Below are 44,314 nucleotides of genomic sequence, written 5' to 3' on the forward strand. Positions count from 1 at the left end.
AAGCTCATCCAGAGCAAGAGCGGTTTTCACTTTGTCGACCAAGGGCAGGTGGCAGCCATCACCGGCCAGCTTGAGTATCAGCAGGGCAGGATGAACCCGGCCTCCCTTGTGCGGCTTGGCCGTCAGACCGGCGCCGGCTACATGCTCTACGGGGATCTGGTGACAGAGGGGAGCCGTTATCGGTTGTCGATGACCCTGATGGAGCTGCGCAGCGGCGAGCTGATCTGGAGCGGTAGTCGCTCCGCCAGCCACTGAGCGGTCTGCGACCAATCAAAAAGAGGGTTGAGTGCCTGTGCGCTCAACCCTCTTCTCATTTCTGGCCCTATGCCTGATGGGGCTTGTCTCTAGCGGATTGCCGCTTCCAGCGCGGCTATCTCGCCGCCGCTGATAAGCGGCAGGTTGCGGCTGATCTGCTCCACCGGCCAGTCCCACCAGGCGATGGCGTTGAGACGGGCTATGGTGTCGTCGTCGAAGCGGTAGCGGATCACCTTGGCGGGATTGCCGCCGACCACGGCATAGGCGGGCACGTCTCCGGTGACCACGGAGCGGGCGGCGATGATGGCGCCGTTGCCGACTTTTACTCCCGGCATGATCAGGGCGTCATAGCCAATCCAGACATCGTTGCCGATGACGGTATCCCCCTTGTAGGGGAGGCTGCCCGGGGCGGGGGCGGCATGCTCCCAGCCGTTGCCGAAGATAAAGAAGGGGTAGGTGGAGAAGCCGGAGGTCTGGTGGTTGGCGCCGTTCATGATGAACTTCACCCCGCGGGCGATGGCGCAGAACTTGCCGATGATGAGCTTGTCGCCGATGAAGGGAAAGTGGTAGAGAACGTTGCGCTCGAAGCCCGCCGAATCCTCCGGGTCGTCGTAATAGGTGTAGTCACCCACCTCGATATTGGGCCCCTTGATGGTGTTCTTGATAAAACACACCTGGGGGAAGCCATTCATGGGGTGGGGATTGGCGGGGTCGGGTCCGTGCATCCGGGCTCCTAGGGTTGGCCGGGCTAGAGCGCCGGGAAGTAGCAGGCGCTCATGTCGATAGGGTGATCGGGGCAGCCTGGCAGATAGAATTGCCAGCCCGCATCGGAGAAGGCGCGCAGTTCAGTTTCGACAAACTTGATGGCGAGGCTCAGGGCCTGCAGGCTGTCGATGCCGTAGATAAAGGTTTTGTCGCTCAGCCCCGCCAGCTTCACCTTGCAGCGCCAGTCACCGCTGGCGGACTTGGGATCCGGCTCGGGGGCCTTGATGGCGATCTTGAGGGTGAGCTGTTCCCCTTCGGTACTGATAGCGTCGAAGCGGGCGGTAACGATGGCGTTTTTCATCTGGCGATTCCTTTTCCGTGGTACAGCCCCTGCGGTTGCGGGGGGGCTGGCGTTCCTGATGGCTGATGAGGTGAAAACTGGACTCGTGACGGCCAGCGTAAATGAACTTGTGAGTTGAAACAATGAGATATCATTGAGCGAGGGAGGGGCCATCCGCCACTGCGAACGGTCGCAAGTCAGAGCGGCGGTGGGCGCAGGCAATCCTTGCTGGCCGAGACGTCTGCATGCTGCTAGATGTAAAGGATTGTTGGCTATGACGGCAGATTTTTCTCCGTTGCCGATGAGGGCGAGTGAGTCCTTTTAAGGCAGAATATCTCCCCCCTGTTTGACCCTAACGTACAGGAGTCTCCGTGGCGCTTTCGGTAACCCAGCTTTATGAAGTGATGGCCCAATTGCCAGATCCCATCTTCATCCTCAGTGAAGATGGTTATTACGTGGAATATATCGGCGGCATGGAGCAGCAATCCTATCACGATGGCAATCCGCTGGCGGGCAAGCAACTGGCCGATGTGCTGCCACCCGAGATGGCCATGTGGGTCAAGGCACAGGTTGCCGAGTCACTGGCGAGCGGTCAGGTGCGGGTGGTGGAGTATGAGCTATCAGCAGCCGAGGTGGGGGGGATCAATGCCGCCGTCGGGCCGCAGGGGGTACAACGCTTCGAGGGCAAGATTGCCCCGCTGCCCTCCCTCTATGACGGCAAGCGGGCGGTGGCCTGGGTGACTCGCAATATTACCCGCCAGTACGAGTTGCAGCAGCGACTGCAGCGCCAGAGCGAGACCGATCAGCTGACCGGTCTCTACAACCGCCGCTTCTTCTTCGAGCACTGCCAGCCGCTGCGGACAGGGGAGGCGCCCTGTGGCCTTATCATGCTCGACATCGATCACTTCAAGCAGATCAACGATCACTACGGCCATCAGCAGGGAGATCGGGCCTTGCAGCGATTCAGTGGCTGCATCGATGCCCTGTTGCGTGCGGACGATCTCTTTGTGCGCAGCGGCGGCGAGGAGTTTCTTATCCTGTTGCCACGGATCGATGAGGCCGGTTTGCTGCAGATGGCGGAGCAGATCCGTGCTGCTGTCGAAGCATTGCCTGCCGATCCGGTCGCCATCACGGTCAGTCTGGGCACAACCCTGGTGCAGCCGGAGGAGGAGATCAATCAGGCGCTGGCCCGGGCCGACGAGTGGCTCTATCAGGCCAAGCGGGCAGGGCGCAACCGGGTGGCACACTGCCCGGCACGCTGAGCTGATTGGTCCTGTTATTGGCAGACATCACCTTTCCTTTTGCCATAAATAAATTGGCTGACATCACTGTCAATTAGTCGAAAAGTTGGCCGAATTATTTCACTGATATTCCACAGCTTAAGGTGTTAATATTATCGGCCTGATCGCTGGTCTTATTTGTGTTGTTGGGCAACAGCATGAGGTTTTATCGGTATGTTATCAAAAGGGTTTGGATCTGGTTCTGGATGACGAATGTGACACATTTCATTGTCTTTTGAAACAATCCGATTCAAACGGTCATGAATTATTAACCTTGACCAGGTTGGCGATTTCAACGATGGTAGCGTGGCAGCTCCGTTTACTTCCGGTGGCCCTGTTGGCCACTGGCGGCGTTGTTTTTTCATGTGCAGGGCGATCTGCCATGACATATCGCCAGCCTGTTATTCGGGCCAATAAAAATAATGATGACAGACTAATAAGGTATATATTGCAATGAGTGTTTCTATTGCTGAAAAGAGTCACCCTGTTTCAAAATTGAAATGGGAGAAAAGCGATTCGGTATGGACCATGGGCTTATATGCCACTGCTGTTGGTGCCGGTACGTTATTTCTCCCTATTACTGTTGGCAGTAATTCCCCGGTTATTTTGCTGTTTATATTATTGCTGGCTTTCCCGCTCTCTTATTATTCCCACCGGGCATTGAGCCGCTTTGTGCTCTCCAGCTCCCATAAGGAAGGGGATATCACCCATGTGGTGGAGGAGCACTTCGGTGCCAGGGCGGGCAAGCTGCTGATGCTGGTCTATCTGATGGCCTTCTACCCCATCATTCTGGTCTACAGCATCTCCATCACCAATGCGATCCAGAGCTTCGTGGTACATCAGCTGGGGGATGCCGAGCTTCCCCGCGGCTTGCTGGTGCTGGGGGTGATGCTGGGCCTGCATCTGGTGCTGCTGGCCGGCAAACAGATCGTGGTGTCGGCCATCAGCGTGCTGGCGCTGCCCATGGTCGCCTTTCTGATTGGCCTCTCGATCTATCTGCTGCCCCAGTGGAGCCTCTCCTATTTCACAGAGAGTCAGGCAGTGGAGTGGCGTGACCCGGCGTTCTGGAAATCCCTCTGGCTGATCGTGCCGGTGATGGTGTTCTCCTTCAGCCATGCGCCCATTATCTCCTCCTTCAGTGCGGCGCAGAAGAAGCGTTGTCAGGAGAGTGCCGACCTGCGTGCCAAGCGGATCATCAAATACAGCAGCATGCTGATTTGCGGCAGCGTGCTCTTCTTCGTGGTGAGCTGCGTGATGAGCCTGAGTCAGGCCGAGATGGCGCTGGCCCGCACCGACAATATCTCCGTGCTGTCGGCGCTGGCGAACAAGTTTTCCAATCCGCTGATCGCCTATGTGGGGCCGCTTATCGCCATTCTGGCCATGTCCAAATCCTTCCTCGGCACCTCCATGGGGGTTAGCGAGGGGACGGTGAGCATGGTGAGCGGTGCCTGTCAGGGGCTGGGGCTCTCTCTCAAGGAGTCGACCATCGCCCGGGTGTCGTCGGTGATCCTGTTTATGGTGACCGCCCTCATCACCTATCTGAACCCCAATGTGCTCGACATCATCGAGCGCGTCAGTGGCCCGCTGATCGCGGTGATCCTGTTTCTGCTGCCGGCCTGCTCCATCTATCGCTTGCCCGCACTCAAGCGTTATCGCGGGCCGAGTACCCTTTTTGTGTTGGTGATGGGGCTGCTTGCCATCTCGGCCCTTATCTACGATCTGCTTTGACCGGGCGGTATCCCGCACAAATCCAAAAGGGCGACCATCTAGTCGCCCTTTTTCTGTGCATCGGGGTTAGCCGAGCAGGCCGGTGGCGCTCTGGCCCGCCATCAGCAAGCCGATGGCCAGCACGCTGAACCAGACCAGGGTCGCACTTACCAGCAGATAGCCGCTGGCAACGAACAGACCGTCCCGCTGCAACATGCCGGTGCAGAGCAGCAGGATGGCCCAGGCGGGCATGGCATTGGTGAAGGGGATGGCGCCCAGGGGTAGCATCAGCAGCAGGGCGGCCAGCATGATCAGCAGACCGTTGCAGCGGTTGACCGTGCTGCTGCCGGTCAGCACCAGCAGGCGCGGGCGGATAACGCGATCGACACGGGCCAGCAGATCCGCACCCTTGTGCAGGGTCGGCTTGAGCTGGTCGGCGGCGAAGCGGCGTTCCATCAGGATGGCGGGCAGCCAGGGCACCCGGTTGAGGGTGATGCCGATGCCGATAAAGAGGATCAGCAGACCAAACGGGGTGCTGACCCCGGGAATGGAGACCGGCAGCAGGAAGGGGACGGTGAGCAGCACGCAAAACAGCAGCATGCCCTGTTCGCCCACCAGCGCGAGCATCTGGCGCAGGCTGATGTGGCTCTCGTCGATGGCATGCGCGGTGGCCCGCAGGGTATCCGCGAGGGTGGTTTGGGGGTCGTGAAGTTGCGCGGCAACCATTCCCTGATGTCCTTTTGAGTAGTGATAACGGGCCCCGATGACCCGATTTGGCGCCAGCATACGTGGCAGAGGTTAACCGTCGATGAATGGTGGCAGGGGCGCATAGCGGCGCCAGTGGGGCGGCTCGGCAGAGGTTCCGGCGAGAGGGAAATCCCGCGATGAAAGTGATCCGGTACAGCCGCCATTTAGGATGGGCGCAGGATGCCTCTGGTATGCTTTCTGCACAATCACACAGGGAGCAGGGGACGATGATGAAGAGAGCCGGGATAGCGATGATGGGGCTGTTGCTGCCACTGGGGCAGGCCTGGAGTAGCGAGGCTGCGACCACATCTGGTTGGCAGGTGACGCCGTTTTTCGGCTACAGCTCAGCCATCGACTTCGAGAAGGGTGACGAGGTGGTGCAGCCGGTGCCGCTTTCTGCATCGCTTGATTCACTGCAGGGGCAGAGTTCCGGCAGCTGGGGTCTCTTTATCAGCAAGGAGGTGGATGATCCGGGCATGATCGAGCTGCTCTACAGCCATCAGTCCACCACCCTCTCTCCCGACCAGCCGGATCGCCTGACGGTGGACATCCTGCACTTTGCCGGTGCTTTGACCCTCTCTGACAACCTGATGGCGCCCTATATCGGCGCCGGGATCGGGGTGACCCGCTTTGCCGCTTACGACAGCGAGGTGACCCCTTCCATGTCGCTGGCGCTCGGGGTGCAACCGCGCCTCGCCGAGCATCTGGCGCTGCGGGCCGAGGTGCGCGGTTATGGTTCGCTGGTCAACGACAACAATCAGTTTCTCTGCAACCCGGAGCAGTGCGTGTTCAAGGTGCGCGGGGAGCTGGTAACCCAGTGGCAGGCTAATATCGGTCTTACCTTCCGCTTTTAGGCGAGGGGATTTCTCCCATAAAACAGGGGCCATTGGGCCCCTGCTTCAGCAGCAATGTTCCGCCGTGATCGGCAATCAACCTGCAGATCTTCATGCCTCCTTGTTAGTCGGTGTCGCCCATACCGCGCAGTTTCTGCCCGCCTCCTTGGCGCCATAAAGCGCCTGATCCACCCGTTTGAACAGCGAGACTGCCGGTTCCTTGGGCTCGCGGATCCCCACTCCCAGACTGACCGTCATGGTATGGGTCGGGTCGGGGGCTATGGTGCGGGTCGCAGTGAGCAGGGTGTTGGCCAGTTGCTGTAGCTCGGCTTCGTGGGCGACGGGCAGCAGCAGGGCAAACTCTTCACCCCCGACACGGGCCGCCAGCGCACCGGGCGGGCAGTGCTGTTGCAACAGCTCGCCAAACTGCTGCAACACCCGATCCCCGATATCGTGGCCGTAGTTGTCATTGATCAGCTTGAAGTGATCCAGATCCAGCAGGATGAGGGCGTGGCAAATCCCCTGCTCCAGAAACAGCTGCTGATGAAAGTAGCGCCGGTTTGGCAGCTTGGTCAGATCGTCAAACAGCGCCTGCTCTCTGAGCCGGGTATTGATATGAAAGAGGTGGTGCATGGTGCTCAGGATGCCGATGCTGCTGAGCAGGATGCCGCTGGAGCGCAGCAGATCCTCGGCATAGATGGCGAGCCAGAGCGGCTGCGCCACCAGCTCATCCATGATGTCGGCGGTGGCCCCCATGATCCACAGCATCAGACCGCAGGAGAGCATGCGGTAGGTGTGGGTGGGCAGGTGGGCGCACTGCACCACCCAGAACAGGAACAGCATGGTGAGCCAGTTGATCACCTCGAAGCCAAAGCTGACGGCGTAAAAGCGCTCGTAGGGGAAGTGGGGCAGCAGCAACAGATGAAGGGTCATGATGGCCAGCATCAATCCCCCCAGCAACAAGATGTGGGAACGATGCTCCCGATCGAGCTGATGGTAGTGGGAGAGGCTGATATCGAGACGATCAAACTGCATGGTGTTCCTCGGATTGGGCCCGCCATCACGTTGCAAACAAGGCGCTGCGTAATGGTATGCCGTAGTCGGATAACAGAAACGGCTGGTCTGCCAGTGTAAACGAGTTGGCCCGCAGCGCGCGATATCGAGGGCTTCAGCTTGTGGGCTGGTTCAGGATTTGCGCATTTGTGGTGCGCCGGCCATGCCCTGCCCTGTGACAGGGCGGTTCAGTACCGGTTAGCGCAGAGCGTGCGCCATTTTGGTGCGTTAACGATGGCTGAGATAGTTAATTTAATGATTTTTAAGGATTTAAAATTATGGCCCACTTTATGCTTTTTACATGTCAGACGGTCTCTTGCGCTCATCGGCGGCAGACGCAGTGATGAGGAAGTGGCAAGAGGCATCCCCGTGCCGGGCGCGGGTGTGATTCTGGCGGGTTGCAGCAACACCTTGCGGTTCGCCACAGATTCAATCAGGGAAACGGAGCCGGTCTTGTACCGGTACGACAGGGAAGGAGAGTGCTCTATGGTCAAAAAATGGATGATGGCGGGTCTGACGATGTTGCCTGCCTTGCTGGTTACCCCAAGTTGGGCCGAAGAGGTCGCTCAGGTACAGGCGGCGGTGGCACCGGTTGCCGCCATGACAATCAACAAGGGTGACAACACCTGGATGCTGCTCTCGGCGGCCCTGGTGATCCTGATGTCGATCCCCGGTCTGGCCCTCTTCTACGGTGGTCTGGTGCGGGCCAAGAATATGCTGAGCGTGCTGATGCAGGTCTTTACCCTGTTCTGCCTTATCTGCGTGCTCTGGGTAATTTACGGTTATTCACTGGCCTTTACCGAGGGGGGCAATTTCTACGGCTCCTTCAGCAAGGTGCTGCTCAAGGGGGTGACCCCTGACTCCATCGCCGCCACCTTCAGCAAGGGTGTCGGGATCAGCGAGCTGATCTATGTGGTGTTCCAGGGGGCCTTTGCCGCCATCACCTGCGGCCTTATCGTGGGGGCGTTTGCCGAGCGCATCAAGTTTGCCGCCGTGCTGCTCTTCTCGGTGATCTGGTTCACCTTCGCCTATATCCCGCTGGCTCATATGGTGTGGTATTGGGCGGGTCCGGATGCCTATACCAGCGCCGAAGCCGCAGCAACCGCGACCGCAACTGCCGGGTATCTGTTCCAGCATGGTGCGCTGGACTTTGCAGGCGGCACCGTGGTGCACATCAACGCCGCCGTGGCGGGTCTGGTGGGAGCCTATCTGGTGGGCAAGCGTCTGGGCTATGGTCGTGATCCCATGACCCCGCACAGCCTGACCATGACCATGATCGGTGCCTCCCTGCTCTGGTTCGGCTGGTTCGGTTTCAACGCGGGCTCCGCGCTGGAAGCCAACGGGGTGGCTGCGCTCGCCTTTATCAACACCTGGGTGGCGCCGGCTGCGGCAGCTCTGTCATGGACGCTGGCCGAGTGGGTGATGAAGGGGCGTCCCTCCCTGCTGGGTGCGGCGTCCGGAGCGGTGTCCGGTCTGGTGATGATCACCCCGGCGGCCGGGTTTGTCGGTGTCGGTGGCGCGCTGGTGATGGGTCTTGTCAGTGGTGTGGCCGGTCTGTGGGGCGTCCACGGTCTTAAGCGTCTGCTGGGGGCCGATGACAGCCTGGATGTCTTCGGTCTGCACGGGGTGTGCGGCATTCTCGGCGCCCTGCTGACCGGCGTCTTTGCCAGCCCGGATCTGGGCGGCACCGGGGTGTGGGACTATGTCACCAATCAGGTTGCCGAGGGCTACTCCATCCTGACTCAGGTGAAGATCCAGGCTATCGGGGTCGGTGTCACCCTGCTCTGGTCCGGTGCCGTGGCGGCGATTGCCTTCAAGGCGGTCGACATGCTGATCGGGCTGAGGGTCAATGGCGATGCCGAGCGGGAAGGGCTGGATGTCACCTCCCACGGCGAGAAGGCTTACAGCATGTAATCCCGAACGTCAGACAACAAAAAACCGCCGGAACCGGCGGTTTTTTTATGGCTCGAGGGTGGCGAAACCTTGGTTCACACGCTTAATTCACGACGGCCACGTTGATGCTGCCATTGCCCTGGGTCATGCGTACCCGCGCGCCCGGCACGAAGGTGGGGCTGGCTTTTTGTACCACCACGATGGCTTCGCCGTTCTCTTTCTTGATCTCCAGCTCGACCCCGTCGACCTGGTTGAGTTTGTCGCCAGCGGCCTTGCCGGCTGCCGCGCCTGCAATGGCACCACCTGCTGTGGCGATATCACGGCCGGTGCCGCCGCCTATGGTGCTGCCTAGCAGGCCGCCGACCACGGCGCCGCCAATAGTGCCGAGCAGGGAGTTTTCATCAGCCTGGATCTTCACCGGGCGGGTGGAGATGATGGTGCCATAGCTTACGGTTTGTACCTGTTTGGCACGGTCTTTGGTGTAGACATCGCCAGAGTAGACATCGCTGTTGGCGCAACCGGTGACGGTAGTGGCGGCCAGCAGGGCAATAAGGGTCATACGTTTCAACATGATGGGCCTCCAAGGCTGAATAGAATTCAAACAATCAGTTTGATGAATTGAACTTTACTCCAAGCAAGCGGGACATGAAATCGGCAAAATGTAACCAATTATGCGTTCTGTAACCGGTTTTATCCTTGAATCGCAGCTGTACCGGAGAGGGTTTTAACCAGCACAAGCCGATCCTCGCCGGGGCCGAAGTAGTCGGCGACCTCTTCAACCAGTTGATAGCCAAGACGGTAGTAGAGGCGCTGGGCCGGATTGGCCGGATCGACCGTGAGCCGCAGTTCGCTGATCTGCAGCGCCTGCTGGTTGGCCTCCATCTGGCGCATCATCCGCTCCGCGAGGCCGAAACCGCGCGCCTCGGGCAGCACCGCCAGCGAGAGCACCCAGCCTTGCGACCGCTCCTGACCAAAGCCACCCAGCACATAACCCACCAGTTGCCCCTCGTATTCGGCCACCAGCAACAACTCGGGCCATAAATCCATCGCCTGACGGAAGAAGAAGGCGGGATAGACATCTTCACCAAAGACTTTGGCATCGATCTGCCAGATGGCGTGCATGTCATTGTGGGTGGCGGTGCGTAGCAGGGGCGGGTTGTGGTGCATCAGGACTCCATCGGCAGCAAACGGATCGGCAACGCCGCTGACCTTGGGGCCAACGGCAGAAAAGGAGTCATAGGGTAGTGGTCATCCCCTGCCGGATGCAAGGGATTGGCGGTTATGGCGGCAGCGGTCTGCTGTGGGGCAGTTTGGGAGCCTTGCGCAAGCCGTCGAGCAGATGGCGGAGGGTGAGCCAGGGGTGGCGCAGCAACATGCGCGGGCCGCTCCACTTCATCACCTGCTGGATCTGTTTGCGCATCGCCGGTGCGTAGCAGTGGATATTGCAGTTGGCGCAGGTGGGTTTGTGGCCGTGGCCATAACGGCAGCGACGAAGGCGCTGATGGGCGAAATCCCGCAACTGGCGACAGTGGCGGCAGTGGGGATCCTGATGATGGTGCTGGCAGTAGAGGCGGATCATGGCGCTGACCGTCTGCTGCTCGCGCATGAGTCTGGGATGGTCACTCGCCTTTTTGCTGGCTGCGGCGTGTGAGCCCCGGGCTGGGTGGGCATGATGACTTTTCATGGCCGCCATTCTCCTGACCTGCTCGCATGGGGTGTTGATACAGGTCAAAAGGGGGGATAAAAAACAGGGCCCGCAGGCCCTGTGTCATCAGATGAGGCTGGTTGCCTGCTCCAGCCAGGCGAGATCCTCGCCCTCGAGCAGCGGGCTCAGGCGGCGGAACACCTCGACGTGGTATTCGTTGATCCAGCGGAATTCGGCCGGGCTCAGCAGGCTGCGGTCGATCAGGCGGGTATCGAACGGCACGTAGGTCAGACGCTCGAAGCCCAGCATCGGCAGCTCGCCAACCTGTTCCAGCTCGGTCACGACTACCAGGTTCTCGCAACGGATGCCGAAGCCATCTTCACGGTAGTAGCCCGGCTCGTTGGAGAGCACCATGCCCGGTTGCAGGGCGACCATGCTCCCTTTCGGCGCGATGCGCTGGGGCCCTTCGTGGACACTCAGGAAGTGGCCGACGCCGTGGCCGGTGCCGTGGTCGTAGTTGTAACCGGCTTGCCACAGCGGCATGCGGGCCAGCACGTCGAGCTGGATACCGGCGGTGCCGCGGGGGAAGCGGGCCTGATCCAGCGCGATATGGCCCTGCAATACGCGGGTAAACATCGCCTTCTGCTCATCGGTCACCTCACCCACCTTGATGGTGCGGGTGATGTCGGTGGTGCCATCCATGTATTGGCCACCGGAGTCCAGCAGATAGAGGCTGTCCTGACCAAACGCACGGGGAGTGCCGTTGGTGTGGTGGTAGTGGCACATGGCGGCGTTGGGGCCGAGTGCCGAGATGGTGTCGAAGCTCGGCTCGACGTAGTGCTCCTGCTCGCGGCGGAACGCTTCCACCTGATCGGCCAGGGTGCCTTCATCCACTCCCTCGAACTCGCCGGAGGCAACCAGCCGATCCAGCCAGGCGAGGAAGCGGGTCATGGCCACGCCATCGCGCAGGTGAGCGGCACGCATGCCGGTCAGCTCGATCTCGTTCTTGCACGCTTTCGGCAGCATGGTGGGGTCTTGCCCTGCCACCAGAATGGCGCCCGCCTCTTCCATGACGAGCTGGGTCCAGGCGTTGGCGCTGTCCGGATCGGCCAGCACCTTCTGCTGATCTTCACCGATGCGCTGCAACACGTCGCCCAGCTTGTCGATGGGGTAGACGGAGACATCCTGCCCCACGTGTTGGGTGAAGGCGAAGCAGTCAATTTTGTCGGTATCGACGAAGAAATCCATGCTGGTGTTGGCGTAGAGCACCGCAAAGCCCAGCACCACCGGCAGCCGGTCGATGTCGCGGCCACGCAGGTTGAGCAGCCAGTTGATGGGCTCGGCCTGGGTCAGCAGCACTGCATCCAGCCCGCGCTTGCGCAGGTCGGCCGCAAGCTGTTCACGTTTGGACTGGCTGGACTGGCCTGCCAGCTCCTCGCTGTAGAGGATGACCGGGCTCTTGGTCGGCTCCGGGCGATCGCGCCAGTTCAGGTCGATGGGGTTCTGCTCGACGCGGATCAGCTCGATACCGCGGTCGGCCAGCACGGCCTTGGCATTCTTGTACCAGGTCAGGCTGTGCAGGCGGGCATCGAAGCCAACCCGGGAGCCTGACGGCAGCTGCTCGGCCAGCCACTGCACATGAGGATTTTCAATAAGGTGGAGGAATTCGAACAGTTCGGCGGGGGTTTGCATCCGCGCCTGCACCGTATAGCGACCATCGACAAAGAGGGCTGCTCGCTGGGCCATGATGATGGCGACCCCGGCAGAGCCGTTGAAACCGGTGATCCAGTCAAGCCGCTCGGCATAGGCGGGGATGTACTCGCCGAGGTGCTCATCATCGTGGGGGACGATAAAGGCGTCCAACTCCTGCATGGCCAGCTCGGCCCTGACTTGGGCGACGCGGGTTTCAATTATCTCGAAATTATTCATGTCGTTAGTGCCAGATGGTTGCTATATGAGTGTTCAGTTTTTATGGCCGCTGGCCAGGATCCGCTTGATCGACTGACCTGCTGCTTCGATATGCTGCCTGAGCAGCACCACCGCCTCGTGCTTGCGCCGGGCGCGGCACAGTTCCAGCAATTGGGCGTGTTCACGCTCCGCCTTGTCCACCCCGTCGCTGGCAAACAGCAGCTCGAAGCGGACATAGCGGTCACAGCTCAGATTGATCTGGGCGATCAGGTCAAGTGCCTGGGGGCGACCGGCTGCCTGATAGAGGGTGGCGTGAAAGCTGTGGTTCAACTCGGCCCAATGTTCGATCTGGGTGCCTGACTCCAGGGCGTGATCAAACTGGGCGAGGATCGCCTCCGCTTGCGCGAAGGTGGCTTCCGTCATCTTGTCGACGGCGTGGAACAGGGTATCGGCTTCCAGCAGCGCTCGCAAATAAAAGAGCTCTTCAATGGCCGAGGCGTCCAGCATGGTGACCACGGCGCCGCGATGGGCTTCGAACTTCACCAGCCCCTGCGCTTCCAGCTGCATCAGGGCTTCGCGCACCGGGATGCGGCTCACCGCCAGCTCTTTGGCAATGGCATCCTGACGCAAGGGGGCGCCAGCGGGGAACTCCCCACGGAGGATCCGGCCACGGAGGTTTTCCATCACCATCTGGGTTCGGGTCTTGTAGGGTGGGGTCATGGTCGGGTCACGATTGGGCGTTACAGAATTGTATATTGTATAAAGTTTGGCTGAATCTACCCCGTCAGGGCTGGCAAGGCAAGGTTTAGGGGGCTGTTGCTGCGTGGTTGGCGGCGTTCGGGGCTGCCATAAAACAAAAATGCCGGTCAGCATGGCTGACCGGCATGATGTCATTGATACGAAGCGAGCCTGTTACAGCTGCGGACCTGCAGCAACCAGACGCTTGCCCTCTTCATTATCGGTGAAGCGCTCGAAGTTCTTGATGAAACGCCCTGCCAGATCGACGGCCTTGGCATCCCACTCGGCTTTGTTGGCGTAAGTGTCGCGCGGGTCGAGGATCGCCGGGTTCACATCGTGCAGCGCGGTCGGGATCTCCAGATTGAAGATTGGCAGCACCTTGGTCTCGGCCTTCTCGATGGAGCCATCCAGGATGGCGTCGATGATGGCGCGGGTATCCTTGATGGAGATGCGCTTGCCGGTGCCATTCCAGCCGGTGTTGACCAGATAGGCTTCTGCACCTGCCGCTTCCATCCGTTTCACCAGCTCCTGGCCGTACTTGGTCGGATGCAGGGAGAGGAAGGCTGCGCCGAAGCAGGAGGAGAAGGTCGGGGTCGGCTCTGTGATGCCGCGCTCGGTACCGGCCAGTTTGGCGGTGAAGCCAGACAGGAAGTGGTACTTGGTCTGCTCCTTGGTCAGCTTGGAGACCGGAGGCAGCACACCGAAGGCGTCGGCAGTCAGGAAGATCACCTTGGTGGCGTGACCTGCCTTGGAGACCGGCTTGACGATGTTGTCGATGTGATAGATGGGGTAGGAGACGCGGGTGTTCTCGGTCTTGGAGCCATCATCGAAGTCGATGGTGCCATCGGCAGCAACGGTCACGTTCTCCAGCAGCGCATCGCGACGGATGGCGTGGTAGATGTCCGGCTCGGCCTCTTCGGAGAGCTTGATGGTCTTGGCGTAGCAGCCCCCTTCGAAGTTGAACACGCCGTGGTCATCCCAGCCGTGCTCGTCATCGCCGATCAGCTGACGCTTGGGATCGGTGGAGAGGGTGGTCTTGCCGGTGCCGGAGAGGCCGAAGAAGATGGCGACGTCGCCGTCCTGACCCACGTTGGCGGAGCAGTGCATGGAGGCAATGCCGCGCAGGGGCAGGAAGTAGTTCATCATGGAGAACATGCCCTTCTTCATCTCGCCACCGTACCAGGTGCCACCGATGAGCTGCATCTTCTCGGTCATGTTGAAGGCAACAAAGTTCTCGGAGTTGAGACCCTGCTCCTTCCAGTTCGGGTTGGTGCACTTGGCACCGTTCATCACCACGAAGTCAGGCTTGAAGGTTTTCAGCTCTTCATCACTCGGACGGATGAACATGTTTTTCACGAAGTGTGCCTGCCAGGCCACCTCGGTGATGATGCGCACGGCCAGGCGGGTATCCGGGTTGGCACCGCAGAAACCGTCGACCACAAACAGGCGCTTGCCGGAGAGCTGTTTGGTGACCAGCCCTTTCAGATGTGACCACACTTCCGGGGTAATGGCTTTGTTATCGTTTTTACCCTGGTCAGACCACCACACAGTATCCTGGGTAGTGGCATCTTTGACGATATATTTATCTTTCGGGGAGCGACCGGTGAAGATACCGGTGTTGACGTTGACGGCGCCCAGCTCGGTCACCACACCGCGCTCGAACCCTTCCAGGTCAGGGCGTGTCTCTTCGGCGAAAAGCTGCTCGTAAGAGGGGTTGCGAACGATTTCTTGGCTGTTTTTGATGCCGTACTGGTCCAGTCCTAATTGTTGGGCCAGGGTGGGTTCTGCCACGATTGTCATTGTATTCTCCTGGGTTCAGAGGTTGGTAGGGTTCTATCTGACGGTCATCCTATCACTTAGGTGGTAGAGTTTAGCGATCGCCATCAAACTTTATAAAATAGGGTATTTTTTTGTTATTAAAGTTAAAGGCGGGTTTTGCCCGCCTTTAATTAGTGTAACTGGTTTGCATCATTGCCGGGAGCCCTGCTGAACAGGGTTTCGACATCGATCCCATTAAATTGGTACTGGGCGCCGCAATAATCACAATGCATGTCGATCTTGCCGAGCTCCTGCACCATCTCCATGACCTCTTCCTTTTCTATCTGCAACAGGGCCCCTTCGCAGCGCTCACGGGAGCAGGTGCAGCGGAAGGAGACCGCTTGCGGATCGAACACCCGCACCTTGTCCTGATGGTAGAGACGGTAGAGGATCTCTTCCGCTTCCAGACCGAACAGCTCTTCATCCTTGATGGTGCTGGTGAGCTGGGTCAGGTGCTCGAAGTCGTTGCTGTGATCTTCGCTCTGTGCGGGCAGCTCCTGCAGCATGATGCCGGCAGCGCGGGGTTCCCCTTCATGGTAACCGGTACGGATCCACAGCTTGGTCGCCAGCTGTTCGGACTGGGCGAAGTAGTGCTCCAGACAGCCAGCCAGGGTGTCGGCGTCCAGCGCTATGATGCCCTGATAGCGCTCGCCCTGCTCCGGGGTGATGGTGATGATCAGCTGGCCGTTGCCAATCAAGCTCTGCAGCTTGCCATCGCTCGGCAGCTCGCCTTCATAGCGGGCCACGCCGCGCAGCTGCTGGTTGTTGTCACCATTGATCACGGCCAGACGCACCGGGCCATCGCCCTGCAGTTGCACTGTGATGGAGCCTTCAAACTTGAGGGTCGCGGTCAGCAGGCTGGTGGCGACCAGCAGCTCGCCCAGCAGCTTTTGCACCTGCACCGGGTAGTTCTGGGCTTCCACCACGTGGCGGTAGGTGTGATCCAGCTGGACCAGCTCGCCACGTACTTCGTACTCTTCAAACAGATAGCGATACAGCAGATCTTGGTTGCTCATCATATATTCCTGAGTTCTTCGGTGAGGTAAATCGGACGCAGTGACCGCCTGTGGCCGTCACTGCGCTATCAAATCGGGGTCGGTCAGTACTGCTTGACCTTGAGCAGCTGACGCCGCTCCTGCTTGTCGGGGCGGCGCTCGGGGCTTGGGGCAAACTGGCTGTTGAAGCGGCGTGCCTCGCTGTTTTCAGCCCGTTTTTTCAAGCTTTCGGCGGTCTCTTCATAGAGCTGCTGGGCGAGCGGTGCCGATTTGCGCTGATCGCTCAAGGCCAGCACCCGCACTTCCCGCTCATCCTGCCCCTGCCAGAAGCGGATCAGCGCACCCACTTCCACCTGTTTGCCCGGTTTGCTGCGCTGACCATTGTAGTGCACCTTGCCGCCGTCAATCTGATCCCGCGCCAGCGAGCGGGTCTTGTAGAAACGGGCCGCCCACAACCACTTGTCGAGACGAACCTCAAGGGCGCTTTCCGGATGATTGGCCATGAACAGGCTCCATAACGGGGAAAAGAGGCGGTCGATTATACCAGAGCCTGGGGGCGGGATAGAAACCGGGCAACCGCCGTGCGGGGCACAAACCATGTCAAGGTGATGCAACATATGGGCAGTTTGCTGATTAACAAGGGAATGGCGCTGGTTTATCGGGTATTCATGGGGCAGGGAGGGCCTTCATACCGCGCATATAACACTGCCGCCCCTGTTGGGGGCGGCAGCGCTCACATCCATCGATCATGTCAGAGTCAGAAGTGATCGTGCTGATCCGTCTTCTTCTGGTCGTGGGGGCCTTCGCTGTGGGCGATGGCGGTGCGGATGAGATCAACCCCGGCGCGGATAATCAGCACCCCCATGTTGACCAGCTTGACGCATACCCACATGAAGGTGATGAGCAGGATCAGCTTGAGTACGGTCTGGAAGGCCTCCAGGAAGTTCTGCTCCAGCTGGGCGGTGAGGCCATTGGCACTAGTCATCAGCCAGGTGTAGACCTCGCGCACGAACGGGATACGGCTTGGCATCTCCAGCACATCCAGTGCGGCAGGGAGCGCCTGGAAGATGACGATGCTGCCGAACAGGATCAGGATGACACCGATAGCGATGCCGAGGAAAAAGCCGAACTGTCTCATGGAAGGCTCCAGCGTTTGCTGCATGAAATTGAAGATAGCCGCCAATAGTAGGGAGTGCCCTCGCTCATCGCAATCTTCCGTGCACCTCCATTGCGGCGGGAACGACGGCGATCCGGCCCCCACCATTGCCCAACTATCTGATTTCTGGGAGGCTTGTCGCCATTGTGCATAGGGAAAGCAAATTGATGTCGAGAACCCTCTTTTTACTCTTGCTGGCGCTGTTTGTCGCTCTGCCAGCCCTGAGTGCCGAATCGGCAGCCCCCACGGCGGCGGCCTGCGCCATCCGCCATCAGGATCAACTGCTGCTGGTGCAGGATCGCATCTCCTCTCGCTACAGCTTGAGTGGCGGCTATATAGATGGCGACGAGCGCCCCGAGCAGGCGGCGCTGCGCGAACTCTATGAAGAGACCGGCTTGCGGGGGGGGGTTGTGCAGGAGCTGGGTCGCTGGCAGCGGGCGGTTATCTTCGCTTGTCGCACTCTGGAACCGATTGTCGCGCAGCAAGGCGCCGCGTTTGTCTCCATCCTGAAGGCCCCCAATCTGGGTGGCGAGATCCTTAACGCCCGGCTGATCGCCATCGACCAGCTCCCCCGCGAGCAGCGCCGCTTCCCGGATCAGCTCGACTGGCTGCAAGCCAGGCTTGATCAGGTGCCGGAGAGCGAGGTGCGCTGGCAGGCCGATTTCGTGATGCAGGGCAATGCGCTGCATCAGGCCGAGATCCCGCTGATGCTGCACATGCAACAGTGGCTGGGGCCCGATGTCTGGTGGCTGTCGGTCAGCAATCTGTTTGGTTCAGGCGGCTTTCAGCTTGCCCTGATACCTTTGCTGCTCCCGCTGCTGGGGTGGCCGCGACTGCGCCAGCTGCTGTTCGCCATGCTCTGGCTCGGCTTGCTGGTGCAGGCAAGCAAGGAGGGGATCGGCTGGCCGCGCCCCTTCCATCTGCAACCTGAACTGGCAACCCAGAGTGCCCAAGGCTTTGGCATGCCGAGCGGCCATACCGCCTCGGCCTTGCTGTTCTGGGGGGCGCTGCTTGGCTGGCTCTGGCCTGCCCGGCGCGGGCTGGCCTATTCGCTGGCGCTGCTGCTGGCGCTGACCACAGGTCTGGCGCGGGTCTGGCTCGGGGTGCACTTTATCTCTGACGTAGCGGCGGGGCTGCTGATGGGCGCCATACTGCTGGCTGCTTGTCCCTGCTGGCGTACCGATGGGGGTGGGGCAGGCTGGTTGCTGCTGATTGCCGCGGCGCTGGCGCTCGGGGGAATGACCCAATCGGCCCATCTGACCGGTATCGGGCTGGTAGCGCTGGGCCTCTGGCTCGGGGGAAAGGCTGCCCTCGTTCGTGCTGGTTATCCCCCGCTGCTTACAGGGGGCGTTGTGCTGGCGGGCGGCTTGCTGATCGGTGCCGGCCTGTGGCTGTTGCCGCTGCTAACCAGTAGCTCGTTGATCATACTGCTCGGACAGTTTGTGCTCTTTTTCGGGCTGGGGCTCTGGTTGAGCGCTGGCCTCTGGTGGATACTATCTCTCTTGAAACAAGACTCTCGACCCAGGGGCGGATGCCCTGCAAGGGGAACTCTATGAATATGAAAAAAGTGGATTTGGCCAAGATAACCTTGGGGGTGCTGTTTCTCAGCCTCCTGATCATCTCCTGCTTTATGGTGCTGCGCCCCTTCCTGCCCGCACTGGTGTGGGCCACCATGATCACCATCGCTACCTGGCCACTGATGTTGATGGTGCAGCGGTTGCTGTGGGGCAAGCGTGCGCTGGCCGCTCTCTTTATGAGCCTGGTGCTATTGCTGATGTTTGTCATTCCGCTCTTTATGACACTGGCCAATGTGGCGGAGAAAGCCCCCATGCTGATCGAACTGGGGACCAATATCAGCCAGTCGCCTCCGCCCGAGCTGCTCTGGTTGCAGCAGATCCCGCTGGTGGGCGGCAAGCTCTATGACTTCTGGCAGCAAATTCTGGCGAGCGGTGGTCAGGTGCTGTTTGCCAAGCTGGCGCCCTACTTCGGTCAGACGGCGCGCTGGCTGGCTGCTCAGGCCGGTAATCTGGGCATGCTGCTGGTCCACTTCCTGCTGACGGTCGGTATCTGTGGTCTGCTCTATCACTCCGGTGAAGTGGTGGCGACCGGCATTCGCCGCTTTGCCCACCGGCTGGCCGGGGATCGCGGTGACAATGCGACCGTGCTGGCTTCCCAGGCGATCCGCGCCGTGGCCATGGGGGTGGTGGTTACTGCGCTGGTGCAATCCTCGGTGGCCGGGGTGGGGCTGTGGATCGCTGGCATCCCCTACACCATGGTTCTGGTGGTGGTAATGTTCCTGCTCATCGTCGCCCAGATAGGTCCCTTTCCGGTGCTGATCTCCTGTGTCGGTTATCTCTACTGGAGCGGTGATACTACCTGGGGCACCTTCCTGCTGGTCTGGTCGCTGATCGCCGGCACAATGGACAACTTCCTGCGTCCCTTCCTGATCAAACGCGGTGCCAATCTGCCCCTCATTCTCATTCTGGTGGGGGTTATCGGCGGCCTGCTGGCGATGGGGATCATCGGTCTGTTTATCGGCCCCGTGGTGCTGGCTGTGGCTTATACCTTGCTGGATGCCTGGATCAAGGAGGGTGACCACCAGTCAGAGGCGACCCATATCGCGGCAGCGCCCAGTATAGATTGACGGTTCTATAAAAAGACGATGCAAAGAGCCGCCCGATGGGCGGCTCTTTTGTTGATGATGACAGCGTCAGGCCAGTTGTTTCATACCTGAGCCGCAGCGGTTGTTCACAGCATCTGCTTGAGGCGATAGAGCAGGTCCAGTGCCTGGCGCGGGGTGAGCTCGTCCGGGCGCAGCGCTTCCAGCTCTTCCACCACCGGATGAGGCTGCGGGGCGAGGGTCACCGGAGCCGGGCGGCTTTCACCGGCGGCGACCGGGGTGGCGCTCTCCAGCTCATGCAGTTTGTGACGGGCCTGCTGGATCACCGATTTCGGCACCCCGGCCAACGCTGCCACTTGCAGACCGTAGGAGCGGCTGGCCGCCCCTTCCTGCACCGCGTGCATAAAGGCAATGGTGTCGCCGTGCTCCACCGCATCGAGGTGGACGTTGGCCAGCCCGCTCATCAGCTCGGGCAGGCGGGTCAGCTCGAAGTAGTGGGTGGCGAACAGGGTGTAGGCGCCAATCTTGCTCGCCAGCTGTTCGGCACAGGCCCACGCCAGCGAGAGGCCGTCGTAGGTGCTGGTGCCGCGGCCAATCTCGTCCATCAGCACCAGACTGCGGGCGGTGGCGTTGTTGAGGATATTGGCGGTCTCGGTCATCTCCACCATAAAGGTGGATCGGCCGGAGGCGAGATCGTCCGACGCTCCGATGCGGGTAAAGATGCGGTCGATGGGGCCGATGCGGGCGCTGTCGGCGGGGACGAAGGCACCGATGTGGGCCAGCAGCACGATCAGCGCGGTCTGGCGCATATAGGTGGATTTACCGCCCATGTTGGGACCTGTGATGATCAGCATCCGCCGCTCCCGCTCCAGCCGGATGGGGTTGGCGATAAAGGGATCTGTCATCACCTGCTCAACCACCGGATGGCGGCCCGCCTCGATGATGATCTGATTTTCGTCGATGAGGGTCGGGCAGCGGTAGTCGAGGGTCTCGGCCCGCTCGGCCAGGTTGGCCAGCACGTCCAGCTCCGCCAGTGCGGCGGCGGAATCCTGCAGATCGCCGAGGTGGGGCAGCAGGGCATCGAGCAGCTCTTCGTAGAGCCGTTTCTCCAGCGCCAGCGCCTGGGACTGGGCGGTGAGTACCTTGTCCTCGTACTTCTTCAGCTCATCGATGATGTAGCGTTCGTTGTTCTTGAGGGTTTGACGGCGGATGTAGTGGGCTGGCACCAGATGGCTGTTGGCGCGGCTCACCTCAATGTAGAAGCCGTGCACCTTGTTGTAGCCCACCTTGAGGGTATTGATGCCGGTCAGCAGCTTCTCCCGCTCCTCGATGCGGGCGAGGCTGGCGGTGGCGCCGTTGGCGAGATCCCGCAGCTCGTCCAGCTCCTGATTGAAGCCGTCACGGATGACGCCACCATCGCGGATTAGCACTGGCGGCACCTCCATCACCGCGCGCTCCAGCAGGTCGAGCAGCTCGGGGAAGGTGCTGGCCCGCTCGGCCAGTTGTTGCACCGCTTCGTGCTCGTTGTCCGCCAGCAGGCGCTGCAACTCGGGTAACTGGGCGAAGGCCTGACGCAGCCGGGTGAGGTCGCGCGGGCGGGCCGAGCGCAGGGCGAGACGGGCCAGCACCCGCTCCACATCACCCACCTGACGCAGCAGGTTGCCCAACTCGTCGTAGAGGTTCTGCTCGATGAGCTCCTTGATGGTGCTCTGGCGACCTTTCAGGATCACCCGATCGCGGATCGGCTGGTGGATCCAGCGCTTGAGCAGGCGGCTGCCCATGGGGGTGGCGGTGCGATCCAGCACCTCGGCCAGGGTATTTTCATAGCCACCGGCCAGATTCTGGGTCAGCTCCAGATTGCGGCGGGTGGCGGCATCCATGATGACCGCATGATCCGGCTGCTCGAGGCGCACGTTGCGGATGTGGGGCAGGGCGGTGCGCTGGGTATCCTTGACGTACTGCATCAGGCAGCCGGCGGCGCACAGGGCGGTCTCGCTCTTGTCTACGCCAAAGCCCACCAGATCCTGGGTGCCGAACTGCTGGCAGAGCAGCTTGCGAGCTGTGCCCAGCTCAAACTCCCACTCCGGACGGCGGCGCAGGCCGCGGCGACCCTCGATATGGTGCAGGAACTCGAACGATTCGGGATAGAGCAGCTCGGCCGGATTGGTGCGCTGCAGCTCTGCCAGCAGGGTCTCTTCTTTCTCGAACTGGTTGATGAAGAAGCGGCCGGAGCCGATGTCCATTGTGCCATAGCCGAAGCGGCGGCCATCGTGGTAGACGGCGGCGATCAGGTTGTCCTGGCGCTCGCTGAGCAAAGCCTCGTCGGAGACGGTCCCAGGGGTGATGATGCGAATAACCTTGCGCTCGACCGGCCCCTTGCTGGTGGCGGGATCCCCCACCTGTTCGCAGATGGCGGCGGATTCGCCAAGCTGCACCAGCTTGGCCAGATAGCCCTCGATGGCGTGATAGGGCACCCCCGCCATCGGGATGGGGCTGCCCGCCGACTGGCCACGTTTGGTCAGGGAGATATCGAGCAGTTGAGAGGCCTTGCGGGCATCGTCATAGAACAGCTCGTAGAAGTCGCCCATCCGGTAGAACAGCAGGATCTCCGGGTTCTCGGCCTTGAGGCCAAGGTACTGCTGCATCATGGGCGTGTGGGCGCTCAGATTGGCGCCGGGAGCGGAGCTGGTGGCGCCGCTGGCTTGGTGTTGTGCGGTCATGTTCTGTTCCAGAAGGGGCCTCTGCGGGCCAGTGTCTGCGGTGATGAGCCTTGAGCTTGATGACGCCATTCTACACATAAGCGCCGCGGCGGGGGAGCGGGTGTTCCGGGCGCAGCTGCTCTGCGCTATTGAAGGCATGACGCCGGTGCGGCACCGCACATTGCGGCAGGCAAGGGCGGTCTGCCGTGGTTGCGGGCGGCGCTAGCGGGATCGCATAATGTGCCCTTTCCACGAATCAGAAGGAGCTGTGATGAAACTGGACGCAGAGATAGAGCACCTCGCCATCGAGCTGGGGCGGGCCCTTGGTCAACGGGGCTGGCTGGCGGCGACCGCCGAATCCTGTACCGGCGGTGGGGTGGCTACGGCCATCACCGACATCGCGGGTAGCTCCGGCTGGTTCGATCGCGGCTTTGTCACCTACACCAACGAGGCCAAACAGCAGATGCTGGGAGTGAGCCGCGAGAGCCTTGAGCGGCACGGCGCGGTGAGCGAGGCGGTGGTGCTGGAGATGGCCCGCGGCGCGCTGGCGCACTCGTCTGCCTCCATCAGCGTTGCCATCAGCGGCATCGCCGGCCCTGGCGGAGCCACCGAGGGCAAGCCGGTCGGTACCGTCTGGTTCGCCTGGGCCGACAGCAACGGCCGTCACCACTCCCTGCTGGCCCGCTTCGATGGGGATCGCCGGCAGGTGCGCCAGCAGGCGGTGAGACAGGCCTTGTCGGGTCTGTTGGCCCTGCTCAGATAAATTGGGCTTGATACTGTATGAATAGACAGTATACTTAGCCCAACTTCATTTTTTACTCACGATTTCCAGCGGAGATTGGCATGGATCAGAACAAACAGAAGGCACTGGCGGCTGCGCTGGGTCAGATTGAAAAGCAGTTCGGCAAAGGCTCCATCATGCGTCTGGGCGACAGCAAGACCATGGATATCGAAGCCATCTCCACCGGCTCCCTCTCGCTGGACGTGGCGCTGGGGATCGGTGGTCTGCCGTGCGGTCGTATCGTCGAGATCTACGGCCCGGAATCTTCCGGTAAAACCACGCTGACCCTGCAGGTGATCGCCGAAGCCCAGAAGAAGGGCAAGACCTGTGCCTTCGTCGATGCGGAGCACGCGCTGGATCCCATCTATGCCGCCAAGCTGGGCGTCAACGTCGACGACCTGCTTATCTCCCAGCCGGATACCGGTGAACAGGCGCTGGAGATCTGCGACATGCTGGTGCGCTCCAACGCCGTTGACGTCATCATCGTCGACTCCGTCGCAGCCCTGACTCCGAAAGCGGAAATCGAAGGCGAGATGGGTGACTCCCACGTCGGCCTGCAGGCCCGTCTGATGTCCCAGGCGCTGCGCAAGCTGACCGCCAACATCAAGAACGCCAACTGCCTGTGCATCTTCATCAACCAGATCCGGATGAAGATTGGCGTCATGTTCGGCAGCCCGGAGACCACTACCGGTGGTAACGCGCTCAAGTTCTACGCCTCCGTGCGTCTGGATATCCGTCGTACCGGCGCCATCAAGGAAGGCGACGAAGTGGTCGGTAACGAGACCCGCGTCAAGGTAGTGAAGAACAAGGTGGCTCCTCCCTTCAAGCAGGCCGAATTCCAGATCTTCTACGGTGCCGGTATCTCCAAAGAGGGCGAGCTGGTTGACCTTGGCGTCAAGCACAAGCTGATCGACAAGGCGGGCGCCTGGTACAGCTACAACGGCGAGAAGATTGGTCAGGGCAAAGCCAACGTGATGAAGCTGTTCGCCGAGAACAAGGCGCTGGCTGGTGAAGTGGAAGCCAAACTGCGCGAGCTGCTGCTCTCCGGTGCCGTACCTGTCGATGACAAGGCTACACCGGTTGAGGCAGAAGAGTTCGATGCCGAAAGCGAACAAGAGTTCGAATAAGGAACAAAGGAAGGCCGGGTAGATACCCGGCCTTGTTATTTATGATGGTAGATGAATCCGTGACCGAATCGCTCGAGCCCGCCGAGCCGACCTTTGCCGAACAGCTGGCCGCAGCCCGCGGCTATGCCATGCGCAGTCTGGCCCGCCGCGAGAGTGCCGAATCGGAGCTGGCCAGACGCCTGTGCCAGCAGGGCTATCAGGAAGATGTGATCGAGGCGGTGGTCGACTATTGCCGCGGTTATAACTGGGTCAATGACGAGCGATATGGTGCCATGGCGGTGCGGGCTGGCGCCGCCAAGGGACATGGCCCGCTCAAGATCCGTTTCGACCTGCGTCGTAAGGGGCTGGATGATGGCCAGATCGATGCCGCCTTCGAGCAACCCGAGCTGGACTGGTTCGAGCTTGCCTTCGAACTGCTGGAGCGACGGGCAAAAATTGCCGATCTGGCCGATTTTAAGCTGCGGATGAAGTGGCTCAAATATCTGCTGGGGCGCGGCTTTACCCAGGATCAGGCGCGTTACGCTATCTCGGCCCTGCAGGAGCGGGAGGAGTAACGCCGCTGCGTGGCAACAGTCGTTTTACCTCTCCTTGTTGCAGGTTTTTCCTGCCGGCTCAGTAGGTTGCGAGCGCAATTCCGAAAAAGCCGCCTTTTGTTCATCTCATCCCTCTTTCTGCGCTGCTTTTTTGCCTCTCGACAGTGAAAAAAGCCACTGTGAGCAGTGGCGCTCTTTTCTGGCCCGTTTATGTGCGCTTTTTCGCCCGTGGCGGCCCTGTCCGTTTTACTTTACCCCGCAGAAAACTTACATTAATGCGGTTAAAAGTCCGTATTCGAATCAAGCAGGATTTTCCATGTATATGTCCACGTCAGAGATTCGCGCTGCGTTTCTCGAGTATTTCCGTTCCCAGGGGCACCAGGTTGTCTCCTCCAGCTCGCTGGTACCGCATAACGACCCGACCCTGTTGTTTACCAACGCGGGTATGAACCAGTTCAAGGACGTGTTCCTTGGCGCAGACAAGCGTGCCTACAATCGCGCGACGACTTCCCAGCGTTGCGTGCGTGCCGGTGGTAAGCACAACGATCTGGAAAACGTCGGCTATACCGCTCGTCACCACACCTTCTTCGAAATGCTGGGCAACTTCAGCTTCGGCGACTACTTCAAACAGGATGCCATCAAGTTTGCATGGGGTTTCCTGACCGAGGTGCTGCAGCTGCCGAAAGAGCGCCTGCTGGTGACCGTCTACGCGACTGACGATGAAGCTTTCGACATCTGGGAAAAAGAGGTCGGTGTGCCGGCCGATCGCATCGTACGCATCGGTGACAACAAGGGGGCACCGTACGCTTCCGACAACTTCTGGGCGATGGGCGATACCGGTCCGTGCGGTCCCTGCACCGAGATCTTCTACGACCACGGCGATCACATCTGGGGTGGCCGTCCCGGCTCACCGGAAGAGGATGGCGACCGTTTCATCGAGATCTGGAACGTGGTGTTCATGCAGTTCAACCGTCAGGCTGACGGCACCATGGAGCCGCTGCCCCGTCCGTCCGTGGATACCGGCATGGGTCTGGAGCGTATCTCCGCCATCATGCAGGGTGTCCACTCCAACTATGAAATCGACATCTTCCAGGCGCTGATCAAGAAAGCGGCCGAGATTGTCGGCACCACCGATCTGAGCAACCAGTCCCTGCGCGTCATCGCTGACCACATCCGCTCCTGCGCCTTCCTAGTGGCAGATGGCGTGATGCCGTCCAACGAAGGTCGTGGCTATGTGTTGCGTCGCATCATCCGCCGCGCCGTGCGTCACGGTCGCAAGCTGGGTGCGACCGATGTCTTCTTCTACAAACTGGCTGCCGAGCTGGCGGTGCAGATGAAGGATGTCGCTGCCGAGCTGATCGCCCAGCTGCCGCTGGTCGAGCGAGTGCTGCGCATCGAAGAGGAGCAGTTCGTCCGTACGCTGGATCGCGGTCTGCTGCTGCTGGAAGATGCTCTGGCCAACCTGGGCGATGCCAAGGTTATTCCGGGCGAAGTGGTGTTCAAGCTCTACGACACTTACGGCTTCCCGGCCGACCTGACTGCCGACGTGGTGCGCGAGCGCGAGATCGGCATCGACGAAGAGGGCTTCAAGGCCGAGATGGAGAAGCAGCGTGCTCGTGCCAAGGAAGCGTCCAGCTTCGGTGTGAACTACAACGAGATGCTCAAGCTCGACTTCGAGACCCCCTTCACCGGTTACAAGAGCCTGACCGAGCGCACCCGCGTGGTTGGTATCTACAAGGGTGTGGAAGAGGTGAGCGGTCTTATCGCCGGTGACGAAGCGGTCATAGTGCTGGAAGAGACCCCCTTCTACGCCGAGTCCGGCGGCCAGATTGGCGACAGCGGTACCCTGAAAGTGGACGACGGCATCTTTGCCGTGACCGACACCCTGAAAGCGGGCAAGGCGATCATCCACAAGGGTTATATGGAGTTGGGCACCCTGGAGAAAGGGGCCGAGGTTGAGGCCGTGGTGGACGCTGACCGTCGTCAGGCCATCGCCCTGAACCACTCAGTGACTCACCTGCTGCACGCTGCCCTGCGTCAGGCTCTGGGCGAGCACGTCACCCAGAAAGGTTCTCTGGTTGGAGCCGAGCGCATGCGTTTCGACTTCTCCCACTTCGAGGGGCTGACCATGGCGACCATTCGCCGGGTCGAGGAGCTGGTCAACAACCAGATCCGCGCCAACCACGAAATCACCACCCAGCTGATGGATCTGGAAGCAGCCAAGTCCGCCGGTGCCATGGCGCTGTTTGGTGAGAAATATGAAGACGACGTGCGTGTCGTGCGCATGGGCGATTACTCCACCGAGCTGTGCGGCGGTACTCACGCCAAGCGCACCGGTGATATCGGCTTCTTCAAGATCATCGCCGAGAGCGGTATCGCAGCTGGCGTGCGCCGTATCGAAGCGGTGACCGGCAAAGCCGCCATCGACTTCATGCATCAGGTTGGCGAGCAGATCGAAGAGGCTGCTGCACTGGTGAAAGGTGACCAGTTCTGCATCGCCGACAAGGTTCGCCAGATGCTGGACAAGGCCAAGATGATGGAGCGCGAGCTGGAGCAGCTCAAGGCCAAGCTGGCCGCTCAGGCCGGTAACGACCTGCTGGGTCAGGTGATCGAGATCAACGGTCAGAAGGTGCTGGTTGCGGCGCTGGAAGGGGCCGATCCGAAATCCCTGCGCGGCATGCTGGACGAGCTGAAGAACCAGATGAAGTCCGGCGTTGTGCTGCTGGCAACCTGTGCCGATGGCAAGGTCAACCTGATCGCGGGCGTCACCAACGACCTGACCGGCAAGGTCAAGGCCGGTGAGCTGGTCAATCTGGTTGCCCAGCAGGTGGGTGGCAAGGGCGGTGGCCGTCCGGACATGGCACAGGCGGGTGGTACCCAGCCTGAGGCGGTGCCGGCGGCGCTGCAATCCGTTCACTCCTGGCTGGAAGAGCGCCTGTAATCGGGCGAGGTGATCTGTGGCACTCTATGTACAGAAGTACGGCGGCACCTCGGTCGGCACACTGGAGCGGATCGAGGCGGTAGCTGAGCGGGTCGAGCAGACCCGCGCCCAGGGACACGACGTGGTGGTGGTTGTCTCCGCCATGTCGGGCGAAACCAACCGGCTGCTGGGCATGGCCCAGCAGCTGGATCCTGATGCCAACCGGCGGGAGATGGATGTACTGGTCTCCACCGGTGAGCAGGTCACCATAGCGCTGCTGGCGATCGCGTTGAACAAACGCGGTTGTCCTGCGGTCTCAATGACCGGTGATCAGGTACGGATTCACACCGATTCCGCCTATGGCAAGGCGCGCATCACCCACATCGACACCGAGCTGGTTCATGCCGAACTGGCTGCGGGCAAGGTGGTGGTGATCGCCGGTTTCCAGGGTCGTGACGAGCATAACGCCATCACGACGCTGGGCCGCGGCGGTTCGGATACCACGGCGGTTGCCGTGGCGGCGGCCATCAAGGCCGATGAGTGCCAGATCTTTACCGATGTGGATGGGGTATACACCACGGATCCGCGCATCGAGCCCAAGGCGCGTCGTCTTGACACCATCACCTTCGAGGAGATGCTGGAGATGGCCAGTCTCGGCGCCAAGGTGTTGCAGATCCGCTCGGTGGAGTTTGCGGGCAAGTACCGCGTCCCGCTGCGGGTGCTGTCGAGCTTTATCGATGGAGAGGGAACCTTAATCACATATGGAGGTGATAGGATGGAAGCTCCCCTGGTATCCGGGATCGCTTTTAACCGCAACGAGGCCAGCCTGACCATTCTGGGCGTGCCGGACAGACCAACCGTTGCCGCGCAGATCCTGAATCCGATCAGCGACGCCAACATTGATGTCGACATGATTGTGCAGAACACCCTGGGAGATGGCACCGCTGACTTCACCTTCACGGTGAATCGTGATGACTATCGCCGCGCCCGGGCGCTGTTGGAGGAGACCGCCACCGAACTTGGCGCCTCCTGCGTGCAGGGAAATGGCGAGATTGCCAAGGTCTCCATTGTCGGTGTCGGCATGTGGAACCATCCCGGTGTTGCGCGCACCATGTTCAAGGTATTGGGCGAGGAGGGGATCAACATGCAGTTGATCTCGACCTCTGAAATCAAAATCTCTGTGGTGATTGACGAGAAGTATCTGGAGCTGGCGGTGCGAGCCCTGCACGCGGCTTTCGGGTTGGATCAGGCACCGCAAGAGCAGCCCTTGGGCTAACAATCTCTGATTGATTTAGTTTCAACCATTTACCATATCGGTATCTTTGTTAGATAATGTCGCATATCGATATAAAAACAAAACAGGATACAGGAGCAAGCGAATGCTTATTTTGACTCGTCGTGTTGGGGAAACCCTGATGATTGGTGATGAAGTGACTGTCACCGTACTGGGCGTTAAAGGCAACCAGGTCCGTATCGGTGTTAACGCGCCGAAAGAGGTCTCCGTACACCGCGAAGAGATCTACCAGCGCATCCAGGCCGAGAAAGTTCCGGGCCAACCGGGCTTCTAAGCCACTTTCATGGCTGTGACAAGGCGACACCTCATGTGTCGCCTTTTGTTTTTTCTCGGCCCCTGAAATCGCCCTGCAGGGCGCGAAACTGCGGGATAAGTGCCGATATTGTTTGAATATTCCACGCTTTGACCAAATGCTGAGCGAACGCACTTTTTTCTCCAAAAAAGTGTTTGACTAAAAATCCCTGTGAAGTATTATCAGCCCCGCAAACGGAGAGGTGGCCGAGAGGCTGAAGGCGCTCCCCTGCTAAGGGAGTATGCGGCTTATACCCGCATCGGGGGTTCGAATCCCCCCTTCTCCGCCATTTGCGCCCGTAGCTCAGCTGGATAGAGTACCTGGCTACGAACCAGGTGGTCAGAGGTTCGAATCCTCTCGGGCGCACCATATTACGACTCAAGCAAGAGTCATGTGTTGACCATCAGCAAGTCGACACTTTGGAAAAGGCTTACTGATAAGTAAGCTTTTTTTATCGTTTTAAAACAGGGCGCCCGTAGCTCAGCTGGATAGAGTACCTGGCTACGAACCAGGTGGTCAGAGGTTCGAATCCTCTCGGGCGCACCATTTAAAACGACACAACGATTTATGAGCGCCCGTAGCTCAGCTGGATAGAGTACCTGGCTACGAACCAGGTGGTCAGAGGTTCGAATCCTCTCGGGCGCACCATTTTTCAAGCAGTACACAAAAGTTTGTGAGCGCCCGTAGCTCAGCTGGATAGAGTACCTGGCTACGAACCAGGTGGTCAGAGGTTCGAATCCTCTCGGGCGCACCATATTTCAAGCAGTACCAAAAGTTTATGAGCGCCCGTAGCTCAGCTGGATAGAGTACCTGGCTACGAACCAGGTGGTCAGAGGTTCGAATCCTCTCGGGCGCACCATACAGACAGCCTCGACTTCGGTCGGGGCTGTTTTTTTATGGGCGACATTTAGCTTTTTGGTACGGATCCGTGTTCGCGTTATAGCGGCTGGATCGCCTTCCAGTCTGTTCTTGCCCTCATTTCTGTCCCCTTTCTGTGATTGCGCACAGTTCTTCTGATCGTTGCACCGCCTCACTACCCTTTACCTCATCTATAGGCGCCCTGTATGCCTGCTGTTGCAACGGCAGATGCCGCGCAGCTTATCACTCAGGGTTTGGCTATCAACATCCTGCAATGTCTGCAGAGGCGTTTTGCGGACAATAAAAAAGGATGCCGCAGCATCCTTTTGTGTTGAGATATTTACTCAGCTTTTCAGCCATTTGCGAATGCGGTTGGCATCGCCGATGGGGGTGCGTTTGCCCACCGAGTTGAGCAGCACGATGGCGAGTTCTCGGCTGTCCGGTTTGGCGCGCATCACCAGACAGCGCCCTGCCTCGTCAGTGAAACCGGTCTTGGAGAGGCGTACGTCCCAATCCGGGTTTTTCACCAGCGGGTTGGTGTTATTGAACATCAGGCTGTAGGCGGGGGCACTGAAGCGCATCTCCCGGTTCTCATCCTGAGTGAACTGACGGATCAGCGGCTGACGATAGGCGGCGGCGGCCAGCTTGCCGAGATCCCGGGCGGTGGAGACGTTGCGGGTGGAGAGGCCGGTGGAGTCGTAGAAGTGGGTATTGCGCATTCCGAGCGCTCTGGCCTTGTTGTTCATGGCCCGCACGAAGGCGCTGCGGCCGCCCGGATAGTGACGCGCCAGTGCCGAGGCCATCCGGTTTTCGGAGGACATCAGCGCCAGATGCAGGGCGTCGCGGCGGGTCACCTTGGTGCCCATGCGGATGCGGGAGTGAGTGTGTTTGACCCTATCCAGATCGTTCTTGTCGACCGTGATGGTCTGGTTGAGATTCTGTTTGGCATCCAGCACCACCAGCGCTGTCATCAGCTTGGTGAGGGAGGCGATGGGACGCACCTTGGTGGCATTCTTCTGGTAGAGCGTCTTGCCCGTTTTTACATCCACGACCAGGGCGCTGCTTGAGCGTATTTCCAGTTTGGCTGGGGTGGGCGCCGCGCTGACCGCAGGCAATCCCAGCATTCCCATCAACCCGACAACCAGCGCTGCTGCGCGAATCCGACACCACATACAACCGACTCCATTCCCATCCAAAAAAAAGGCGCTAGATTCACTCATTTTTACCGCGGCTTTACAAGGGCCGAGCGGGACTATTTCTGCTATTTGCGCAAAGTTGGCGATCAAAAAAGCCCTCTGGCGAGGGCTTTCGGGTCGTGCGTTGGGCGAGGGGTCAATCCCGCGGCTGCGCGGCCCTGCGTTTGCTGATCCAGCGCCAGACCAGCGCCACCATGCCACCCGCCAGCAGGGCCACTGGCAGATAGATGATGATGTTGAAGAACTGGGTCTGGTATTCGGCGGCCAGCTTGGTGTGGCTAAGGTAGTAGCCAAACCCGACCAGCGGGCAGATCCACATGATGGAGCTGACCAGATTGACGATGAGGAAACGTCCCTGGGGCAGTTCGGTGGCGCCGACGATATAGGGGTAGGCGGTGCGCACGAAGGCGATATAGCGAGCGGTGATCAGGGTGATGATCCCGTACTTGTCCAGCAGATGGTATACCTTCTGCTGGTGTCGCTCTTCAACATGGGACATCAGTCGGTGGTAGAGCTGGGTGTGGCCAAGGAAGCGCCCTTGCATGTAACCGAGCCAGGTGCCGACAAAGGTGGCCACGATCAGCAGCGGGATCACCCCGAGAGACAATACATCCTGATAGATGAGCACGCCGGTGAGGATCAGCAGGCTGTCACCGGGCAGAAAGGCGGTAGGGATGAAGCCGTTTTCCAGTATCAGAAACGTTAAAATCACACCACAGATCATGAAGGCCATCTTGGGATCGGAAAGTGTGTTCAGGTCGTGATTCATAAAGGCGTGAGCCAGTTGGTAAAACTGCTCCATACTTGCAAACTCCGCAGGTTAGCTGGGTAGATCGGTCAAGGGCATGGCGAGCACCTTGTCGATGCGCAGACCATCCATGTCAACAATTTCCAGTTGCCACTGTTCCAGTGTTACCAGATCTCCGGTTTTTGGAACTCGACCAAGGAGCAGCATGATAAGCCCTCCGAGGGTGTGATAGTGATGTTTTTCTTCTTCTGGCAGACGAACCAGCTCCAGACAGTCCTTCAGCTCCGGTAGCGGGATTAGGCCATCGAGCAGCCAGCTGCCGTCGGCACGCTGGAATGCCCAGTTGTCCTCGCCATCCTCCTGCTGGAAATCCCCCGCCAGAGCCTCCAGCAGATCCTGCTGGGTGACCAGCCCCTGCAGCTCACCATACTCGTCCACTACCATCACCATCTGCTCGCTGTGGGTGCGGAAGTGGTTGAGCAATTCAACGCCGTTGAGGGTCTCGGGCAGCAGGCTGCACTCCTGGGTGAGGGCGGCCAGATCGATGGCCTCTCCCTTGATGTAGGCGTGCAGCACCTTGCTGACATTGATGATACCTATCAGTTCTGACAATGAGCCATCGCAGACCGGGAAGAAGCTGTGGCGATATTCCACCAGTCGTTGCAGGTTGACGGTCAGCGGCTGTGCCAGATCCAGATAACGGATATCGCTGCGCGGCACCATCATGGAAGAGAGGCTGCGCTCGTCGAGCCGAAACACGTTGCGCAGCATGGTGTGCTCGTGATCCTCGATCACCCCGGCTTCAGAGCCCTCCACCAGCATGGCGTGGATCTCCTCCTCGGTAACGTTGGCATTACCCTTCTGGTTGACTCGTAGCAGGCGCAGGGTGGTGTTGGTGGAGGCGGAGAGCAGCCAGACGAAGGGGCGGGTGAGGGTGGCGAGCCAGTGCATCGGGCGGGCCACCAGACAGGCGATACGCTCGGCATTGAGCTGGCCGAGGCGTTTGGGTACCAGCTCACCCACCACGATGGAGAGGTAGGTGACGCCGACCACCACGCTGACGGTGGCGATCAGACCGCTGCTCTTGGGGGTGAGCCCCAACTCCTGCAACCAGAGGGAGAAGGGCTGGGCCAGCAGGGATTCGCCGTAGATACCGTTGAGCAGGCCGATGCTGGTAATGCCGATCTGGACGGCAGAGAGAAAATGGGTCGGATCTTCGCCCAGTTTGAGGGCGATGGCGGCAGAGCGGCTCCCTTCATTCGCCATCTTGGCGAGGCGCGCCTTGCGGGCGGTGACGATAGCGATTTCCGACATGGCGAAGAGGCCATTAAGCAAAATCAATCCAAACAGGATCAACATTTCCATACTGCGGCAGCACTCCCTTGATTAGAAAGGTCGGGTAGAAAAGATCGCTGGCAGTGTAATGAATTCGGCCGCGATGTGCTTGTAAAAGCGGGTGATCCTGCTCGCTAATTTTATCATGCAGGCCACCGTTGTAGGTCGGCAGAAGAGGAAATGGCGCTGATCGGGAAAGAAACAGGGCGGGAAAACCCGCCCTTGGTCTCTATTTGTGCCTGCAGCCGGCGTCAGAACTGCTGGAACCAGCGCTGGATCTGGGCTGGATCCTTGCTCTGGGTCAGGGCGAGCATCAACAGTACCCGCGCCTTTTGGGGATTGAGGGTTTCGGCGGCGACGAAGCCGTACTTGGCATCATCGATCTCGGCATCCAGAGTGGTGGAGCCGGTCGGCACGCGGGCTGAGCGCACCACTCGAATCCCGTCTTTGCTCGCCTTGGCCAGAGTATCGAACAGGGTGTGGTAGAGGTTGCCGTTGCCCACCCCGGCGCTGACGATGCCGTCGAACTTGGCATCCACCATCGCCTTGGCCGGCAGATCGGTAGCGTTGGCGTAGCTGTAGACGATGCCAACCTGTGGCAGCTTGTCGAGCTTGCTCACGTCAAACGGGGTCTTGCTGGTGTGCAGGCGGGCCGGGCTACGCTGGTAGTCGATCTTGCCGTTGTGGATGTAACCGAGCGGGCCGAAGTTGGGGGAGGCGAAGGTCTGCACGCCTGTGGTGTTGGTCTTGGTGACATCGCGGGCATCCAGGACTGTGTCGTTCATCGCTACCATGACGCCACGCCCCTTGGAGGCGGGGTCAGAGGCGGTCACCACGGCGTTGTAGAGGTTCATCGGGCCGTCGGCGCTCATGGCGGTGGAGGGACGCATGGCGCCGACCAGCACCACCGGCTTGTCGCTCTTGACGGTCAGGTTGAGGAAGTAGGCGGTCTCTTCCATGGTGTCGGTGCCGTGGGTGATGACGATGCCGTCTACGTCATCCTTGGCCAGCAGCTCGTTGACCCGTTTGGCCAGCTTGAGCCACACCTCGTCGTTCATGTCCTGCGAGCCGATCTTGACCACCTGCTCACCCTGCACGTCGGCCACGTTTTTCATCTCGGGAACGGCGGCGATCAGGGTTTCGATGGCCACCTTGCCTGCCTCGTAATTGGATTGGGTCGCGGATTGTCCCGCCCCGGCAATGGTGCCGCCGGTGGCCAGAATGTGCACGTTGGGCAGCGCCATGGCCATGGGGGAGAGGGTCAGGCCAACGACGGCGGCGAGCAGGGTCTTGCGGATCGGTAGGGTCATGCTGCAAATCCTTATGGTTGGAATAATCGCAGCAAGTTTGCCCGTTTAATAACCCGGGTCTGTGATAAAACTCACCAAAAGACAGGTGAGTACAGATTTTTAACCTGTTTTATACCTCTATAGAGATAATTTAACTCGCAGAGAAACCCTTGGCTTCGATCAGGGCGATCAGCTCGGCTTTGCTCAGCTCGCTCTCGATGATGGCCTTGCTGCTGGTAAAGTCGATGGTCGCGGTGGTAACTGCAGGCTGGGCCAGCAGGGCTTTTTGCAGGCTGGCGGCGCAGCCACCACAGGACATGCCGGAGACGGTGAGTTCGATGGTCATGGGATATCTCCTCTGTTGGTAGACAGTCAGCGTAAAGCTGCCGCCCGCGGCAAGGTCAAGGGGCGATGAGGGGGTGAGGGCCAGCACATTTGTTGCTGGCTAGCCCATCAGCCCCAGGTAGTTCATCAGGGCAGCGCCCAGGCTGGTGCTGACCAGCGAACCCAGCGTGGTGGTGGCGATGATGTTCGCTGCCAGCACGCCGTCGCCCCCCATGGCGCGGGTCATCACATAGCTGGCGGCTGCGGTGGGGGTGGAGCTGATGAGAAACAGGATGCCGAGCGCCTGCGGGCTGAAATCCAGTGCCCAGGCACCAAGTACCAGCAGCAGAGGGATGCAGAACAGCCGGTTTGCCGTGGCCCAGCCAGTCAGCAGGGCGCCCCCGCGCAGGGCCTTGAGGTTGAGGCTGGCGCCGGTGCAGAGCAGGGCCAGTGGCAGGGTCATGTTGGCGAAGTAGTTGCCGGTAGTGATCACCAGTTGGGGCAACTCGATGCCGAGCAGGCCGAAGGGCAGGGCGGATAGAATGGCGATGATCAGCGGATTTTTGGCGATCCCCTTGAGGATCGGTTTGATCCCCTTGCTGCCCCCCAAGCTGCGGGTCAGGGTGATCACCGCGAGCACGTTGTAGAGCACGGTGACCGAGCCCACCAGCAGGGCGGCGGCGCCGATCCCTTCGGGCCCGTAAGCGTTTTGCACATAGGCCAACCCCATGATCCCCATGTTGCCGCGAAAGCTGCCCTGTACAAAGATCCCACGTTGACGCCGCTCCGGGATGAAGCGGGCTGCCAATACCTCAAGGATCAGAAAACCGGTGAGGGTGCCGAGCAGGCCGTAGAGGATAAGCCAGGGGCTCGGCATGGTGGAAAAATCGGTGCGCACCATGCTGAGGAACAGGAGGGCGGGCAGGGTGACCTGAAACACCAGGCGGGAGGCGGACTCGACGAAGCTGTCGGGCAACAGGCCCAGCTGCTTGAGCAAGATGCCGAGCAGCAGCACCACGCAGATGGGGCCTGTGATGGAGAGGGAGAAGAGCAGACTGGCCAGCAGATCCATGATGGGCGTCCTGTGCTGTGCCCACACACCCTGACGGCGGGGCAAAAAGGGCATTCTAACGCCATGGGCTTGTATTCACAGGGGTTAATCACAACAATGTGGGCAATTCCACCGCCTAGCCTCCTGTGAGCCAATTCATGGACAAGAAACTGACCATCCTCGATATCGCCAGACTGAGTGGCGTCGGCAAGTCGACCGTCTCCCGGGTGCTCAATCAGGATCCCAAGGTGAAGCAGGAGACCCGCGAGCGGGTGGAGCAGATCATCGCCAAACATAGCTTCGTGCCGAGCAAGTCGGCGCGGGCCATGCGCAGCCAGAGCCAGCAGGTGGTGGGGATCATCGTCTCGCGGCTCGACTCCAGCTCGGAGAATCAGGCGGTGCGCGGCATGCTGGAGACCCTCTACCAGCGTGGCTACGATGCTGTGCTGATGGAGAGCAAGTTCTCCCCCGCCAAGGTGCAGGAGCATCTGGCGGTGCTGGAGCGGCGCGGAGTGGATGGCATTATCCTGTTCGCCTTCAATGACTTGGACTATGCCGCCATGGCGCCGCTGAAAGAGAAGCTGGTGCTGGTCGCCCGTGAATACCCCGGTTTCTCCTCGGTCTGCTTCGACGACGCCGGTGCGGTGCGCACCATGCTGGCGCAGCTGGCAAGCCGTGGCGCTCGCGACATCGCCTATCTGGGGGTGGATGCCTCGGATCTCACCACCGGCCAGCGCCGCCTCGACGCCTATCTCGCTTACTGCGCAGAGCAAGGGTTGCGCCCGCGCAGCGCCCTCGGTGATCTCAGCCTGCAGAGCGGCTACCGGCTGGCGGCCGAGCTGCTTACCCCTTCCACCCAGGCGTTGGTCTGCGCCAGCGACACCCTCGCCATCGGTGCGGCAAAATACCTTCAAGAACAAGGGCGTAGCGAGGTACTGGTGACCGGCCTTGGCAACAACCCCATGCTCAGCTTCCTCTTCCCCAACGCCCTCACTCTCGATCTTGGTTACAAAGGGGCGGGGGAGCAGGCGGCGCGTCAGCTGCTCGGCCAGATTGAGCAGGCTCAGCCTCCGTTGGTGACAATCGCCCCCTGCCGAACCCTGTGAGCCCCATCACTCCGGACTGAACAAAAAGTGTGCTTTTTGTGACGCTGGCCACGAATTGGGAACGTTCCCATTTCGATCTGGCCAGATTGTCGGCATGCTAAATGGGAACGATACCAAAAACGCTCCGGCCGACAGACTGGCTCAAAAGGGCGATACAGACCACTATTCAATGGCGTCACAGAGGGAAGACCCATGTCCAAGATCAACGCACAGCAGCTTGCCACCCTGATCGACAAGATCGGCGGCAAGGAGAACATCGCCACCGTCAGCCACTGCCTGACCCGGTTGCGCTTCGTCCTGAACGATCCGGCCAAGGCCGACAGCAAGGCTATCGAAACCATCCCGGCGGTGAAGGGAAGCTTCACCCAGGGCGGTCAGTTCCAGGTGGTGATCGGCAACGAGGTAGAGCAGTGGTACAAGGCGCTGACCGAGCAGCTCGGCGTCAGCGGTGGCAGCAAGGAGACCGCCAAGCAGGCGGCACGCCAGAACATGAACCCGCTGGAGCGGGGCATCTCCCATCTGGCGGAGATCTTCGTACCGCTGCTGCCTGCCATCATCACCGGCGGTCTGATCCTGGGCTTTCGCAACGTCATCGGCGACATCAAGATGTTCGACGATGGTACTCACACCCTCACCGAGATCAGCCAGTTCTGGGCTCAGGTACACGCCTTCCTCTGGCTGCTGGGCGAGGCGATTTTCCACTTCCTGCCGGTCGGTGTTTGCTGGTCTGCGGTTAAGAAGATGGGCGGCTCCGAGATCCTCGGTATCGTGCTCGGTATCACCCTGGTCTCCCCGCAACTGATGAACGCCTACGGCATCGGTCAGCAGACTCCCGAGGTGTGGGACTTCGGCCTGTTCGTGATCCAGAAGGTGGGTTATCAGGCCCAGGTCATTCCGGCGCTGCTGGCGGGTGTCTTCCTAGCCTGGGTTGAGACCAACCTCAAGCGGATCATTCCGGCCTATCTCTATCTGGTGATTGTGCCGTTTGTCTCGCTGCTGCTGGCAGTGATCGTGGCTCACGCCTTTATCGGCCCGTTCGGTCGCTGGATTGGTGATGGTGTCGGTTTCGCGGCCAAGGCTGCCATGACCGGCTCCTTCGCTCCTATCGGCGCCGCCCTGTTCGGATTCCTCTACGCACCGCTGGTCATCACCGGCATCCACCACACCACCAACGCGGTGGATCTGCAGCTGATGCAGAGCATGGGCGGCACCCCGATCTGGCCGCTGATCGCGCTCTCCAACATTGCGCAGGCTTCTGCGGTCGTTGGCATCATTCTGATTAGCCGCAAGGAGAACGAGCGGGAGATCTCGGTGCCTGCTGCCATCTCCGCCTACCTCGGGGTGACCGAACCGGCCATGTACGGAATCAACCTCAAGTACAAGTTTCCCATGTTGTGCGCCATGGTGGGGTCCAGCCTTGCCGCCCTCATCTGCGGTTTCGCCGGGGTGATGGCCAACGGCATCGGGGTAGGCGGCCTGCCCGGCATCCTCTCCATCCAGCCGCAATACTGGGCGGTGTTTGCCATCGCCATGCTGGTCGCCATCGTGGTGCCGGTGGTGCTGACCTTGCTGGTCTACAAGCGCCAGCAAGCCGCTGGCAAGTTGGCCCAAGCCAGCGCCTGACAATGATTATCAGGGCGACCCGCGGGTCGCCCTCTCCATTTCATATTCGAGACAAGAGAAAGACCCATGAGCCAAACACCCTGGTGGCAGAGTGCCGTGATTTACCAGATTTACCCCAAGAGCTTTCAGGATTCCGCTGCCCGTGGCACCGGCGATCTCAAGGGGATCATGGCCCGCCTCGACTATCTCAAGACCTTGGGCGTCGATGCCCTCTGGCTGACCCCGGTTTACGTCTCCCCGCAGGTGGACAACGGCTACGACATCGCCGACTACCTTGCCATCGACCCCGCCTACGGCACCATGGCAGATTTCGAGGCGCTGCTGGCCGCCGCCCATGAGCGCGACATCCGCATCGTGATGGATATCGTGGTCAACCACACCTCCACCGAGCACGCTTGGTTCAAGTCGGCGCTGGGGGATAAAAACAGCCCCTACCGCGACTACTACATCTGGCGCGATCCGGTGGATGGCGGCGTGCCCAACAACTGGCAATCCAAGTTTGGCGGCAGCGCCTGGGAGCTGGACTCAGCCACCGGTCAGTACTACCTGCACCTGTTTGCCCGCGAGCAGGCGGATCTCAACTGGGAAAATCCTGCAGTGCGCGCCGAGGTGAAGAACATCATCCACTTCTGGGCCAAGAAGGGGGTCGATGGGTTCCGCCTCGACGTCATCAACCTTATTTCCAAGGATCAGGCGTTCCCGAACGACGAAATAGGCGATGGCCGCCGTTTCTACACCGATGGGCCGCGCATCCACGAATTTTTGCAGGACGTAAGCCGCGACGTGTTTGCTCCGGTGGGCGCCATGACGGTGGGGGAGATGTCCTCTACTTCGCTGGAGCACTGCCAGCGCTATGGCGCCCTCGATGGCTCCGAGCTCTCCATGGTGTTCAACTTCCACCATCTGAAGGTGGATTACCCCAACGGCGACAAGTGGACCAAGGCGCCGTTCGACTTCCTCGAACTCAAGCGCATCTTCAACCACTGGCAGAGCGGTATGCACGGCAAGGGGTGGTCGGCGCTGTTCTGGTGCAACCACGATCAGCCGCGCATCGTCTCCCGTTTCGGCGATGAGGGCGAGCATAGAGTTGTAGCCGCCAAGATGCTGGCCAGCACGCTGCACGGTCTGCAAGGCACCCCTTACATCTATCAGGGGGAGGAGATCGGCATGACCAACCCCGGTTATCAGCGCATCAATGACTATCAGGATGTAGAGAGCCGCAACATCTTCGCCATCAAGCAGGCGGAAGGGATGAGCGAGGCCGAGATCCTCGCGATTCTGGGTGCCAAGTCCCGCGACAACTCGCGTACCCCGATGCAGTGGAGCGCCGCCCCCAACGCCGGTTTTACTGCAGGCAATCCGTGGCTCAAGCCTGCCGCCAACTATCCCGAGATCAATGCCGAGGCGGCGCTGGCCGACCAGAACTCGGTGTTCTGGCACTATCGGGATCTTATCGCCCTTCGCAAGGCGCACCCCATCTTCACTCTGGGGGATTATCAGGAGCTGCTGACCGGGCACCCGCAGATCTGGGCCTATGCCCGCCGTGCCAACGGTCAGACCCTGCTGGTGGTGAGCAACTTCTACGGCGAGCCGGTGGAGTTTGCCTTGCCTGCCGAGCTGCAAAGCGGGCAAGGTCGGCTGCTGCTCGGCAACTACCCCGATAGTCCAGCTCAACCGCAATCGGGTATGCTGCGCCCTTATGAATCCCTGATCTGGCTGATGGAGTAGTGGATGAGCGAGGAAATGGTTGCAGCTGAACAGCAGCATGCGCGTGGTGCCGAGTGGCAGAAGATGGTGGCCGGTGATCCCTATGATGCGGGGGATCCCGAGCTGAAAGCGGCGCGCGAGCGCTGCCGCAAGCTCTATCACACCTTCAACACCAGCTGGCAGGAGAAACCGGCGCGGGATGCTTTGCTGCACGAGCTGCTCGGTAGCCGCGGCCAGGAGTGCGCCATCAACCCGCCGTTCTTCTGCGACTATGGCGCCAATATCTTCGTCGGCGAGAACTTCTACGCCAACGTGGGCTGCACCATCCTCGACGTCTGCGAGGTGCACATCGGCGACAACGTGCTGCTGGCGCCCGGGGTGCAGATCTACACCGCCGCTCACCCGGTGGCGGTGGCGCCACGTATCAAGGGTGTCGAGTTCGGCAAGCCGGTGCTGATCGGTCACAACGTCTGGATCGGCGGCAGCGTCGTCATCTGTCCCGGTGTCACTATAGGTGACAACAGCGTTATAGGCGCAGGCTCGGTGGTGACCAAAGATGTGCCCGCCAATGTGGTGGCGGCTGGCAACCCTTGCAAGGTGCTTCGGCCGATGACGGCACAGGAGCTTGAAGGTGTCATCCAGCGGTGAACAGGGACCATGAATGCTATTGCTATCTGATTGATAGAAAAGCGACTTTCAGATTGTTTTGCATTCAGTGCTTATGTTCGGGGCCGCTTGGTCGATACTGTTGAGTGCAGGAGGAACCCTATGGATATATCAAGTTCTGCAAATGCGTCGTTTGGTTCTGCTCTGATGACGGCCAGTCTGGCCAAGAAACAGCAGACCCAAGAGGGCGAAGCTGCGCTGAAGCTGCTGCAAAACGCAGCGCAATCAGCGCCGGTTGCACCGACATCGGCCAGCGCTTCTCTGGGAAGCAAGATCGATATTCGCGTCTGACCCTAATGAAAAAGCCCCCATCTCGCGATGGGGGCTTTTTTATCTCTGCGATTTGCGGGATCAGACCGGGAAAGGAGCCGGCGCCTCGAAGGTCATCCGTTCCCCGCTGCGGGGGTGGCTGATGGTCAGCATGGCCGCATGCAGGTAGAGATGGGGGGCAGCCGCCAGCGCATCCGGATGGGCATAGAGGTTGTCACCCAGGATCGGATGCCCCAGCTCCAGCATATGGACGCGCAACTGGTGCGAGCGACCTGTGATGGGAGTCAGCTTGATCAGGCTGTTGCCGTTCTCCACTTTCAGTTTTTCCCACAGGGTCAGGGCGTGACGCCCCTCCTCGTGATCCACCTTCTGCTTCGGGCGGTTGGGCCAGTCGACGCAGAGCGGCAGGTCAACCTGTCCCGACTCTGCTTCCGGCTCACCCCACACCCAGGCGAGGTAGTGCTTCTCGGTCTCCCGCTCGCGAAATTGTCGGCTCAGCTCCCGATGAGAGTTGGGATTGAGAGGAATGACGATGACGCCAGTGGTGGACATGTCGAGGCGATGAGCTGCCGCCGCCTTGGGGTGCTGTTGTTTCACCCGATGCAGGACGCTGTCTTCATTCTCGGGGCCGCGCCCGGGGACGCTTAGCAGGCCAGTGGGCTTGTTGACCACCATGATGTCCTTGTCCTTGAACAGGATATCGAGCCAGGGTTCCAGAGGCGGTGAGTATTCAAACATAAATGTCTCGCATCAGAAGGTGGGGGCAAGCCCCCATCAGTTATGGGTAACCACGACAAAGCGGCCTTGGGTATCCAGTTTGAGCTGGGTCTGGCCGCTGTCGGTCGGTACCTTGTCAGTTATGGGTAACCACGATAAAGCGGATGGCATCCAGCTTGAGTTGGGTCTGATCGATCAGGTGGTGCAATTCTGCCTGCAGATTGCGCAGATAATCCAGTTCGCTGTCGCGCACGTTCGGGTTGACCGCCTTGAGCGCTTCCAGACGATCCAGATCCTGCTGCAGGGTCTGCGCCATCTGGGCGCGGGCCTTGTCGACAATCCCGGCTTTCAGCTCTTCGGCAATGGCCTGGCCCTTGCCAATCAGACCGTGGATCACCGGCTGGGATGCAGTCACGAGCTTGCTGCCGAGGTGGCGGTTGACTGGAGTCAGCTGACGGTTGAAGGCATCGAACGCCACCTTCTCACCCAGATTCTGGCCGTTCTTGTCCATCAGCAGACGGATCGGCGTCGGCGGCATGAAGCGGTAGAGCTGGGGATGGGCTGCAGACTCGGCAACGAAGATCAGCTCAAGCAGGATGGAGCCGATGGGCAGCGCCTTGTTCTTGAGCAGTGCGACCGAGGTGGCACCGATCTCGGAGCCCAGGATAAGATCGATACCGCCGCGCATCATGGGGTGATCCCAGGAGAGCAGCGCCATGTCATCCCGCGACAGGGCGGTGTTGCGATCGAAGGTGATGGTCATGCCATCTTGCGGCAGGCCTGGGAAGCTGGAAACCAGCATATGATCACCGGGAGTCAGCACCAGCGCGTTCTCGCCACGGTCATCCTGATTGACGCCGATCTCGTCGAACATCTTGAGGGCAAAGGAGATCATGCCGGTGTCGTCATCTTCGGCGGCCAGCTTGTCGACCAACTGCTGGGCGGCGGCGCCACCGCTGGAGTGGATCTCCAGCAGGCGATCGCGGCCCTGCTCCAGTCGGGCCTTGAGCGGCTCGTGCAGTTCGCGGGTCTTGACCAGCAGGACGTCGAGTGCCGCCTGATCGCCGGTGTTGGCGGCCAGCAGCTCGAACAGCTCTTCACGTACCGCTTCGAATACCGGGCGGGCAGTCGGGCAGGTCTGCTCGAACGCGTCCAGACCATCGTGATACCAGAGCTGCAGGGCGCGCTGGGCAGTCCCTTCCAGATAGGGAACGTGGATCTCGACGGTATTCTTCTGACCGATACGATCCAGTCGGCCGATACGTTGTTCCAGCAGATCCGGATTGAGCGGCAGATCGAACAGCACCAGATGACTGGCAAACTGGAAGTTGCGTCCTTCTGAACCGATCTCGGAGCAGAGCAGCACTTGGGCGCCACCCTCTTGCTGGGCGAAATAGGCGGAGGCCTTGTCCCGCTCGAGGATCGACATCCCTTCGTGGAACACGGCACCACGGATCCCTTCACGGGTACGCAGCGCCTCTTCCAGCGCGATGGCGGTCGCCGCTTCGGAGCAGATCACCAGCACCTTCTGCTGGCGGGCTGAGAGCAGCAGCTCCAGCAACCATTCTACGCGCGGGTCGAACTGGGTCCAGGTGGCGTTGTCGCCTTCGAACTGCTGGAAGATCTTCTCGGGATAGAGGTAGCGCAGGGCACGGGTCTGCAGATCGCCACCGTTACCACCCATCATGCCCATCACCTTGATGGCAGTCTTGTACTGCTCCGGCAGCGGCATAGGGTAGACGTTGAGGTGACGCTCGGGGAAGCCCTGAATATTGGCGCGGCTGTTACGGAACAGCACCCGGCCGGTGCCGTGCTGGTCCAGCAGCTTGGCGACTGCCTGCTGGCGGGCCTCAGCATCGCTCAAGTCCAGCCCTTCCAGCTGGCTGGCGAGGATCTGTCTGGCTTCATCGCTCAGGGTCTCGCCATCCAGCAGCTCCTGCGCTGCGCTGGCGACCTGACCATAGGCCTGCTCCTCGGCGAGGAAAGCCTCATAGTCGTAGAAGCGCTCCGGGTCGAGCAGGCGCAGACGGGCAAAGTGGCTCTGGTGGCCCAGCTGATCCGGGGTAGCGGTCAGCAGCAGTACGC

The 44,314-nt window shown here is 60.3% G+C and carries 41 protein-coding genes and 6 tRNA genes (2 of these 47 only partly in view); 24 read left to right on the top strand and 23 right to left on the bottom strand.

Annotated features, from left to right (window positions below):
• On the top strand, positions 1 to 255 hold the 3' end of the coding sequence (locus I6L44_RS18910) for a penicillin-binding protein activator LpoB (RefSeq protein WP_216952782.1). 324 nt of this gene lie to the left of the window's left edge; 255 of the gene's 579 nt are visible here — the last part of the coding sequence; its start codon lies beyond the left edge, outside the window; it ends in the stop codon at positions 253 to 255.
• An 89-nt stretch (positions 256 to 344) separates the two neighbouring features.
• Here the strand turns inward: I6L44_RS18910 and I6L44_RS18915 are convergent, their stop codons facing one another.
• Together I6L44_RS18915 and I6L44_RS18920 are read right to left on the bottom strand one after the other, a co-directional pair.
• On the bottom strand, positions 345 to 980 hold the full coding sequence (locus I6L44_RS18915; protein WP_216952783.1) for a Vat family streptogramin A O-acetyltransferase: 636 nt from the start codon (positions 978 to 980) through the stop codon (positions 345 to 347).
• Between the two features lie 23 nt (positions 981 to 1,003).
• Positions 1,004 to 1,321, bottom strand: a complete 318-nt coding sequence (locus tag I6L44_RS18920) for a hypothetical protein (RefSeq protein WP_058056329.1) — start codon at positions 1,319 to 1,321, stop codon at positions 1,004 to 1,006.
• A 350-nt stretch (positions 1,322 to 1,671) separates the two neighbouring features.
• Here I6L44_RS18920 and I6L44_RS18925 point away from each other — a divergent pair, with 350 nt between their 5' ends.
• Complete coding sequence (locus I6L44_RS18925; RefSeq protein WP_159158084.1) at positions 1,672 to 2,562, top strand: sensor domain-containing diguanylate cyclase; 891 nt, start codon at positions 1,672 to 1,674, stop codon at positions 2,560 to 2,562.
• Positions 2,563 to 2,714: 152 nt separating this feature from the next.
• Here I6L44_RS18925 and I6L44_RS18930 read toward each other — a convergent pair whose 3' ends face one another.
• Positions 2,715 to 2,969 carry a hypothetical protein gene (locus tag I6L44_RS18930; RefSeq protein WP_216952784.1) on the bottom strand — a complete coding sequence of 85 codons (255 nt, stop codon included), beginning with the start codon at positions 2,967 to 2,969 and terminating at the stop codon, positions 2,715 to 2,717.
• Positions 2,970 to 3,033: 64 nt separating this feature from the next.
• Here I6L44_RS18930 and I6L44_RS18935 point away from each other — a divergent pair, with 64 nt between their 5' ends.
• Positions 3,034 to 4,308 (top strand): amino acid permease, encoded by a 1,275-nt coding sequence (locus I6L44_RS18935; RefSeq protein WP_216952785.1) that lies wholly within the window; start codon positions 3,034 to 3,036, stop codon positions 4,306 to 4,308.
• Positions 4,309 to 4,374: 66 nt separating this feature from the next.
• On the opposite strand, the gene I6L44_RS18940 is transcribed toward I6L44_RS18935, so the two are convergent.
• Positions 4,375 to 5,013 (bottom strand): exopolysaccharide biosynthesis protein, encoded by a 639-nt coding sequence (locus tag I6L44_RS18940; RefSeq protein WP_216952786.1) that lies wholly within the window; start codon positions 5,011 to 5,013, stop codon positions 4,375 to 4,377.
• A gap of 251 nt (positions 5,014 to 5,264) precedes the next feature.
• On the opposite strand from I6L44_RS18940, the gene I6L44_RS18945 reads away from it, so the two are divergent.
• Positions 5,265 to 5,888, top strand: a complete 624-nt coding sequence (locus I6L44_RS18945) for an outer membrane beta-barrel protein (RefSeq protein ID WP_216954511.1) — start codon at positions 5,265 to 5,267, stop codon at positions 5,886 to 5,888.
• Between the two features lie 90 nt (positions 5,889 to 5,978).
• Here the strand turns inward: I6L44_RS18945 and I6L44_RS18950 are convergent, their stop codons facing one another.
• Positions 5,979 to 6,902 (bottom strand): GGDEF domain-containing protein, encoded by a 924-nt coding sequence (locus I6L44_RS18950; protein ID WP_216952787.1) that lies wholly within the window; start codon positions 6,900 to 6,902, stop codon positions 5,979 to 5,981.
• A gap of 504 nt (positions 6,903 to 7,406) precedes the next feature.
• On the opposite strand from I6L44_RS18950, the gene amt reads away from it, so the two are divergent.
• The gene (gene amt, locus I6L44_RS18955) at positions 7,407 to 8,834 is read left to right on the top strand and encodes an ammonium transporter (RefSeq protein WP_103252255.1); all 1,428 of its coding nucleotides are present in this window, start codon (positions 7,407 to 7,409) and stop codon (positions 8,832 to 8,834) included.
• Positions 8,835 to 8,916: 82 nt separating this feature from the next.
• Here the strand turns inward: amt and I6L44_RS18960 are convergent, their stop codons facing one another.
• The 9 genes from I6L44_RS18960 to I6L44_RS19000 all read right to left on the bottom strand — a co-directional run bounded on the left by I6L44_RS18960 (position 8,917) and on the right by I6L44_RS19000 (position 17,055).
• A complete protein-coding gene (locus I6L44_RS18960; protein WP_201952827.1) occupies positions 8,917 to 9,384 on the bottom strand; it encodes a glycine zipper 2TM domain-containing protein in 468 nt (155 codons plus the stop codon).
• Between the two features lie 119 nt (positions 9,385 to 9,503).
• Positions 9,504 to 9,980: a GNAT family N-acetyltransferase gene (locus I6L44_RS18965; protein WP_139405189.1), complete on the bottom strand. Its 477-nt coding sequence runs from the start codon at positions 9,978 to 9,980 to the stop codon at positions 9,504 to 9,506.
• 112 nt (positions 9,981 to 10,092) lie between these two features.
• Entirely contained in the window at positions 10,093 to 10,497 is a 405-nt protein-coding gene (locus I6L44_RS18970; protein ID WP_216952788.1) for a nitrous oxide-stimulated promoter family protein, read from the bottom strand.
• 87 nt (positions 10,498 to 10,584) lie between these two features.
• Positions 10,585 to 12,387, bottom strand: a complete 1,803-nt coding sequence (locus I6L44_RS18975) for an aminopeptidase P family protein (protein ID WP_216952789.1) — start codon at positions 12,385 to 12,387, stop codon at positions 10,585 to 10,587.
• A gap of 33 nt (positions 12,388 to 12,420) precedes the next feature.
• Complete coding sequence (locus tag I6L44_RS18980; RefSeq protein WP_058056336.1) at positions 12,421 to 13,086, bottom strand: GntR family transcriptional regulator; 666 nt, start codon at positions 13,084 to 13,086, stop codon at positions 12,421 to 12,423.
• 192 nt (positions 13,087 to 13,278) lie between these two features.
• A complete protein-coding gene (gene pckA, locus I6L44_RS18985) occupies positions 13,279 to 14,904 on the bottom strand; it encodes a phosphoenolpyruvate carboxykinase (ATP) (RefSeq protein WP_139405192.1) in 1,626 nt (541 codons plus the stop codon).
• 149 nt (positions 14,905 to 15,053) lie between these two features.
• Positions 15,054 to 15,938 carry an Hsp33 family molecular chaperone HslO gene (gene hslO, locus I6L44_RS18990; RefSeq protein ID WP_216954513.1) on the bottom strand — a complete coding sequence of 295 codons (885 nt, stop codon included), beginning with the start codon at positions 15,936 to 15,938 and terminating at the stop codon, positions 15,054 to 15,056.
• Positions 15,939 to 16,021: 83 nt separating this feature from the next.
• Positions 16,022 to 16,420: a ribosome-associated heat shock protein Hsp15 gene (gene hslR, locus I6L44_RS18995; RefSeq protein ID WP_216952790.1), complete on the bottom strand. Its 399-nt coding sequence runs from the start codon at positions 16,418 to 16,420 to the stop codon at positions 16,022 to 16,024.
• Between the two features lie 254 nt (positions 16,421 to 16,674).
• Complete coding sequence (locus I6L44_RS19000; protein WP_216952791.1) at positions 16,675 to 17,055, bottom strand: hypothetical protein; 381 nt, start codon at positions 17,053 to 17,055, stop codon at positions 16,675 to 16,677.
• 185 nt (positions 17,056 to 17,240) lie between these two features.
• Between I6L44_RS19000 and I6L44_RS19005 the strand changes: the two genes are divergently transcribed.
• Together I6L44_RS19005 and ydiK are read left to right on the top strand one after the other, a co-directional pair.
• On the top strand, positions 17,241 to 18,629 hold the full coding sequence (locus I6L44_RS19005; RefSeq protein ID WP_216952792.1) for a phosphatase PAP2 family protein: 1,389 nt from the start codon (positions 17,241 to 17,243) through the stop codon (positions 18,627 to 18,629).
• A complete protein-coding gene (gene ydiK, locus I6L44_RS19010; protein WP_216952793.1) occupies positions 18,626 to 19,717 on the top strand; it encodes an AI-2E family transporter YdiK in 1,092 nt (363 codons plus the stop codon). The genes I6L44_RS19005 and ydiK overlap by 4 nt, the downstream gene beginning before the upstream one ends.
• A gap of 104 nt (positions 19,718 to 19,821) precedes the next feature.
• Here the strand turns inward: ydiK and mutS are convergent, their stop codons facing one another.
• Positions 19,822 to 22,341, bottom strand: coding sequence for a DNA mismatch repair protein MutS (gene mutS / locus I6L44_RS19015; protein WP_216954515.1), 2,520 nt, complete (start codon positions 22,339 to 22,341; stop codon positions 19,822 to 19,824).
• A gap of 322 nt (positions 22,342 to 22,663) precedes the next feature.
• Here mutS and pncC point away from each other — a divergent pair, with 322 nt between their 5' ends.
• The 12 genes from pncC to I6L44_RS19075 all read left to right on the top strand — a co-directional run bounded on the left by pncC (position 22,664) and on the right by I6L44_RS19075 (position 30,198).
• Complete coding sequence (gene pncC / locus I6L44_RS19020) at positions 22,664 to 23,155, top strand: nicotinamide-nucleotide amidase (RefSeq protein ID WP_033115928.1); 492 nt, start codon at positions 22,664 to 22,666, stop codon at positions 23,153 to 23,155.
• A gap of 80 nt (positions 23,156 to 23,235) precedes the next feature.
• The gene (recA, locus tag I6L44_RS19025; RefSeq protein ID WP_216952794.1) at positions 23,236 to 24,300 is read left to right on the top strand and encodes a recombinase RecA; all 1,065 of its coding nucleotides are present in this window, start codon (positions 23,236 to 23,238) and stop codon (positions 24,298 to 24,300) included.
• A 44-nt stretch (positions 24,301 to 24,344) separates the two neighbouring features.
• Positions 24,345 to 24,854 carry a regulatory protein RecX gene (locus I6L44_RS19030; protein ID WP_216954517.1) on the top strand — a complete coding sequence of 170 codons (510 nt, stop codon included), beginning with the start codon at positions 24,345 to 24,347 and terminating at the stop codon, positions 24,852 to 24,854.
• 295 nt (positions 24,855 to 25,149) lie between these two features.
• The gene (alaS, locus tag I6L44_RS19035; protein ID WP_216952795.1) at positions 25,150 to 27,774 is read left to right on the top strand and encodes an alanine--tRNA ligase; all 2,625 of its coding nucleotides are present in this window, start codon (positions 25,150 to 25,152) and stop codon (positions 27,772 to 27,774) included.
• Positions 27,775 to 27,790: 16 nt separating this feature from the next.
• A complete protein-coding gene (locus tag I6L44_RS19040; RefSeq protein WP_005336054.1) occupies positions 27,791 to 29,029 on the top strand; it encodes an aspartate kinase in 1,239 nt (412 codons plus the stop codon).
• 103 nt (positions 29,030 to 29,132) lie between these two features.
• Positions 29,133 to 29,321 carry a carbon storage regulator CsrA gene (csrA, locus tag I6L44_RS19045; protein WP_005336053.1) on the top strand — a complete coding sequence of 63 codons (189 nt, stop codon included), beginning with the start codon at positions 29,133 to 29,135 and terminating at the stop codon, positions 29,319 to 29,321.
• A gap of 214 nt (positions 29,322 to 29,535) precedes the next feature.
• Positions 29,536 to 29,628: transfer RNA gene (locus tag I6L44_RS19050), tRNA-Ser, on the top strand.
• A 3-nt stretch (positions 29,629 to 29,631) separates the two neighbouring features.
• Positions 29,632 to 29,708 (top strand) — tRNA-Arg (locus tag I6L44_RS19055).
• 100 nt (positions 29,709 to 29,808) lie between these two features.
• Positions 29,809 to 29,885 (top strand) — tRNA-Arg (locus tag I6L44_RS19060).
• Positions 29,886 to 29,910: 25 nt separating this feature from the next.
• A tRNA-Arg gene (locus I6L44_RS19065) sits at positions 29,911 to 29,987 on the top strand.
• A 29-nt stretch (positions 29,988 to 30,016) separates the two neighbouring features.
• A tRNA-Arg gene (locus tag I6L44_RS19070) sits at positions 30,017 to 30,093 on the top strand.
• A 28-nt stretch (positions 30,094 to 30,121) separates the two neighbouring features.
• Positions 30,122 to 30,198, top strand: a tRNA-Arg gene (locus tag I6L44_RS19075).
• Between the two features lie 343 nt (positions 30,199 to 30,541).
• Here the strand turns inward: I6L44_RS19075 and pbpG are convergent.
• The 6 genes from pbpG to I6L44_RS19105 form a co-directional block, all read right to left on the bottom strand.
• Entirely contained in the window at positions 30,542 to 31,369 is an 828-nt protein-coding gene (gene pbpG / locus I6L44_RS19080) for a D-alanyl-D-alanine endopeptidase (RefSeq protein WP_216952796.1), read from the bottom strand.
• A gap of 160 nt (positions 31,370 to 31,529) precedes the next feature.
• Positions 31,530 to 32,195, bottom strand: coding sequence for a DedA family protein (locus I6L44_RS19085; RefSeq protein WP_216952797.1), 666 nt, complete (start codon positions 32,193 to 32,195; stop codon positions 31,530 to 31,532).
• 18 nt (positions 32,196 to 32,213) lie between these two features.
• Positions 32,214 to 33,506, bottom strand: coding sequence for a hemolysin family protein (locus I6L44_RS19090; protein ID WP_216952798.1), 1,293 nt, complete (start codon positions 33,504 to 33,506; stop codon positions 32,214 to 32,216).
• 221 nt (positions 33,507 to 33,727) lie between these two features.
• Complete coding sequence (ansB, locus tag I6L44_RS19095) at positions 33,728 to 34,786, bottom strand: L-asparaginase 2 (RefSeq protein WP_199416612.1); 1,059 nt, start codon at positions 34,784 to 34,786, stop codon at positions 33,728 to 33,730.
• A gap of 130 nt (positions 34,787 to 34,916) precedes the next feature.
• Positions 34,917 to 35,111 carry a heavy-metal-associated domain-containing protein gene (locus tag I6L44_RS19100; protein WP_216952799.1) on the bottom strand — a complete coding sequence of 65 codons (195 nt, stop codon included), beginning with the start codon at positions 35,109 to 35,111 and terminating at the stop codon, positions 34,917 to 34,919.
• A gap of 99 nt (positions 35,112 to 35,210) precedes the next feature.
• Entirely contained in the window at positions 35,211 to 36,161 is a 951-nt protein-coding gene (locus I6L44_RS19105; protein ID WP_216954519.1) for an AEC family transporter, read from the bottom strand.
• A gap of 137 nt (positions 36,162 to 36,298) precedes the next feature.
• Here I6L44_RS19105 and treR point away from each other — a divergent pair, with 137 nt between their 5' ends.
• From treR to I6L44_RS19130, 5 genes are all read left to right on the top strand, one after another.
• On the top strand, positions 36,299 to 37,246 hold the full coding sequence (treR, locus tag I6L44_RS19110; protein ID WP_216952800.1) for a trehalose operon repressor TreR: 948 nt from the start codon (positions 36,299 to 36,301) through the stop codon (positions 37,244 to 37,246).
• A gap of 192 nt (positions 37,247 to 37,438) precedes the next feature.
• The gene (gene treB, locus I6L44_RS19115; protein WP_058059860.1) at positions 37,439 to 38,869 is read left to right on the top strand and encodes a PTS trehalose transporter subunit IIBC; all 1,431 of its coding nucleotides are present in this window, start codon (positions 37,439 to 37,441) and stop codon (positions 38,867 to 38,869) included.
• A 66-nt stretch (positions 38,870 to 38,935) separates the two neighbouring features.
• On the top strand, positions 38,936 to 40,597 hold the full coding sequence (gene treC, locus I6L44_RS19120) for an alpha,alpha-phosphotrehalase (RefSeq protein WP_216952801.1): 1,662 nt from the start codon (positions 38,936 to 38,938) through the stop codon (positions 40,595 to 40,597).
• Between the two features lie 3 nt (positions 40,598 to 40,600).
• On the top strand, positions 40,601 to 41,224 hold the full coding sequence (locus tag I6L44_RS19125; RefSeq protein ID WP_254204243.1) for a sugar O-acetyltransferase: 624 nt from the start codon (positions 40,601 to 40,603) through the stop codon (positions 41,222 to 41,224).
• A 120-nt stretch (positions 41,225 to 41,344) separates the two neighbouring features.
• Positions 41,345 to 41,533 carry a hypothetical protein gene (locus tag I6L44_RS19130; RefSeq protein WP_005336040.1) on the top strand — a complete coding sequence of 63 codons (189 nt, stop codon included), beginning with the start codon at positions 41,345 to 41,347 and terminating at the stop codon, positions 41,531 to 41,533.
• Positions 41,534 to 41,593: 60 nt separating this feature from the next.
• Here the strand turns inward: I6L44_RS19130 and rluA are convergent, their stop codons facing one another.
• Together rluA and rapA are read right to left on the bottom strand one after the other, a co-directional pair.
• Positions 41,594 to 42,250, bottom strand: coding sequence for a bifunctional tRNA pseudouridine(32) synthase/23S rRNA pseudouridine(746) synthase RluA (rluA, locus tag I6L44_RS19135; RefSeq protein ID WP_042081022.1), 657 nt, complete (start codon positions 42,248 to 42,250; stop codon positions 41,594 to 41,596).
• A gap of 115 nt (positions 42,251 to 42,365) precedes the next feature.
• Positions 42,366 to 44,314, bottom strand: the 3' portion of a protein-coding gene (gene rapA / locus I6L44_RS19140) for an RNA polymerase-associated protein RapA (RefSeq protein WP_216952802.1). It continues 919 nt past the right edge of the window; 1,949 of the gene's 2,868 nt are visible here — the last part of the coding sequence; the start codon falls outside the window, past its right edge; it ends in the stop codon at positions 42,366 to 42,368.

Source organism: Aeromonas sp. FDAARGOS 1414 (assembly GCF_019047065.1).
GTDB classification, from domain to species: Bacteria; Pseudomonadota; Gammaproteobacteria; order Enterobacterales; family Aeromonadaceae; genus Aeromonas; species Aeromonas veronii_A.

Coding starts and splice junctions, on each gene's coding strand:
- I6L44_RS19125 (WP_254204243.1), top strand. CDS start 40,601: ATGAGCGAGGAAATGGTTGCAGCTGAACAGCAGCATGCGCGTGGTGCC.
- I6L44_RS19000 (WP_216952791.1), bottom strand. CDS start 17,055: ATGAGACAGTTCGGCTTTTTCCTCGGCATCGCTATCGGTGTCATCCTG.
- I6L44_RS18945 (WP_216954511.1), top strand. CDS start 5,265: ATGAAGAGAGCCGGGATAGCGATGATGGGGCTGTTGCTGCCACTGGGG.
- I6L44_RS18920 (WP_058056329.1), bottom strand. CDS start 1,321: ATGAAAAACGCCATCGTTACCGCCCGCTTCGACGCTATCAGTACCGAA.
- I6L44_RS18915 (WP_216952783.1), bottom strand. CDS start 980: ATGCACGGACCCGACCCCGCCAATCCCCACCCCATGAATGGCTTCCCC.
- I6L44_RS18940 (WP_216952786.1), bottom strand. CDS start 5,013: ATGGTTGCCGCGCAACTTCACGACCCCCAAACCACCCTCGCGGATACC.
- I6L44_RS18970 (WP_216952788.1), bottom strand. CDS start 10,497: ATGAAAAGTCATCATGCCCACCCAGCCCGGGGCTCACACGCCGCAGCC.
- treR (WP_216952800.1), top strand. CDS start 36,299: ATGGACAAGAAACTGACCATCCTCGATATCGCCAGACTGAGTGGCGTC.
- hslR (WP_216952790.1), bottom strand. CDS start 16,420: ATGGCCAATCATCCGGAAAGCGCCCTTGAGGTTCGTCTCGACAAGTGG.
- ansB (WP_199416612.1), bottom strand. CDS start 34,786: ATGACCCTACCGATCCGCAAGACCCTGCTCGCCGCCGTCGTTGGCCTG.
- I6L44_RS19090 (WP_216952798.1), bottom strand. CDS start 33,506: ATGGAAATGTTGATCCTGTTTGGATTGATTTTGCTTAATGGCCTCTTC.
- I6L44_RS18960 (WP_201952827.1), bottom strand. CDS start 9,384: ATGTTGAAACGTATGACCCTTATTGCCCTGCTGGCCGCCACTACCGTC.
- alaS (WP_216952795.1), top strand. CDS start 25,150: ATGTATATGTCCACGTCAGAGATTCGCGCTGCGTTTCTCGAGTATTTC.
- treB (WP_058059860.1), top strand. CDS start 37,439: ATGTCCAAGATCAACGCACAGCAGCTTGCCACCCTGATCGACAAGATC.
- ydiK (WP_216952793.1), top strand. CDS start 18,626: ATGAATATGAAAAAAGTGGATTTGGCCAAGATAACCTTGGGGGTGCTG.
- I6L44_RS18975 (WP_216952789.1), bottom strand. CDS start 12,387: ATGAATAATTTCGAGATAATTGAAACCCGCGTCGCCCAAGTCAGGGCC.
- csrA (WP_005336053.1), top strand. CDS start 29,133: ATGCTTATTTTGACTCGTCGTGTTGGGGAAACCCTGATGATTGGTGAT.
- I6L44_RS18930 (WP_216952784.1), bottom strand. CDS start 2,969: ATGTCATGGCAGATCGCCCTGCACATGAAAAAACAACGCCGCCAGTGG.
- I6L44_RS18965 (WP_139405189.1), bottom strand. CDS start 9,980: ATGCACCACAACCCGCCCCTGCTACGCACCGCCACCCACAATGACATG.
- I6L44_RS19030 (WP_216954517.1), top strand. CDS start 24,345: ATGGTAGATGAATCCGTGACCGAATCGCTCGAGCCCGCCGAGCCGACC.
- I6L44_RS18935 (WP_216952785.1), top strand. CDS start 3,034: ATGAGTGTTTCTATTGCTGAAAAGAGTCACCCTGTTTCAAAATTGAAA.
- I6L44_RS18950 (WP_216952787.1), bottom strand. CDS start 6,902: ATGCAGTTTGATCGTCTCGATATCAGCCTCTCCCACTACCATCAGCTC.
- I6L44_RS19130 (WP_005336040.1), top strand. CDS start 41,345: ATGGATATATCAAGTTCTGCAAATGCGTCGTTTGGTTCTGCTCTGATG.
- mutS (WP_216954515.1), bottom strand. CDS start 22,341: ATGATGCAGCAGTACCTTGGCCTCAAGGCCGAGAACCCGGAGATCCTG.
- pncC (WP_033115928.1), top strand. CDS start 22,664: ATGAAACTGGACGCAGAGATAGAGCACCTCGCCATCGAGCTGGGGCGG.
- I6L44_RS19005 (WP_216952792.1), top strand. CDS start 17,241: ATGTCGAGAACCCTCTTTTTACTCTTGCTGGCGCTGTTTGTCGCTCTG.
- pckA (WP_139405192.1), bottom strand. CDS start 14,904: ATGACAATCGTGGCAGAACCCACCCTGGCCCAACAATTAGGACTGGAC.
- treC (WP_216952801.1), top strand. CDS start 38,936: ATGAGCCAAACACCCTGGTGGCAGAGTGCCGTGATTTACCAGATTTAC.
- recA (WP_216952794.1), top strand. CDS start 23,236: ATGGATCAGAACAAACAGAAGGCACTGGCGGCTGCGCTGGGTCAGATT.
- amt (WP_103252255.1), top strand. CDS start 7,407: ATGGTCAAAAAATGGATGATGGCGGGTCTGACGATGTTGCCTGCCTTG.
- I6L44_RS19100 (WP_216952799.1), bottom strand. CDS start 35,111: ATGACCATCGAACTCACCGTCTCCGGCATGTCCTGTGGTGGCTGCGCC.
- I6L44_RS19105 (WP_216954519.1), bottom strand. CDS start 36,161: ATGGATCTGCTGGCCAGTCTGCTCTTCTCCCTCTCCATCACAGGCCCC.
- I6L44_RS18980 (WP_058056336.1), bottom strand. CDS start 13,086: ATGACCCCACCCTACAAGACCCGAACCCAGATGGTGATGGAAAACCTC.
- pbpG (WP_216952796.1), bottom strand. CDS start 31,369: ATGTGGTGTCGGATTCGCGCAGCAGCGCTGGTTGTCGGGTTGATGGGA.
- hslO (WP_216954513.1), bottom strand. CDS start 15,938: ATGAGCAACCAAGATCTGCTGTATCGCTATCTGTTTGAAGAGTACGAA.
- I6L44_RS19085 (WP_216952797.1), bottom strand. CDS start 32,195: ATGGAGCAGTTTTACCAACTGGCTCACGCCTTTATGAATCACGACCTG.
- rluA (WP_042081022.1), bottom strand. CDS start 42,250: ATGTTTGAATACTCACCGCCTCTGGAACCCTGGCTCGATATCCTGTTC.